Annotated in this window: 49 protein-coding genes, 1 tRNA gene, 8 pseudogenes and 2 riboswitches (2 of these 60 running past the window's edge); of the genes and pseudogenes, 31 read left to right on the plus strand and 27 right to left on the minus strand. The window is 60.4% G+C overall.

The features are described from left to right. The 3 genes and pseudogenes from ETW24_RS20235 to ETW24_RS20245 all read left to right on the plus strand — a co-directional run. Window positions 1-826, plus strand: the 3' portion of a protein-coding gene (locus ETW24_RS20235; RefSeq protein ID WP_129372710.1) for a flagellin. It extends 179 nt beyond the left edge of the window; the window shows 826 of its 1,005 coding nt (coding positions 180-1,005); its start codon lies off the left edge, out of view; the stop codon is at window positions 824-826. Beyond that, on the plus strand, window positions 826-1,932 hold the full coding sequence (locus ETW24_RS20240) for a flagellar basal body P-ring protein FlgI (RefSeq protein ID WP_129372711.1): 1,107 nt from the start codon (window positions 826-828) through the stop codon (window positions 1,930-1,932). Before ETW24_RS20235 ends, ETW24_RS20240 begins: the two co-directional genes overlap by 1 nt. Window positions 1,933-2,294: 362 nt before the next feature. Next, window positions 2,295-2,511 (plus strand): annotated as a pseudogene (locus ETW24_RS20245) (transposase); the annotation flags it as partial. Between the two features lie 401 nt (window positions 2,512-2,912). On the opposite strand, the pseudogene ETW24_RS20250 reads toward ETW24_RS20245, so the two are convergent. After that, window positions 2,913-4,171: pseudogene (locus tag ETW24_RS20250) on the minus strand (IS110 family transposase). Between the two features lie 167 nt (window positions 4,172-4,338). Between ETW24_RS20250 and ETW24_RS24960 the strand changes: the two are divergent. Further along, a pseudogene (locus ETW24_RS24960) lies at window positions 4,339-4,476 on the plus strand (integrase core domain-containing protein); the annotation flags it as partial. Between the two features lie 273 nt (window positions 4,477-4,749). Here the strand turns inward: ETW24_RS24960 and ETW24_RS20255 are convergent. Then, window positions 4,750-5,734, minus strand: a pseudogene (locus ETW24_RS20255) (IS110 family transposase); the annotation flags it as partial. Window positions 5,735-5,899: 165 nt separating this feature from the next. Here ETW24_RS20255 and ETW24_RS20260 point away from each other — a divergent pair. After that, a pseudogene (locus tag ETW24_RS20260) lies at window positions 5,900-6,412 on the plus strand (AMP-binding enzyme); the annotation flags it as partial. Between the two features lie 41 nt (window positions 6,413-6,453). Here the strand turns inward: ETW24_RS20260 and ETW24_RS20265 are convergent. Then, entirely contained in the window at window positions 6,454-7,092 is a 639-nt protein-coding gene (locus ETW24_RS20265; protein WP_129372712.1) for a cation transporter, read from the minus strand. Between the two features lie 73 nt (window positions 7,093-7,165). Between ETW24_RS20265 and ETW24_RS20270 the strand changes: the two genes are divergently transcribed. Then, window positions 7,166-7,582 (plus strand): MerR family transcriptional regulator, encoded by a 417-nt coding sequence (locus ETW24_RS20270; RefSeq protein ID WP_129372713.1) that lies wholly within the window; start codon window positions 7,166-7,168, stop codon window positions 7,580-7,582. Between the two features lie 51 nt (window positions 7,583-7,633). Here the strand turns inward: ETW24_RS20270 and aroC are convergent, their stop codons facing one another. After that, window positions 7,634-8,734, minus strand: a complete 1,101-nt coding sequence (aroC, locus tag ETW24_RS20275) for a chorismate synthase (protein WP_129372714.1) — start codon at window positions 8,732-8,734, stop codon at window positions 7,634-7,636. Window positions 8,735-8,964: 230 nt separating this feature from the next. Further along, window positions 8,965-9,056: riboswitch (TPP riboswitch) on the plus strand. A gap of 32 nt (window positions 9,057-9,088) precedes the next feature. Here aroC and thiB point away from each other — a divergent pair. From thiB to ETW24_RS20290, 3 genes are read left to right on the plus strand one after another with little or no spacing between them, the layout of a single operon-like run. Then, the gene (gene thiB / locus ETW24_RS20280) at window positions 9,089-10,078 is read left to right on the plus strand and encodes a thiamine ABC transporter substrate binding subunit (RefSeq protein ID WP_129372715.1); all 990 of its coding nucleotides are present in this window, start codon (window positions 9,089-9,091) and stop codon (window positions 10,076-10,078) included. Beyond that, the gene (locus ETW24_RS20285) at window positions 10,054-11,610 is read left to right on the plus strand and encodes a thiamine/thiamine pyrophosphate ABC transporter permease ThiP (RefSeq protein ID WP_129372716.1); all 1,557 of its coding nucleotides are present in this window, start codon (window positions 10,054-10,056) and stop codon (window positions 11,608-11,610) included. The genes thiB and ETW24_RS20285 overlap by 25 nt, the downstream gene beginning before the upstream one ends. After that, the gene (locus tag ETW24_RS20290; protein ID WP_129372717.1) at window positions 11,597-12,289 is read left to right on the plus strand and encodes a thiamine ABC transporter ATP-binding protein; all 693 of its coding nucleotides are present in this window, start codon (window positions 11,597-11,599) and stop codon (window positions 12,287-12,289) included. Before ETW24_RS20285 ends, ETW24_RS20290 begins: the two co-directional genes overlap by 14 nt. Here ETW24_RS20290 and ETW24_RS20295 read toward each other — a convergent pair. Both ETW24_RS20295 and ETW24_RS20300 read right to left on the minus strand, forming a co-directional pair. Further along, window positions 12,286-12,723, minus strand: coding sequence for a 6,7-dimethyl-8-ribityllumazine synthase (locus ETW24_RS20295; protein ID WP_129372718.1), 438 nt, complete (start codon window positions 12,721-12,723; stop codon window positions 12,286-12,288). The two genes, ETW24_RS20290 and ETW24_RS20295, sit on opposite strands and share 4 nt — an antisense overlap. Before the next feature lie 90 nt (window positions 12,724-12,813). Continuing rightward, window positions 12,814-13,012: riboswitch (FMN riboswitch) on the minus strand. Window positions 13,013-13,062: 50 nt separating this feature from the next. Next, window positions 13,063-13,359, minus strand: a complete 297-nt coding sequence (locus tag ETW24_RS20300; protein ID WP_129372719.1) for an antibiotic biosynthesis monooxygenase family protein — start codon at window positions 13,357-13,359, stop codon at window positions 13,063-13,065. A 114-nt stretch (window positions 13,360-13,473) separates the two neighbouring features. Here ETW24_RS20300 and ETW24_RS20305 point away from each other — a divergent pair, with 114 nt between their 5' ends. From ETW24_RS20305 to ETW24_RS20320, 4 genes are all read left to right on the plus strand, one after another. Further along, a complete protein-coding gene (locus ETW24_RS20305) occupies window positions 13,474-14,076 on the plus strand; it encodes a glutathione S-transferase (RefSeq protein WP_129372720.1) in 603 nt (200 codons plus the stop codon). Between the two features lie 211 nt (window positions 14,077-14,287). Then, on the plus strand, window positions 14,288-14,848 hold the full coding sequence (gene petA, locus ETW24_RS20310) for a ubiquinol-cytochrome c reductase iron-sulfur subunit (RefSeq protein WP_129372721.1): 561 nt from the start codon (window positions 14,288-14,290) through the stop codon (window positions 14,846-14,848). A gap of 12 nt (window positions 14,849-14,860) precedes the next feature. Then, the gene (petB, locus tag ETW24_RS20315; protein ID WP_129372722.1) at window positions 14,861-16,195 is read left to right on the plus strand and encodes a cytochrome b; all 1,335 of its coding nucleotides are present in this window, start codon (window positions 14,861-14,863) and stop codon (window positions 16,193-16,195) included. A gap of 19 nt (window positions 16,196-16,214) precedes the next feature. Further along, the gene (locus ETW24_RS20320) at window positions 16,215-17,003 is read left to right on the plus strand and encodes a cytochrome c1 (protein WP_129372723.1); all 789 of its coding nucleotides are present in this window, start codon (window positions 16,215-16,217) and stop codon (window positions 17,001-17,003) included. A gap of 150 nt (window positions 17,004-17,153) precedes the next feature. Here ETW24_RS20320 and ETW24_RS20325 read toward each other — a convergent pair whose 3' ends face one another. Then, complete coding sequence (locus tag ETW24_RS20325) at window positions 17,154-17,591, minus strand: glyoxalase superfamily protein (protein ID WP_129372724.1); 438 nt, start codon at window positions 17,589-17,591, stop codon at window positions 17,154-17,156. A gap of 263 nt (window positions 17,592-17,854) precedes the next feature. Between ETW24_RS20325 and ETW24_RS20330 the strand changes: the two genes are divergently transcribed. Then, window positions 17,855-18,268: a nuclear transport factor 2 family protein gene (locus ETW24_RS20330; RefSeq protein ID WP_129372725.1), complete on the plus strand. Its 414-nt coding sequence runs from the start codon at window positions 17,855-17,857 to the stop codon at window positions 18,266-18,268. A gap of 17 nt (window positions 18,269-18,285) precedes the next feature. Here the strand turns inward: ETW24_RS20330 and mtaB are convergent, their stop codons facing one another. Together mtaB and dapF are read right to left on the minus strand one after the other, a co-directional pair. Continuing rightward, window positions 18,286-19,548, minus strand: a complete 1,263-nt coding sequence (gene mtaB / locus ETW24_RS20335; RefSeq protein ID WP_129372726.1) for a tRNA (N(6)-L-threonylcarbamoyladenosine(37)-C(2))-methylthiotransferase MtaB — start codon at window positions 19,546-19,548, stop codon at window positions 18,286-18,288. Then, window positions 19,545-20,387: a diaminopimelate epimerase gene (gene dapF / locus ETW24_RS20340; RefSeq protein ID WP_129372727.1), complete on the minus strand. Its 843-nt coding sequence runs from the start codon at window positions 20,385-20,387 to the stop codon at window positions 19,545-19,547. Before dapF ends, mtaB begins: the two co-directional genes overlap by 4 nt. A gap of 187 nt (window positions 20,388-20,574) precedes the next feature. Here dapF and ETW24_RS20345 point away from each other — a divergent pair. Together ETW24_RS20345 and ETW24_RS20350 are read left to right on the plus strand one after the other, a co-directional pair. Next, window positions 20,575-20,650 (plus strand) — tRNA-Lys (locus ETW24_RS20345). 375 nt (window positions 20,651-21,025) lie between these two features. Further along, a pseudogene (locus tag ETW24_RS20350) lies at window positions 21,026-21,155 on the plus strand (IS5/IS1182 family transposase); the annotation flags it as partial. Between the two features lie 182 nt (window positions 21,156-21,337). Here ETW24_RS20350 and ETW24_RS20355 read toward each other — a convergent pair. Together ETW24_RS20355 and ETW24_RS20360 are read right to left on the minus strand one after the other, a co-directional pair. After that, window positions 21,338-22,372, minus strand: a complete 1,035-nt coding sequence (locus ETW24_RS20355) for an ACP S-malonyltransferase (protein WP_129372728.1) — start codon at window positions 22,370-22,372, stop codon at window positions 21,338-21,340. Further along, window positions 22,369-24,558: a dehydrogenase E1 component subunit alpha/beta gene (locus ETW24_RS20360; protein ID WP_129372729.1), complete on the minus strand. Its 2,190-nt coding sequence runs from the start codon at window positions 24,556-24,558 to the stop codon at window positions 22,369-22,371. The genes ETW24_RS20355 and ETW24_RS20360 overlap by 4 nt, the downstream gene beginning before the upstream one ends. A gap of 806 nt (window positions 24,559-25,364) precedes the next feature. Here ETW24_RS20360 and ETW24_RS25425 point away from each other — a divergent pair. After that, entirely contained in the window at window positions 25,365-25,886 is a 522-nt protein-coding gene (locus ETW24_RS25425; RefSeq protein WP_441328141.1) for a hypothetical protein, read from the plus strand. A gap of 88 nt (window positions 25,887-25,974) precedes the next feature. After that, a pseudogene (locus ETW24_RS20370) lies at window positions 25,975-26,322 on the plus strand (transposase); the annotation flags it as partial. 980 nt (window positions 26,323-27,302) lie between these two features. Here ETW24_RS20370 and flbT read toward each other — a convergent pair. The 5 genes from flbT to ETW24_RS20395 all read right to left on the minus strand — a co-directional run bounded on the left by flbT (window position 27,303) and on the right by ETW24_RS20395 (window position 29,818). Beyond that, window positions 27,303-27,707: a flagellar biosynthesis repressor FlbT gene (flbT, locus tag ETW24_RS20375; protein WP_039126788.1), complete on the minus strand. Its 405-nt coding sequence runs from the start codon at window positions 27,705-27,707 to the stop codon at window positions 27,303-27,305. Between the two features lie 2 nt (window positions 27,708-27,709). Then, entirely contained in the window at window positions 27,710-28,081 is a 372-nt protein-coding gene (flaF, locus tag ETW24_RS20380) for a flagellar biosynthesis regulator FlaF (RefSeq protein WP_129372731.1), read from the minus strand. A gap of 78 nt (window positions 28,082-28,159) precedes the next feature. Further along, window positions 28,160-28,969, minus strand: a complete 810-nt coding sequence (locus tag ETW24_RS20385; RefSeq protein ID WP_129372732.1) for a flagellin N-terminal helical domain-containing protein — start codon at window positions 28,967-28,969, stop codon at window positions 28,160-28,162. A gap of 203 nt (window positions 28,970-29,172) precedes the next feature. Beyond that, window positions 29,173-29,532 (minus strand): flagellar biosynthesis protein FlgN, encoded by a 360-nt coding sequence (locus ETW24_RS20390; protein ID WP_129372733.1) that lies wholly within the window; start codon window positions 29,530-29,532, stop codon window positions 29,173-29,175. Next, on the minus strand, window positions 29,525-29,818 hold the full coding sequence (locus ETW24_RS20395) for a rod-binding protein (protein WP_129372734.1): 294 nt from the start codon (window positions 29,816-29,818) through the stop codon (window positions 29,525-29,527). Before ETW24_RS20395 ends, ETW24_RS20390 begins: the two co-directional genes overlap by 8 nt. Window positions 29,819-29,946: 128 nt before the next feature. On the opposite strand from ETW24_RS20395, the gene fliK reads away from it, so the two are divergent. The 3 genes from fliK to ETW24_RS20410 all read left to right on the plus strand — a co-directional run bounded on the left by fliK (window position 29,947) and on the right by ETW24_RS20410 (window position 33,605). Continuing rightward, the gene (fliK, locus tag ETW24_RS20400; RefSeq protein WP_129372735.1) at window positions 29,947-31,998 is read left to right on the plus strand and encodes a flagellar hook-length control protein FliK; all 2,052 of its coding nucleotides are present in this window, start codon (window positions 29,947-29,949) and stop codon (window positions 31,996-31,998) included. Window positions 31,999-32,002: 4 nt separating this feature from the next. After that, window positions 32,003-32,680, plus strand: coding sequence for a flagellar hook capping FlgD N-terminal domain-containing protein (locus tag ETW24_RS20405; protein WP_129372736.1), 678 nt, complete (start codon window positions 32,003-32,005; stop codon window positions 32,678-32,680). A 193-nt stretch (window positions 32,681-32,873) separates the two neighbouring features. Continuing rightward, window positions 32,874-33,605, plus strand: coding sequence for a phosphotransferase (locus ETW24_RS20410; protein ID WP_441328142.1), 732 nt, complete (start codon window positions 32,874-32,876; stop codon window positions 33,603-33,605). Here the strand turns inward: ETW24_RS20410 and ETW24_RS20415 are convergent. The 5 genes from ETW24_RS20415 to ETW24_RS20435 form a co-directional block, all read right to left on the minus strand. After that, entirely contained in the window at window positions 33,578-34,897 is a 1,320-nt protein-coding gene (locus tag ETW24_RS20415; RefSeq protein ID WP_205877308.1) for an NAD(P)/FAD-dependent oxidoreductase, read from the minus strand. The two genes, ETW24_RS20410 and ETW24_RS20415, sit on opposite strands and share 28 nt — an antisense overlap. After that, window positions 34,897-35,712, minus strand: a complete 816-nt coding sequence (locus tag ETW24_RS20420; protein WP_129372738.1) for an ABC transporter permease — start codon at window positions 35,710-35,712, stop codon at window positions 34,897-34,899. Before ETW24_RS20420 ends, ETW24_RS20415 begins: the two co-directional genes overlap by 1 nt. Beyond that, window positions 35,709-36,590, minus strand: a complete 882-nt coding sequence (locus tag ETW24_RS20425) for an ABC transporter permease subunit (RefSeq protein ID WP_129372739.1) — start codon at window positions 36,588-36,590, stop codon at window positions 35,709-35,711. The genes ETW24_RS20420 and ETW24_RS20425 overlap by 4 nt, the downstream gene beginning before the upstream one ends. Continuing rightward, a complete protein-coding gene (locus ETW24_RS20430; RefSeq protein WP_129372740.1) occupies window positions 36,590-37,717 on the minus strand; it encodes an ABC transporter ATP-binding protein in 1,128 nt (375 codons plus the stop codon). Before ETW24_RS20430 ends, ETW24_RS20425 begins: the two co-directional genes overlap by 1 nt. A gap of 117 nt (window positions 37,718-37,834) precedes the next feature. After that, window positions 37,835-38,923, minus strand: a complete 1,089-nt coding sequence (locus tag ETW24_RS20435) for a polyamine ABC transporter substrate-binding protein (protein WP_129372741.1) — start codon at window positions 38,921-38,923, stop codon at window positions 37,835-37,837. 142 nt (window positions 38,924-39,065) lie between these two features. Between ETW24_RS20435 and ETW24_RS20440 the strand changes: the two genes are divergently transcribed. The 6 genes and pseudogenes from ETW24_RS20440 to ETW24_RS20465 form a co-directional block, all read left to right on the plus strand. Further along, window positions 39,066-39,752 (plus strand): GntR family transcriptional regulator, encoded by a 687-nt coding sequence (locus tag ETW24_RS20440; RefSeq protein WP_254695658.1) that lies wholly within the window; start codon window positions 39,066-39,068, stop codon window positions 39,750-39,752. A gap of 66 nt (window positions 39,753-39,818) precedes the next feature. After that, window positions 39,819-41,213 (plus strand): aspartate aminotransferase family protein, encoded by a 1,395-nt coding sequence (locus ETW24_RS20445; protein ID WP_129372743.1) that lies wholly within the window; start codon window positions 39,819-39,821, stop codon window positions 41,211-41,213. A 366-nt stretch (window positions 41,214-41,579) separates the two neighbouring features. Then, window positions 41,580-42,680, plus strand: coding sequence for an ABC transporter ATP-binding protein (locus tag ETW24_RS20450; RefSeq protein ID WP_129372744.1), 1,101 nt, complete (start codon window positions 41,580-41,582; stop codon window positions 42,678-42,680). Between the two features lie 77 nt (window positions 42,681-42,757). Then, complete coding sequence (locus ETW24_RS20455; protein WP_129372745.1) at window positions 42,758-43,858, plus strand: extracellular solute-binding protein; 1,101 nt, start codon at window positions 42,758-42,760, stop codon at window positions 43,856-43,858. An 83-nt stretch (window positions 43,859-43,941) separates the two neighbouring features. Then, window positions 43,942-45,213 (plus strand): ABC transporter permease, encoded by a 1,272-nt coding sequence (locus tag ETW24_RS20460; RefSeq protein WP_129372746.1) that lies wholly within the window; start codon window positions 43,942-43,944, stop codon window positions 45,211-45,213. Window positions 45,214-45,227: 14 nt separating this feature from the next. After that, window positions 45,228-46,073 (plus strand): annotated as a pseudogene (locus ETW24_RS20465) (ABC transporter permease); the annotation flags it as partial. 125 nt (window positions 46,074-46,198) lie between these two features. Here the strand turns inward: ETW24_RS20465 and ETW24_RS20470 are convergent. Continuing rightward, window positions 46,199-47,524, minus strand: a complete 1,326-nt coding sequence (locus ETW24_RS20470) for a lytic murein transglycosylase (RefSeq protein WP_254695659.1) — start codon at window positions 47,522-47,524, stop codon at window positions 46,199-46,201. Between the two features lie 61 nt (window positions 47,525-47,585). Continuing rightward, on the minus strand, window positions 47,586-48,302 hold the full coding sequence (locus tag ETW24_RS20475; protein WP_129372749.1) for a helix-turn-helix transcriptional regulator: 717 nt from the start codon (window positions 48,300-48,302) through the stop codon (window positions 47,586-47,588). An 84-nt stretch (window positions 48,303-48,386) separates the two neighbouring features. Between ETW24_RS20475 and ETW24_RS20480 the strand changes: the two genes are divergently transcribed. Then, window positions 48,387-49,085, plus strand: coding sequence for a glutathione S-transferase family protein (locus ETW24_RS20480; protein WP_129372750.1), 699 nt, complete (start codon window positions 48,387-48,389; stop codon window positions 49,083-49,085). Then, a complete protein-coding gene (locus ETW24_RS20485) occupies window positions 49,082-49,504 on the plus strand; it encodes a DUF1801 domain-containing protein (RefSeq protein ID WP_129372751.1) in 423 nt (140 codons plus the stop codon). The genes ETW24_RS20480 and ETW24_RS20485 overlap by 4 nt, the downstream gene beginning before the upstream one ends. A gap of 34 nt (window positions 49,505-49,538) precedes the next feature. Here the strand turns inward: ETW24_RS20485 and rnr are convergent, their stop codons facing one another. The 4 genes from rnr to dapE are packed head-to-tail and all read right to left on the minus strand — an operon-like array spanning window position 49,539 to window position 54,005. Next, window positions 49,539-51,818: a ribonuclease R gene (gene rnr, locus ETW24_RS20490; RefSeq protein ID WP_129372752.1), complete on the minus strand. Its 2,280-nt coding sequence runs from the start codon at window positions 51,816-51,818 to the stop codon at window positions 49,539-49,541. 50 nt (window positions 51,819-51,868) lie between these two features. Then, complete coding sequence (locus tag ETW24_RS20495) at window positions 51,869-52,441, minus strand: TIGR04282 family arsenosugar biosynthesis glycosyltransferase (protein ID WP_129372753.1); 573 nt, start codon at window positions 52,439-52,441, stop codon at window positions 51,869-51,871. Continuing rightward, the gene (locus ETW24_RS20500; protein ID WP_129372754.1) at window positions 52,438-52,863 is read right to left on the minus strand and encodes a GNAT family N-acetyltransferase; all 426 of its coding nucleotides are present in this window, start codon (window positions 52,861-52,863) and stop codon (window positions 52,438-52,440) included. Before ETW24_RS20500 ends, ETW24_RS20495 begins: the two co-directional genes overlap by 4 nt. Next, complete coding sequence (dapE, locus tag ETW24_RS20505; protein ID WP_129372755.1) at window positions 52,860-54,005, minus strand: succinyl-diaminopimelate desuccinylase; 1,146 nt, start codon at window positions 54,003-54,005, stop codon at window positions 52,860-52,862. The genes ETW24_RS20500 and dapE overlap by 4 nt, the downstream gene beginning before the upstream one ends. Before the next feature lie 316 nt (window positions 54,006-54,321). Here dapE and ETW24_RS20510 point away from each other — a divergent pair, with 316 nt between their 5' ends. Next, window positions 54,322-55,893, plus strand: a complete 1,572-nt coding sequence (locus ETW24_RS20510; protein ID WP_129372756.1) for a Hint domain-containing protein — start codon at window positions 54,322-54,324, stop codon at window positions 55,891-55,893. A gap of 5 nt (window positions 55,894-55,898) precedes the next feature. Further along, window positions 55,899-55,949: the 5' portion of a Hint domain-containing protein gene (locus ETW24_RS20515; RefSeq protein WP_254695660.1), read on the plus strand. The gene runs 1,023 nt beyond the window's last position; the window shows 51 of its 1,074 coding nt (coding positions 1-51); its start codon is at window positions 55,899-55,901; its stop codon lies beyond the right edge, outside the window.

The raw sequence follows: 55,949 nt of genomic DNA on the forward strand, positions 1-55,949 counted from the left end.
CCGGCTCGACAGCTATATGGTCGCCAATAGCGAAGTGCAGCTGTTTGCCACCACGACCCAAGGCAGCCTTGATAAGGTTCAGAGCCAGGTGCAAGCGATGCGGAATGACATCCTGACACTGTCACCTGCTATTGACGTGGAAAATGCAGAGCAGTTTGGAAGCCAAGCGAAGCAAAGAATATCCAGTGCAATCAACCTGCTGAATTCATCTGTTGGCGGGCGGACAATCTTTGCAGGCACTGCGACGGATACCAAGCCGCTTAATGACACCGGCACCCTTATGAGTTCCATCCTCACTGAGGTCTCCGGATTGACGACAAGCAATGACATTATTCAAGCCGTGAAGGACTGGTTTGATGATCCAGCTGGCTTCGACACTGTCATGTACAGCGGTTCCACTACATCGCTGCAGCCTGTCACCGTGGGCGAGGGTGAACAGGTTACACTGGGCATCCGCGCTGATGACGACAACCTAAAACATGCGTTGCAGAGCTACGTCATTACAGCTTTGGCAAATGAACCCAGTCTCGGTTTGACGGACGATGTGAAAATTGACCTGGTCCGCCAGGCCAGCAGCGAACTTACGGATAGCGTGGACAATCTGATCCAGTTGCAAGCGGATGTCGGCTTTATCGAAGGCCAGCTTGAAGCGGTGAACACCCGCAATGAAGCTTCGAAAACCAGCTTGAGCATTGTCAAAAACAACCTGGTCTCAGCTGATCCTTATGAAACCTATACACGGTTGGAAGAAGCGCAAACACAGCTTGAAGGTCTTTATACAATCACTTCGCGCAGCTCGCAGCTCTCATTGTTGAACTATCTCTGATGCTGGTATTTCTTCGCCTCTTTTTCACTTGCCTGTTCCTGCTGCCCGCAGTGGCGCAGGCAAATACCATCCGTCTCAAGGACCTGGTCGAATTTGATGGCGTCCGCGGCAACGATCTGGTCGGTTACGGCCTGGTCGTCGGCTTGGACGGCACCGGTGACGGGCTGCGGAATTCGCCATTTACCGAAGAAATCATGTCCAACATACTGGAGCGGCTAGGTGTCAATGTGACCGGTGAGCAGTTCCGGCCAAAAAACGTTGCTGCAGTCTTTGTAACCGCCACACTGCCGCCTTTTGCCCGGGTTGGAAGCACCATTGATGTAACAGTGTCAGCTATCGGTGATTCCAAGAGCCTCCTGGGCGGCACCCTGATCATGACACCGCTCAATGCTGCGGACGGGCAGATTTATGCCGTCTCCCAAGGTACAATTCTGGCGGGTGGAGCGGTTGCCGAAGGTAACGCGGCCACGGTAACCCAAGGGGTGCCAACGGCTGGTGTGATCCCTTCGGGCGCCCGGGTCGAACGTGAGATCGGCTTTGATCTGTCTTCTCTTAGCTCCATGCGTCTGGCCCTGCGGGAGCCGGATTTCACTACTGCTGGCCGGATTGAACGGGCGATCAACGATGAGTTTGGCCGCAACGTTGCCCTGATGCGGGATTCCGGAACTGTCGAGATCGATATCAAGCGAACAAATACCCGTTCGACGGCTCACGCCGTGGGCCGGATCGAGAATATCCTGGTTGAACCTCAGCGCAAGGCGCGGGTTGTGGTGGATCAGCGTTCCGGTACGATTGTGATGGGCAGCGACGTGCGGATTTCCCGTGTTGCTGTGGCTCAAGGAAACCTCACTTTGCGGATCGAAGAGACGCCGCTGGTGGTGCAGCCCAATCCCTTCGCAAATGGCGAATCGGTTGTTGTTCCACGCACAGGTGCAGCTATTGAGGAAGAAGAGGGCGTCCAACTTGCCGAAGTGCCGGAGACGACTTCGCTGTCCGAAGTCGTGGCAGGTTTGAATGCCTTGGGCGTGTCGCCGCGGGACATGATCGATATCCTCAAAAGCCTGAAAGCGGCCGGCGCATTGCATGCAGAATTTGTCGTCCGTTAGGCCGGTTAAAGCGGACTAGTGAAGAGCCCTGGCTTTGCTTGCAAAAGCCAGGGCTTTTTTTGTGTATCGCGACATGCCGGCGGGACGTAGAATGTTTAACAAGCCCCCAAACTCATGCATGGTTTCGCTTGGGCGGGGATGTTCTCACATCCGCTCGAATTTCGCGGCCCGTGCAACTTGAAAGTTGCAAGAACTAAATACCAAGTCCTGGCCTTGGCGCCGCAGAAGGCGAGGTTAGTTGTGACAATTACAAGGGGTTGCTCCTGACCTGCTCCCCGGAAATGTCCGCGTTTTGACGTTAGCCTGTTCTCTACGCGTGGAGACAGACAACGCGGAAAAGCCGTTTCAACGAAGAGCAGGTTATTGGCATCCTGAAGGAACACCAAGTCGGCATTGGGGCCAAGGAGCTGTGCCGCAAGCATGGCATCCACTGCCCGGCAGGACATTGCGCAGCAATGTCCCGAGAGGGGCGATGGCACGTACTCCAAGCGGCGCTCGAAGGATGGCGGCATGGAAGTGTCTGAGGCCAAACGGTTGAAGGCACTGGAGGCTGAGAACGCAAAGCTCAAGAAGATGCTGGGAAAAAACTTCTGAAGCCCGGTGCAAGGCGAATAGCGGCGGACTGGGCCATGGCAGAGAAGAATTGCGGCTAGCAGCGGGCCTGTGCCCTGGCCGGGATTGATCCGCGCGTCTATCTCTGAATGCTGGTCAGCGACAACGTCTTATGTCGGGAAATTCCAGTTACTTAGGTCAGCAGGTCATGGAGCATCCGGAGTTCCGGACGCCCTGACAGGTTTGCCCAGACGGGTTCTGCCGTCAAGAAATGATCTCTTCCATAGCAAACACAGGGGACGCGCCCTGGCGGTCTTCACCGTCCTTAAACCGAGTCCCCAAATCCCAAGCAGAAAGCCCGAACGTTACCTACGCGGTCAGCGAATTGTCTCCACGGCTGCTGCAGAGAGAGGTCCTTCCGCCTGGGCTCACCCCTCGAAGAAGGGGCGATAGGGTTCGCCGTGTTTGACCACGGCGTGAACAGTGCGCGCCATCTTGGCAGCAATCGCGGTATAGCCTTGCGGCGCAGATTGGCATTGTGCCGGTCCTTGGAGATGTAACGCTCGAACTTGTCGCGGAAGCTGTTCGTCTTATTCAACGCGGCCGTCTGGCCCGCCATCCAGAGTGTGCGCCGGCGCCGGGCATTGCCATATTTGGAGATCTTGTTTTGCCCGCGGAACATCCCTGACTGTACGGTGGCAAGATCGCTCTCGGCAGATTGCTGTGCAATCGCCTTCCGGGTAATGCATGCCGCAGATCTTAAGGAACTGGCGGTGATGCCGGAAACGGCGCAGATCACCTGCTTCAGCCAGGATGGTCATTGCGTTGATCGGGCCGATGCCGGGAATGGTCGTCAGCAGCTGATAGTCAGGCAGATCGGACAGGAGCTCGACGGATCGCGCCTCAATCTCATCGCGCTGCCGGATCAGGCTGCGGCATTCGGCGAGAACGAGGCGGAACATGCGCACTGCGTCGGAATCCGGGCGGACAGGAAGCCCGACTAGATCCGCGGAAGTCGTGTAAATAACTGAAAACAGGCGTTCTTTGGAAACCTTGCGGCCAACGACTTGCCAAGCATCGGCGATGAAAGCCTGCCGGCTCATGGCCGGGATCATGTGTGGCGACGGGTACTTCTCGAGAAACGCCAGGAACCAATCCGTCCGGGAGCTTCTGTGAAACCGCTCGGCTTCGGGAAAATACAGAGGCAGGCAATGGGTCAGGATGCGGTGCCAGAGTTCGGTCTTCGACCGCGAAACGATCTCGTGGGTCTTTGACAGTTCCTGAATGTCAGCGGTTCCGGTGGCCAGCGGATCATGGAAGAACTGCACGGCCCCGATCTCCAGCATGTGAAGAATGACCTGGGCGTCCTTCGGGTCGTTATTGTTCCAGCTGTTGTGCAGGGCCTCCCGCGTCCGGGCCAAGCCCACGGAGGACACGAGCTTCAGCTCGAACCCCGCCTGGCCGAGATCTCGAACCCCGCCTGGCCGAGATGATGCGCCAATGCCCGATGATAGTTGCCGGTTGCTTCGAACCCGATCCTAACCGGCAAGCCGTAACCGGAAAGAGCCGCCATCAAACGCCCGAAGTCATCCTGAGTATTGGTGATGGTCATGCGGCGGCGGCGCTTCTTGCCGGGAGCACTGATCAGAACTTCGTGGCGGTGTTTGGAGATGTCGATGGCGACCAATAAGGTCGGCGCAGTAGATTAGGCGGCGGTCATAGCCGGTCTCAACAGTGGTTTGGGTTACGCAAAACCACTGTTGAGACCCGAGGCCCGGTTATGGCCACCCGCTGCGCGATTTGAGGGCTGCGCGCGTGGCTATAACCTCTCAGCGGCTAATCCTCCCGACGTGCTATGGGACAGAACTGACGTCGAATGCCATACTGAAACGGAAGGAGGAACGGTCTGTCGAGAGGTACTGCATCGCGTCCGGCAAGCCTGTGCAAAACGGCTTCGTGGAAAGATTCAAAGGCCGTCTTCGCCTGGAGTGCGATCTGTAATCGGGGGCTGTTGGTCAAGTGTGATCGGCTTCGGTTCCGTCATGGGGCCATGCTTCTGTCCGCGGCCGGCCCGTCGCAGGGCGCGCCGCATGTTGGCGGTCGAAGGTGAGGCGGACCATGCTAATCGGCGGGCTTGCGAGATTGCGCGCAGAAGCAGCGCCAGGCATACGTGCGGCCTTCGCCTGATCCCCGTCCCTGATGGGACCCTTGCCAAAGCCCTGGGCGAACTGGCGCCAGGGCTTCGGGGTCAGACCATGCAGCGGCTCCCCAGCGGAAAGGGGCGTCGTCGCGCCACATGCGATGCAATACGACGGCGAGCTTGCGCGCCACCGCAATCTTCGCCTTCTTCAGACTGCTCCGCTTTGCGATCCTCAAGCCCCAGGCCCGGATCGACGTCCATTGGCGCGAGCGGGTGAGCATGACGTGGGCCGCAGTGAAGAGCGCCGTGCGAGTGAAGGCATCGCCGGACCGGCTGATGCGCCCCCTCACGCCGGTCTCTCCAGACTGGTATTGTCTCGGTGTCTGGCCAAGGTGAGCTCCGACATCACTCGAGCGCCGGAAGCGCCCCGGGTCGTCGATCGTCGCCTTGAAGGCCAGTGCCGTGACCGGGCCAGAGCCGTGACCGGGCCAACTCCGGGGATGATCATGAACCCGCGGCAGAGTTCGTCGTTGGCGGTGAGACGCAAAAGCGCCCTGTGGAGTTCGGCAAGTTGCGTCTGCATCTCGGTGCACCGGCGAAGCAATGCGGACATACAGAGCTCGAGGTTCGGGCGCCCCTCCACAAGTTCACGCACCCGGGCCTCGAAGTCCCCCGCCGCGATACGGTCGGCCTTCAGCCCGAATGGGCGCAGAAGTCCGCGGATCTCGTTCTCGTGGTCGCGCAGCTTGTTGACGAAAAACTCGCGCGACATCAGGAGCGTGCGCATCTCCTGGCTCACCGTCGACTGCACGTGGACAGCCTTGAACCAGCCCGAGCGGATGAGTTGCGCCAGAGACCGGGCGTCATTGCGGTCATTCCTGTTGCGGTTCATGGCCGCCATCGCCGCCTTGGCATGTCGCGCTTCAATGCAGACTGCGGGCAAGCTTGCGCTCGTGAGGCGGTTGTAAAGCCACTGCGGCTATGGCCCGGCTTCGAAACCAACTCGCCCGAAAGTGCCGTCGATACCAGCCAGCACTTTGCCGATGTCGGGACCGCCTTTGCCTCATGGATCATTCCGCACTCGGCATCGGCAACACAGATGCTGGTCATCTCGAGTGAGACGTCGAGGCCCACATACAATACTCTGGTTATGGTCGTTCTTACGGACTGTTGTGACTGCAAATGTCGCGTTGTTTGCTGGCGCCCAGGTGGTTTTCCTGCCAGGATTCGATGCGGATGCGATCCTAGATGCACTGCCGCCGTCTTTCAGTTGCCGGGGTTGAGGCGCGGATCATGAAGGACGTTGCAGGGGCGCCTGGCGGAGAGATCGGCGTGCTGGAGGTGCGCGGAGCCAACGCGTTCCAGGGCTATTGGCAGGTGCCGGAGAAAACCGCCGAAGAGTTGCGGCCGGACGGCTGGTTCATCACCGGCGATATGGCCAGGACTGATGCTGAAGGCTATGTCACCATTGTCGGACGCGTGAAGGATCTGGTCATCACCGGCGGCTTCAATGTCTACTCCAAGGAGGTGTCGAGTCTGATCGACGGTCTGCCCGGTGTGCTGGACAGCGCGGTGATTGGCGTGCCGCATCCGGATTTCGGAGAGGCCGTGGCGGTGCTGGAGGGCGCAGGCACCAGTTCAGAAGACATCAAAACGGCGCTGTCTGGCCAGCTGGCCAAGTTTAAGCAGCCCAAGGACGTTATCCTGTTGGAGGCCCTGCCGCGCAACACCATGGGCAAGGTGCAGCAGAAAGCCCTGCGCGAGGTATACGCAGGGCTGTTTGTCTGAACAATGCAGGGCGCCGCCCGTGCAGCAAGCGGCACAGTTGTTTAGTTCTGATGCGCCGCAGGGCGCGCCTCTTCCCCGCGCCATTCCCGCATCGCCTGCACCAGGATCTGGAAGGCGGAGCTTAGGAACAGCCCGCCCATGATGCCGGCCACAATCAGGTCCGGCCAGCCGGTCGCCGTGCCCCAGACACCAAACGCGGCAATCATCACCGCCACATTGCCGATCGCATCATTGCGCGAGCAGAGCCAGACAGAGCGCACATTGGCGTCGCCATCCTTGTAGCGTGCCAGCAGCATCACCGAAATCAGATTGGCCGCCAGCGCCATAAAGCCAATCACCCCCATGATCTGCGCCTGCGGCACATCGACAAAAAACACCTGATAAACGGTAGAGCCAAACACCCACAGACCCATCAGCAACAGGCTGATGCCCTTGCCCAGGGCCGCCAGTGCCCGGGTGCGCAGGGTGGCGCCGATCACTGCCAGCGAAATACCATAGGTCAGCGCGTCGCCCAAAAAGTCCAGCGCGTCCGCCTTCAGCGCTTGGCTGCCCGACAGCTGGCCCGCGCTCATTTCCACCGCAAACATGCCGGCGTTTATGACGATTACCAGCCAAAGCCTGCGTTTATAATCTGCCGAGACCCCGTCAAAACGGGCGTTGTGATTGCAGCAGCCTGCCATTTCTCTTGTCCTCATTCCTGATTCGAGATCAATGTAGGGCCTCTAGTCACTAGAGCTTCAAGAGGTTCCGCAGATGTTTTCCATCGGTCAGCTGTCCAAGGCCACCGGCGTAAAGGTTCCCACCATCCGCTATTACGAGGAGATCGGTCTGCTGCCGCAGCCCGGTCGCAATGCCGGCAACCAGCGCCGCTACGGGCGGGATGGAATGAACGCGCTGGGTTTCATCAAACATGCTCGCGACCTCGGTTTCCCGCTGGAAGATATCAAGTCTTTGATGGGACTGGACGGGAATCTCGGAGATGACTGCGCCGAAGCCGACCGCATTGCCCGCAGTCAGCTGGCCAATGTCCAAGACCGGATCCGCAAGCTGGAGCAGCTGGCGGCGGAGCTGGAGCGGATCAGCCATCTTTGTGACGGCGGCAATGGCGGCTGCTGCAAGGTGCTGACGGCTCTCGGTGACCACAGTCAATGCTCGGGCGATCACAGCTGAGAGTGTTTTCCCATCTCGGCTGCCGGGAAACCCGCTGTTAGAGCCGTATACTCAGCCGATCCTGCCTTGATTCTCACCAATCTGGCCACGGTGCAACAGCAGGTGGTCCAGGATCACGCAGGCCATCATCGCCTCGGCCACCGGTACGGCGCGGATGCCGACGCAGGGGTCGTGGCGGCCCTTGGTGATGACCTCCACTGCCGAGCCGTCCTTGCGGATCGACTGGCGCGGGGTGAGGATCGATGACGTCGGTTTCACCGCAAAACGCACAACCACATCCTGCCCGGTGGAAATCCCGCCCAGGATACCGCCGGCGTGGTTGGAGGAATACTCCGGCCCGTTTTCGCCCATGAATATCTCATCGGCATTTTCCGAGCCCTTGAGGCGCGCGGCATTCATGCCCTCGCCGATCTCCACGCCCTTCACGGCGTTGATCGACATCATCGCGGCGGCCAGATCAGTGTCCAGCTTGCCATAGACTGGTGCGCCGATGCCTGCGGGGACATTGCGGGCGACAACTTCGACAACGGCGCCCACCGAGTCATGCGCCTTGCGCAGACCTTGCAGGTAATCTTCCCACTCCTGCACGGCGCCGGCATCGGGGATCCAGAAGTCATTCTGCTCGATCGCATCCCAGTCGAACCGGCTGCGGTCGATCTCCAGCTCACCCATTCGGGTCATATAGCCCTTGATCTCCAGCCCCGGCACCAGCGCCTTGATTGCTTCACGTGCAACACCGCCCGCTGCAACCCGCGCTGCGGTTTCGCGCGCCGAGGAACGGCCGCCGCCGCGGTAGTCGCGGTTGCCGTATTTCTGGAAATAGGTGATGTCAGCATGGCCCGGACGGAAGGTCTGGGAAATCTCGCCGTAATCCTTGGACCGCTGGTCGGTGTTTTCGATCATCAGCTGAATCGGGGTGCCGGTGGACATGCCGTCGAACACGCCGGACAGGATTTTTACCGCGTCAGGCTCATTGCGCTGGGTGGTGTTCTTGTTCTGGCCGGGGCGGCGCTTGTCGAGCCACTGCTGCAGTATCTCCGGCTCCAGCGGCACATTCGGCGGACAGCCGTCCACGGTGGCGCCAAGCGCGGGCCCGTGGCTTTCGCCCCAGGTGGTGACGCGGAAGAGGTGTCCAAAGCTGTTCATCGACATGAGGCGCGGTCTCCTTTGCGGGACGTGCTTAGCGGGCAGGGGCCTGTGCCTCAAGAGGATTCCTGTGCGGCAACGCGGGCCGGGGCGCTGCCCCCGCCGCCTGCGGCGGCTCCCCCGGGATATTTTCAGCCAGAGGAACTGAGGGGGCGCTGGCTGCGGTCCAGTTTGCCAAGGGCCATAAGTCCTGGCGGGGCTTTGGCTTGTGTTCGCGGCGCCTGGAGCATAAGGTCCGCGCGACCTCGGGGTGCGCAGCAGCGCTGAGATGAAACCCGTTGAACCTGAACCGGATCACACCGGCGGAGGGAAGGTACTGGACAGCCTCCACCCTTGCCCAACGCCGCAAAGGAGGATGGCTTGAAACATCTTGTTTTTGCCGCGGGACTGCTTGGCGCCTCGGCGGCTTTTGCCGAAACGCCGGAACTTACCGTGTATACCTACGACAGCTTTGTCTCCGACTGGGGCCCCGGACCGGCAGTTGAAAAGGCGTTCGAAGATGTCTGCGGCTGCGATCTGAAACTGGTCGGCGCGGGCGACGGCGCCGCGTTGCTTGCGCGGGTGAAGCTGGAGGGCGAGCGCTCGGACGCAGACGTCGTTCTGGGTCTCGACACCAATCTGACCGCGGCGGCCAAGGAAACCGGCCTGTTTGCGGATCATTCGGTCAGCGCCGAATTTGCGCTGCCGGTCGCATGGAACGACGCGACCTTTGTGCCTTATGACTGGGGCTATTTTGCCTTTGTTCATAACGCCGATGCAGCGGTACAGGCGGATTTCCCGTCGGATTTCAAGGCGCTGGCAAGCAGCGACATGAAGATCCTGATCCAGGATCCGCGCTCCTCGACCCCCGGTCTGGGCCTGCTCCTGTGGGTGAAAGCCGCCTATGGCGATGAGGCGCCGGAAATCTGGAAGGGTCTCTCTGACAACGTTGTCACCGTGACCAAGGGCTGGTCCGAGGCTTACGGCATGTTCCTGGAAGGCGAGGCCGACATGGTGCTTTCCTACACCACCTCGCCCGCCTATCACCTGATTGCTGAGGAAGACGGCTCCAAGGCGGCTGCCGCCTTTGACGAGGGTCATTACATGCAGGTGGAAGTTGCAGGCAAACTGGCAAACACCGATCAGTCTGAGCTGGCCGACCAGTTTCTGGAATTCATGGTTTCCGACGCCTTTCAGTCGATCATTCCGACCACCAACTGGATGTACCCTGCTGTGACACCGGCTGCGGGTCTGCCGGAGGGTTTCGAAACGCTGATCGCGCCAGGCAAGTCCTTGCTGCTGAGCGAAACTGAAGCGGCAGAGGTGCGGGATGCAGCGCTTGGCGAATGGCTGGACGCGCTCAGCCAGTAAGCTCCGTTCCCGGAATCAGCGCGGCACTGCTTGTCGTCGCGCTGATCTTGGGAACCTTGGGTGCTGTGGCACTCAGGGCCGAGGCCGGAACCGGATTTGGTGCCAGCGACTGGGCGGCGTTGCGGTTCACGCTCACTCAGGCCGGCTTGTCGGCGCTGCTGAGCGTCGGTCTGGCGATACCCGTGGCCCGCGCATTGGCGCGGCGACGGTTTCCAGGGCGGGCATTGCTGATTGCCCTGCTTGGCGCCCCCTTCATTCTGCCGGTGATTGTTGCCATTCTGGGCCTTCTGGCGGTGTTTGGCCGGGCTGGCTGGCTGAGCAGCTTTTTCGGCCTGTTCGGGCTGGAGCCGGTGCAAATTTATGGCCTGCACGGCGTGGTCCTGGCACATGTCTTCTTCAACCTGCCGCTGGCGACTCGGCTGATCCTGCAGGGCTGGCAGGAAATCCCGGCCGAACGCTTCCGTTTGGCCGCGCAGTTGGATGCCGGTCCGTGGGCGATGTGGCGGCTGCTAGAGGGGCCGATGCTCCGGCGGGTGGCGCCGGGTGCTTTGGCTGTCGTCTTTGCCATCTGCCTTTCCAGTTTTGCGGTTGCGCTGACCCTTGGCGGCGGCCCCAGGGCGACCACGATCGAGTTGGCCATCTATCAGGCGTTCCGCTTTGATTTCGACCTGGGCCGGGCTGCGCTTTTGTCGGGGTTGCAGTTATTGCTGACCGGCGCAGCTGCGCTTGCCGCGCTGCGGGTGTCGGCGGGCGAAGGGTTCGGTGCCGGCCTTGACCGCGCGGTGCGGCGCTGGGACGGGCAGGGGGCTGTGGCGCGCTGTCTTGACACCGTTTGGATTACCCTTTCAGCTGGTTTCTTACTGCTGCCGCTGGCAGCGATCGTGCTGGCCGGACTGCCCGGGCTTGCTGACTTGAAGGGCACGGTATGGCAGGCCGCGGGGAACTCCATTCTGGTGGCTGCAATTAGCACTGTAATCCTTCTTGCGTTGGCCTTGCCGATGGCGGCTGCGGTTGCAGCTGGCCGGAACAGCCTGACCGAACTGTCGGGCATTCTTGGGCTTGCGGCCTCTCCATTGGTGATTGGCACCGGGCTGTTCATCCTGGTCTACCCCGTCGCAGACCCCTTTGCCCTGGCGCTGCCGGTGACGGCGCTGGTCAACGCGGTGATGGCGCTGCCTTTTGCAATGCGCATCCTGGTTCCCCGTGCGCGGGAGGTGCTGGGGCGCTATGGCCGGTTGTCGCTGTCGCTGGACATGCAGGGCTGGGCCTTTGTGCGCCGGGTCTATCTGCCCCGGATGCGGGCGCAGACAGGGTTTGCCGCGGGCCTGGCTGCGGCACTGTCGATGGGGGATCTGGGCGTGGTAACGCTGTTTGCCGATCCGGATTTCGCAACGCTGCCCTTGCAGATTTACAGGCTGATGGGGGCCTACCGGATGGAGGCCGCAGCGGGTGCTGCATTGCTCCTGCTGGTGTTGTCGATGGGTGCGTTTTGGATTTTGGACCGCGGAGGGCGCTGGCATGCTGAGGCTTGAGAATTGCCGGATCATGAACGGCGGCTATGTGGTAGAGGCGGATCTTGAGATCGCGCCGGGTGCCTGCGTCGCGGTGATTGGTCCATCGGGTGCCGGTAAGTCCACGCTGGTGGAAGCAGTGGCCGGTTTCCTGCCGGTCACCCGTGGGCGCGTCTCTTGGAACGGCTCAGACCTGACCGGCAGGCCGCCGGGCAAGCGGCCGGTCGCCATGCTGTTTCAGGACGGCAACCTGTTTCCGCATCTGACCGTGGCGCAGAACGTCGGTCTGGGGCTGCATGCGAACCTGCGGCTTAACCAGGCGGAGTGGCAAAAGATTGACGCAGCGCTGATCCGGGTTGGTCTTGGCGGCATGGGGGGGCGGAAACCTGCGGCTCTGTCCGGCGGGCAGCAAAGCCGGGTGGCCCTGGCACGGGTACTGGTGCAGGGCCGCGATATCCTGCTGCTGGATGAACCTTTTGCGGCACTTGGTCCGGCGCTGAAGGCAGAGATGCTGGATCTGGTTGCGGAACTGGCGCGCGAAAGCGGCGCCACGGTGCTGATGGTCAGCCATGATCCGAATGACGCGCGCCGGATTACGGGTCAAGTTGTGCTTGTGGCGGATGGCAAGGCGCATCCGCCGCAGGGAACGGCGGACTTGCTGGACAATCCGCCGCCCGCGCTAAAGGCCTATTTGGGTTAAGCAGCCAGCGCCGCTGCCCGTGTTTTGCCGATCATCAGCGCGGCATTGGCGGCCTCGCGCCCCTTTTCCACGAAATGCGCGCTGTAAATCGCGTTGTGGTGATCGGTTTCCTGGTACTGATGCGGGGTCAGCGACACCGACAGCACCGGAACCCCGGTGTCCATTCCGGCGCGCATCAGCCCGTCAACCACGGCTTGCGCCACAAAATCATGCCGGTAGATGCCGCCGTCGACGACAAAGGCGGCACAGGCCACAGCTGCGTATTTTCCGCTTTTGGCCAGTTCCTGCGCCAGCAGCGGCATTTCAAAAGCACCGGGGACATCAAAGACATCAACCTGATCCGCCGGGATCAGCTGCTGGAAACCGTCCAGCGCACGGTCCACAATACCGGCGTGCCATTGCGCCTTGATGAAGGCATAGCGGGTGTGTGTCATGTCGTAATCTCCTATAGGTTTGACACGTCACCCAAGGCGATCACGAACGGCAGGCACGCAAAGGGCTAGGCAGCCCGGAACGGTCCTGACGCACGTTCTCTTCCATCCGGACTGTGACCGTCGGCTCTGGAGTTGCACCAGATCTGCTGACACATCTATGCTTGTTCCACAATTTTCCCGAAAACCGGTTCCCACTTTTCGGATTGTGGACACAGACGCCGCTCGCGGGCTTACGGGACTTGGTCCGCTTACCGCCGGTGGGGAATTCCGCCCCGCCCTGAGAACGCCGGGACTTTGCCAAGCAGCAGAGATTCCTGCAAGCGGGAACTGCGCCTAAGGTCAGGTTTCCACCAAGTCATAGTGTTTTATGCTGCGCGACTCGACCAATTCGGCCTCAGCCGGGTCGATGTGCGGACTGGTGTAGTCTTCGCCCGCGAAGGCCTTGAGCGACGCCAGATCCTTCCACACCATCACAAAGCTGAACTCCCGCGGAGTTTCGGTGCGCGGCGCGCCTGGCAGGACAGTAACGATGCCCTTGGTGCCTTTCATTAGCGGAATGGCGGTCTCATGGAAGAACTTGCTGAAATCGGCTTCCTTGCCCGGCCGGATGACAACCTGGAATATCCGCATGATCATTTGAGGGTCCTCCTGACCTTGGCTGAGCCAGACCAGTATAGCACAGTGTGCTGATTGCCCCTTCCCCTTGGCAGGGCATGCAGTAGGCTGCAGCCAAACAGCGGAGGATTTTCCATGAAGCTTACATATTCACCGGCGTCGCCCTTTGCCCGCAAGGTTTTGGTGCTGCTGCATGAGACCGGGCAGATTGAGGATGTTGAAATCCTGAATGTGACCACAACGCCCCTTAGCCCCGGTGCAGAGGTGAAAGCCAGCAACCCGCTGGCCAAAATCCCGGCGCTTGAGCGAAATGACGGACCTGCGCTGTATGACAGCCGGGTGATCTGTGCCTATCTGGACGACCGGGCCGGCGGCAGGCTGTATGGCGGCGGCTGGGACAGTAAGGTTCTGGAAGCCACCGCCGATGGCATTATGGATGCGGCGATCTTGATGGCCTATGAAAAACGCCTGCGCCCTGAGGAAAAACAATGGGATGGCTGGCTGGATGCGCAGCGCAGCAAGGTGCTGGGCGGCTGTGCCGCGCTGAATGCGCGCTGGATGAGCCATTTGCAGGGGCCGCTTGATATTGGCCAGATCGCGGTGGCCTGTGCGCTGGGATATGTGGACTTGCGCCACCCTGATGCGGGCTGGCGCCAGGGCAACGAGGCACTGGCGGAGTGGTTTGCGGGCTTCGAATCGCGCCCCTCCATGCAGGCCACAAAACCGCCGGCGGGCTGAGCGCGCCTCTTGATCATGACAGGTGCCGCACCGATATGGGTGCGGCACGGTCACACAGTGGTGACAGAATTGCCGTCTGCGGCTTTCTGCGCGCCTATGACCGCTGGACGAATGCCCTTCTCCCCGCTAGACACGCGCCAGAGTCACTGCGAGCAATCGCGGTGCATGCGCATGTTTGCCCTAAACGGGCGCTGGAATTGGAGAAAACCTCGTGTCCCACGCAGAAGACCACGAAGGAACCCGGAGAGATTTCCTCTACTACGCCACTGCCGGCGCCGGGGCAGTGACCGCGGGTGCCGCCGTATGGCCCCTGGTCAATCAGATGAACCCCTCCGCCGACGTGAAAGCGCTGTCCTCGATCCTGGTCGATGTCAGCGGCGTAGAAGTAGGCACGCAGATCTCGGTCATGTTCCTTGGCAAGCCGGTGTTCATCCGCCGCCGCACCCAGGAAGAGATTGATGAAGCCCGCGCCGTGGAGCTGTCCGAACTGATCGACCCGCGGTCGGAAAACCCGAACAAGCCGGGTACTGACGCGGCTGACGCGAACCGCACCATGGACGAGGCCGGCGAATGGCTGGTGATGATGGGTGTTTGCACCCACCTGGGCTGTGTGCCGCTGGGCGACGGTTCCGGCGATTTCCACGGCTGGTTCTGCCCCTGCCACGGTTCGCACTACGACACCGCAGGCCGCATCCGTAAAGGCCCGGCGCCTGAGAACCTGCATGTGCCGGTGGCTGAGTTCACCGACGCCAACACCATCAAGCTGGGATAAGGAAACGCGCTCATGTCCGGTATTCCGCACGACCATTACGAGCCGAAGACAGGCGCAGAAAAGTGGCTGCACAGCCGCCTGCCCATCGTCGGTCTTGTCTACGACACAATCATGATCCCCACCCCCAAGAACCTGAACTGGTGGTGGATCTGGGGCATCGTCCTGGCGTTCTGCCTGGTGCTGCAAATCGTCACCGGCATTGTCCTGGTGATGCATTACACGCCGCATGCCGATCTGGCCTTTGCCTCGATCGAGCACATCATGCGCGACGTGAACGGCGGCCATATGCTGCGTTACCTGCATATGAACGGCGCCTCGCTGTTTTTTGTTGCTGTCTACATCCATATCTTCCGCGGCCTGTTCTACGGCTCCTACAAGGCGCCCCGCGAGATCATCTGGATTGTCGGCATGCTGATCTACCTGATGATGATGGGCACCGCCTTCATGGGCTATGTGCTGCCTTGGGGGCAGATGTCCTTCTGGGGCGCCACCGTGATCACCGGGCTGTTCGGCGCGATCCCGTTCATCGGCGAGCCGATCCAGACCTGGCTCTTGGGCGGACCGGCGGTGGACAACGCCACCCTGAACCGCTTCTTCTCGCTGCACTACCTGCTGCCGTTTGTGATTGCAGCCTTGGTGATCATCCACATCTGGGCCTTCCACACCACCGGCAACAACAACCCCACCGGTGTTGATGTCCGTAAAGGCTCCAAGGCTGAAGCAGAAAAAGACACTCTGCCGTTCTGGCCGTACTTCGTGATCAAGGACTTCCTGGGCCTGGCCGTTGTGCTGGTGGTCTTCTGGGCGATCGTCGGCTTCATGCCGAATTACCTGGGCCACCCGGACAACTACATCGAAGCCAACCCGCTGGTGACCCCGGCGCACATCGTTCCGGAATGGTACTTCCTGCCGTTCTACGCGATCCTGCGCGCCTTTACCTCGGAAGTGTGGGTGGTTCAGTTCGCCTCCTTCGTGACCGGAGGCATTGTCGACGCCAAGTTCTTTGGTGTTCTGGCGATGTTCGGTGCAATTGCCGTGATGGCACTGGTGCCCTGGCTGGACACCTCGCGCGTCCGTTCGGGCCGTTACCGTCCGATGTTCAAATGGTGGTTTGCCCTGCTGGTGGTCGATTTCTTTGCCCTGATGTGGCTGGGTGCGATGCCGGCGGAAGAACCCTATGCATCGTTCTCGCTGATCGCATCGGCCTATTGGTTCGGCTACTTCCTGGTGATCCTGCCGCTGCTCGGTGTGATCGAGAAGCCGACGGCTCAGCCTGCCACCATCGAAGAGGATTTCGACGCCCACTACGGCAAGAAGTCTTCTGCTGAAGCCACTCCTGCCGAGTAAGAAGAAGGAACACCTCGCAATGTTCAAGAAACTGGCAACCGGTGCCGCCTTCGCTCTGGCCATGATCCCTGCTGCGTCCTACGCAGCAGGCGGCGGCGAACAGCACATCACCGACTACGCCTTCTCGTTTGAAGGCCCGTTCGGAACTTATGACCGCAACCAGCTGCAGCGCGGCCTGCAGATCTACACCGAAGTTTGCGCAGCCTGTCACGGGCTGAAGCTGGTGCCGTTGCGCACCCTGGGCGACGAAGGCGGCCCGCAGCTGCCTGAGGATCAGGTGCGTGCCTACGCGGCCGACAACTTCAGCGTTTATGATGCGGCACTGGATGAGGACCGTCCGGCCAAGCCGGTCGACCACTTCCCGGAAAACAACAACGCCGGCGCCCCGGACCTCAGCATGATGGCCAAGGCGCGTGCGGGTTTCCACGGCCCCTACGGTTCGGGTTTGAACCAGCTGTTCAAGGGCATGGGCGGCGCCGAGTACATCGCCTCTTTGCTGGCTGGCTATACCGGTGAAGAAAAGGAAGAGGCTGGCACCATCTTCTATCAGAACACTGCCTTCCCGGGCGGTTGGATTTCGATGGCGCCGCCGCTGTCGGATGAGCAGGTGGAGTTTGCGGACGGCCATGCCAATGACGTGGATGCCATGGCGCAAGACGTCGCGGCCTTCCTGATGTGGACTGCTGAACCTAAGATGATGGCGCGCAAGCAGGCCGGTTTTGTCGGCGTGCTGTTCCTGACCCTGCTGTCGGTTCTGCTGTATCTGACCAACAAGAAGCTGTGGGCGCCGCACAAGGGTAAAGACTGATCCTTGTCTGACTGACAGATTGAAACATCAAACCCCCGCAAGTGCTGCTTGCGGGGGTTTTTCGTTGTGAGGGGCTCGGGGCGCTGCCCCTCAGCCCTGCGGGCATTCACCCCGGGGTATTCCGGACCAGAAAGAAGCCGACCGGACTGGTCACAACAGCGGGCTGACCACCAGCTGGGGGAGCCCGTTGGAGGTTTTCTGCGGCGAGCGGTCGTCCGCGCCGATCACCGCGGACACCCGTTGGCGCCAGGAGGAAAAGCTGTCGAACTGGACCACGTCCACCGGGGTATCAAACTGCAGGGTAATCCGGCGGTGGCAGTTGATGCCGCAGGCCGAGAGGCCGTGGACATAGCCGGTGTAGGGCTGGCCCAGGTACTGGCCTTCAACACGCATCCCGACTTGCAGATCCGGGGTGTTTGAAGCGCGGGCGCTAAGGGTGTTCCAGTCGCGGAAGCCATAGTATTGCGCGATCCGTTCGAGGGCGGTGCTGTGGCTTATGGGCTGGCCCTGGGCCTGTGAATGCTTACGCAGCAGACGCGCTTCGGTCTTGAGCTGCGGAACGGGGGGGAGAGCATGCGGTGGCTGCATGGGGTTACCTTTCGCGTGAAGGGCGCAGTTGCCGATGCAGACAGGGCTCGCGTTGCTATCCGGGCATGCACCCAAGCGTCAGGAAGGATCCTTGTCCGGATTTCACCAAAGCCAAAGGCTGCGAGCGGCGGGTATCCGGGACCTTGTTGAAGTCATAGCGCAGTTCAGACTGCGCTGCAATTGCAGGCAGGCACGCTTGACGGATGAGGAGACCGGAGCGCACCCTTTAGAGGGTGTATCAATATGAGTTGGGAGGCGTTGCAATGAAGGGGCTATCGAATGCAGAGATCCTGCGGGAAGCAATGACCAGATGGAATGGCTGCAAAGCGGGCGATCTGGCCATGTGGGATGACTATACCACCGAGGACATGTGCATGCGTTCGATGGGAGAGGGCGCGCATGGGCTGGATTTCAGTGCTGCACGGAACGGTCGCGCGCAGCTGCGGAGCTATCTGAGTGAGCTGACCAGTGCCTTTGAAATGGAACACTGGACGCTGGAAGAGACGGTCTCGGAGGGCGACCGGGTGGTTGGGCTGGGCACCACGGCCTGGACCTGCAAAGCCACCGGAAAGCGGGTGGAGACGCCTGTTGCCATTGTCTGCCGGTTCCGGGATGGGCGCATCTGCGACCTGCACGAGTTCTACGATTCCGCTTCGGTGGCGGCCGCAACTTGCTGACGCATTCAGCGCGTTGATCAGGCGGTGAGCTGGCTGCCGCTGGCGCCTGTTATGGCGGCGGTGACGATCCGGCCCTCTGGCTGCGGCGCGGCAAAGGCCACCTCGGTGAATTGCTCGGTGCGGCCCATATGCGGGTTTTCCATCAGGATGCGGTGGGTCTGGCCGATCTGATCAGCCAGGTGGCGGGCGACCTGGGCGTCGCCAGCCGCGCGCAGACGGGCGGCGCGCTCCTTGGTGACGTTGCCGTTCACCTGGCTGGGGATCTTTGCGGCCGGGGTGCCGTCCCGCTTGGAATAGGGGAAGACGTGCAGCCATGTCAGGTCGCAGTCTGTGACCAGCTTCAGCGAGTTCTCGAAATGGGCGTCGGTCTCGGTCGGGAAGCCGGCGATGATGTCGGCGCCAAAGGTCATCTCCGGGCGCAGGCGGCGGGCTTCCTCGCAAAACGCGATGGCGTCGTCGCGCAGGTGGCGGCGGGCCATGCGTTTCAGGATCAGATCGTCGCCATGCTGCAATGACAGATGCAGATGCGGCATCAGCCGCGGTTCGGTGGCAATCGCCTGCATCAGGTTATCATCCGCCTCGATCGAATCGATAGATGAGATGCGCAGGCGGGGCAGGTCCGGTACCAGTTTTAGAATGCGCATCACCAGGTCGCCCAAACGCGGCTGTGCGGGCAGATCGGCGCCCCAGGAGGTCAGGTCCACACCGGTCAGAACCACTTCGTTATAGCCCTTGTCCACCAGCCGCTTGATCTGGTCGATGACCACGCCTGCGGGGACGGAGCGGGAGTTGCCGCGGCCATAGGGGATGATGCAGAAGGTGCAGCGGTGATCGCATCCGTTCTGGACCTGCACATAGGCGCGGGAGCGGGTGCCGAAGCCGTCGATCAGATGGCCAGCGGTTTCAGTCACCGACATGATGTCGTCGACCTGCACCTTTTCCGTGGTGCCGATGAAGTCCGGGCCCTTGGCAATCTGCTGCCATGTCTCGGCCTGCATCTTCTCAGTGTTGCCGATGACGCGGGTGACCTCTTCCATCGCGGCAAAGGTTTCCGGCTCGGTCTGGGCGGCGCAGCCGGTCACGATGATGGGGGCCTCGGGGTTTTCGCGGCGCAGCTTGCGGATTTCCTGGCGTGCCTTGCGCACGGCCTCAGCGGTCACCGCGCAAGTATTGACGACCACAGCATTCTCAAGGCCCGCCTGCTGGCTCAATTCCTTCATCGCCTCGGTCTCATAGGCGTTGAGGCGGCAGCCAAGGGTGGTGAACTTGGGTACGCTCATTTCAACGTCTCCAGAAACTCGCGTGTGAAGCTGCCATGGAAGACATGCATGGTCGGGCCGGTCATCCACACGCCGTCCTCGGCCCAGTTGATCCACAGAGTGCCGCCATCGAGATCAACTTGCACCTTGCGCCCTGTCAGCCCGCGGCGGGCCGCAGCAACGGCTGTGGCGCAGGAAGAGGAGCCAGAGGCCAGTGTCACCCCCACACCGCGCTCCCACACGCGCATGCGGATGCGGTCGGGGCCAGTCACCTGGGCGACTTGTACATTGGTGCGCTGGGGGTACAGCGGGTGGTGTTCATAGCGGGGGCCGAATTCCGCGAGCGGGATCAGTTCGGCGTCGTCAACGAAGAAGGTGCAATGCGGGTTGCCCATGCCGGTTGCGGTTGGGCCGCCTTCGATAGGCAGTTCCAATGTGTCCGCTTCTTCGGCCAGCGGAATGTCCTGCCAATCAAGCTGCGGATGTCCCATATTGACCGAAGTAAGGCCATGGTCGGCATCGCGTGCATAAAGGTCGCCGCGGTCCGTAGTCAGATGCAGCCCGGGCTTGCCGCTTTCCACAATCAGGTGGCGCGCCACGCAGCGGGTGGCATTGCCGCAGGCGCCGGAGGTGGAGCCATCGGCATTGTAAAAGGTGAGATGCGCGTCTCCGGGGCCATTCGAGATGACCGTCAGCTGATCAAATCCCACGCCGAACTGGCGGTGGGCGATTCCTTTGGCCATAGCCGGAGTAATGGCAATGTCCTGTGCACGCGCGTCGACAACAACAAAGTCATTGCCCAGCCCGTGCATCTTCATGAAGGGGAGTGCGGTATCTGCTTGGGTGTTCATTCCGGGCATATAGACCTGCGCTGCAGATGAATCCAGTCTTCGGTGAGAAAAGTTGAAAAAAGGGGTTGACCCCCCGCCGCACTGGCCCTAGATACGCCGCCTATCGGGACAGCATGACACAGGCTGCCAGGCAGTTCCGAAGCGAAATAAGTGCTTGATCCTCTTGGAGAAAACGCTTAGACAGCAACGAAGAAGTGGGCCGTTAGCTCAGTTGGTAGAGCAACTGACTTTTAATCAGTAGGTCGTTGGTTCGAACCCAACACGGCTCACCACTTCTTTCAACTACTTACAGGCTGCAGGCGGAAAATGACCGCGCTTACAGCAGCCACCTAGCGACTACGCGGCATAGATTGATGTAGAATGGTGTAGAAAGCGACTGCTTCAGTGCGCTGAGTTTTGCATCGCTGATTGGTGCGTACAGTGTTGTTTTTTGCATTTTGAAGAGCTTTCAGTACACTGACAGCGCACGGCCTGACAGATGGCTGTCAGGCACAGCTTCCCAAAAACAAAGAAATTCTGAAACGCTGCGCATAAAAAGGCGGAGCTTTGTCTGCCTGTACGCAATCACAACACAATTAAACCAATCAGCACGGGAGCTTTCCAAGATGGACAGCACTCTTTCGACGCATGCAAAGTTGGCTGCCGATATGTCTTCCACCTACTTCAAGGTTCACCGCACTGCGTCCAGTCTTGGAGTGAAGAGGGCGTGGACGCCAGAATGGCAGTATCAAGGGCGGCATGAGCACCAAGCTGCATGCGATCTGCGATAACAAAGGAGGCTGTAGAAGATCTTACCATTGAACATCCCCCTTGTGCGCTTTCGAAGCACGGCGAACACAGGCTTTCAGGGAAAACCTGCCCCTGCATGCCTTCACGGCACTGCAGGCAAGGCAGTGATGCGCCCAAGGCTGTCTTGCCTGCTTCTTTGATGCAGGCAACAGGCGCAGTATACTGCTGGATCAGCCGCTCACCGATGACCGCTGTGCGTCATCCCCCATGGAGATCAACAGCGGATCCTCCGCCTGCCGCGCTTTAAAACCCGCCTTTCCAACCACCCCTTTCCAACTAATTTGTGTCAGGGATTGGGCCACGGCGCCGCCTAATGTGGTGCCGGGACCGGTCACGATAAACTGGTCCGGCGCAAACTCATAAGCTGCATTCTGCACCGCGCGGGTGAAGTCATAGGCCTCCACCACCTGACGCCCAAGCGTGTAATCCCACAGCGCCTGTTTATCCGTGGCACCCGGCCACCAGATCTGCCCGCGGCCATCGATCAGCGGCACATCCGGCTGAGAGAACATTTCGGGACTCAGCCGCTTGCGCCCCTCGGCTGCCACCGGTGCTTGCAGCGCTGTATGGAACGCGGCATGGTTGGCCAGCCGCATGGGAAAGCGGTCGTCCAGCACCGGCACCGCGGCCTCAAACGCTGACAGCCCGGCCTCATTCCCGGCCAGCACCAGCATTCCGCCCAAGTCAATCGACAGCCCTAGGTTATGCTCCTCGCGCGCATTGATCTCTGCCGCCAAGTCCAGCAGCCCGGTCTTGCGACGCGGGTTATCCTGCCAATCCGGACCTGCAGAGGGATAGACCAGCTGGCCGCCGATCAGCTGCTGCTGCATCAGCGTGCCCATGGTGTTCACCACCTTGAACCCATCTGCCGCGCTCAACGCTCCGGCTGCCGCCAATGCGGTGTACCAGCCCATGGAATTGCCGGTAACCGCGACAATTTCAATGTCATCCGCCAACGACTGCGCATCTGCCAGCGTTGAGGCATAGATCAATGGCGATGCTATGTCCCCGCGGGAGTACTTTGACATCGAAAACCGGGTTGCCCCGTCGAGCGCCGTGACTTCCTCCTGCCCGGCGTCCTTGCGCTGCGCATCAAATCCGGCGAACAGCGCCGCCTTGTCCGCATGGTGGCGGTGCAGGTACCCCAGCTCCGCCTTGTTGTAAGTGCCCCGTCCCGGGCAGATCAGAACAGCTGTGCGGGTCATGACTTGCCTCCTGCCAGATTCAAGGCAGCTGCAACAATGCTATCCTTCGACGGCAGCGTGGCACCATAGGCCGGCCCAGTGGCAATGAAACAATCACTGGCCGCCACCCGCGCCGTTGGGGCATCGCCTTGTTCCGCAAACAGTGCCATCAGCGCCTCTGACAGGCTGCCTGTGATGCGGCATTCATCGACAACCAGCACATGTCTGCAATCTTTCACCGCCTCCAACAGAGCCGCCTCCGGCAACGGCGCCAGCCAGCGCAGATCCACAATCCGCGCATCCACACCCTGGACCGCCAGTTCCGCCTGCGCCTGGGCCGAAAGATACCGTCCATTGCCATAGGTCACGATGGCCAGATCGGTGCCTTCCCCATGCACACCCGCATCGCCCAAAGCGATCCGCCGGTCCGGCGAGGGGTAGGTCCGCATCCAGCCGCCATCCTTCGCCTCATGCAGGTCCCGCATCGGATACAGCGCAATCGGCTCCACAAAGACCACCACCCGCTGCTCCTCGCGCGCCAGCCGCACCGCCTCGCGCATCATCATTGCAGCCTCAGCCCCATCTGACGGACAAGCTATTACGATTCCGGGAATATCCCGCAGCACCGCCAGAGAGTTGTCATTGTGGAAGTGCCCGCCAAAACCCTTCTGATAGCCAAGGCCTGCAATCCGCAGCACCATCGGGTTGGTGAATTGACCGTCTGAGAAGAAAGGCAAAGTCGCCGCTTCGCCGCGCAGCTGGTCCTCGGCATTGTGCAGATAGGCAAGGAACTGGATTTCCGGGATGGGCACAAACCCATTGTGCCCCATACCAATCGCCAGCCCCAGGATCGACTGCTCATCCAGCAGCGTGTCGATTACCCGGTCCGGTCCGAACCGCTGCTGTAATTTCTGAGACACGCCGTAAACACCGCCCTTGCGGCCGACATCCTCGCCCATCATGACGATTTCGCCATGCTCCAGCATCAAATCCGTCAGCGCCCAGTTGATCAGCCGCGACATCGGTTGCGGCTCCTCCATCGCCCGCATGTCGCTGCCGAACGCCGCCGCCCGCTCCTCTAAGCGCGGGCCATTGGTGGGCGTACAGGTCCGTGTTGGCGGAATCAGGCTGGCAGCTACATCTACTGCCGTCTTCAGATGCGGCCGTGTCACCGCCTCTGCCCGGATTCGCTCCACCCGCGCGCAAGTGCCCGTGTAAATCTTCAGCGCTTCCTTGGGCTGCAGCGCCCCGGCTTCCTTCAGCAGCCGCACCGAATGAAGCAGCGGATCATTGGCTTCATCCGCCTCAACCTCGGTCTTGCTGAGGTAAGTGGTCGGAACATCCGCCCCGGCATGGCCATACAGCCGCACGGTGCGCAGATGCAGGAAGGCCGGTTTCTTGCGGGTCCGCACATACTCTGCTGCCTCTTGCGCCACTGCAAAGGCGTTATAGATATCCAGCCCGTCTGCCTTGAAATACTTGATGCCCGGCCGCTGCGCCATCGAGGCCTCGATCCAGCCCTTCGGCGTTTTTACGGAAATGCCGATACCGTTGTCCTCGCAGACAAACAGCAAAGGCAGCGGCGTCGATTGCACCGAGCTCCAGCCCGCGGTGTTGATTGCCCCCTGTGCGGTCGAATGGTTGGCCGAAGCATCCCCGAAAGAGCACATGACAATGGCGTCTTCCGGCAGCACCTGATGCTCTGGCTGGTGCCGCTTGGCTGCACCGACGGAATAAGCCGCCCCCACCGCCTTGGGCAAATGCGAGGCAATGGTAGACGTTTGCGGCGGGATCATCAGTGTCTTGGAGCCCAGAACCTTGTGCCGGCCGCCTGAGGTTGGGTCTTCGCTGGAACAGGCGAAGGACAAAAGCATGTCCCAGGCAATCCGTTGCCCCGGAACCTGATCCGCCCGGGCAATCTGAAACGCTGCATCACGGTAATGCAGGAAGGCCATGTCGGTCGGGCGCAGGGCCCGCGCCACTGCCGCCATCCCCTCATGCCCCGAGGATCCGATGGTGTAAAACCCCTCGCCCGCTTTTTGCATCGCCCGGCTGGTCAAGTCCAGCGCCCGGCTCAACACCTGTGCACGGAAAGTGCCAACCGCCTCTGATACGGCAAGCGGTCCTGCGGGTGCCGCACCTGCAGGGAAGTCAGCGGCCTTAACCCGGTCCAGGAAATTCTTATGCACGATCTGGGCGCGGTCCATGCGGCCTCCTTGGAATAAACTCTGGGCACATTTATCCGCGAACGCGCCGTCAAAACCAATGAGATTGCCTACTGCTGTCATTCCAAGTTGGAATGCCTTGCTTGCGTCGCCCAGTGTGATCCTGCCACCCTTTCCAACCACATCCGGCAACTTCTCTGACGTGTTGCTGCAAGGCCATCTGCAGCCCGCTGCCTTGCGGTTCATTTGGAACCGGAGGGAGCGCGATGAAGCGATAGCCTCCTCTCGGCAGCATGCGCGTATGTGCCTGCCGGGCAGTGGATACGGAAGATACGAGACGTACTGCGGCTTTCGGCCGAGGGCCTGCCGGCCCGCCGGATGGCGGCGAACCTGGCGATTGGCCGCACCACGCTGCAGGGTTATCTGGAGCGTGAACGAGAGGCAGGCTTAAACTGGCCGCTGCCGCCGGAGATGGCGGATGCCGAGCTTGAACGTCTCCTCTATCCGTGCACTACGATACTGCTGTTCGCCAGTGGGCTTGAACCAGTGGCGCCTTCACTAGCTCACTGTCCGCGAGGCCTCGCAAACCAAAAGACAAAGCGAAGGCCGAGAGTGCTGTCCTGCTGGTCGAACGCTGGATCCTGGCGCGGCTGCACAGCCTGCAATTCTTCAGTCTCGAGGAAGTAAACGCTGCCATCCGCCCGTTGCTGGACAGGCTCAACAGCAAGGTCTCCCGCCACCTTGGCGCCAGCCGCCGACAACTGTTCGAACAGCTGGACAGGCCCGCCTTGAAACCGCTGGCAGCGGAGCCCTACGTCTATGCCGAATGGAAGATATGCCGCGCGGGGATCGATTACCACATCGCAATCGTCCGGCATTACTATTCCGTGCCGCACCACCTGGTGAAGAATGAGCTGCGGGCCCGCATCACCGCCCGCACCTCCGGCAATGGGCAGCATTCCACGCATCGGGATCATATGCCAGCGCAAGCACCCGGAGCAGGGATGCCGCACCTGCCTGTGCGTGATCCGGCTGGCCGGCAAGATCTACCGGGACCGCCTCGACGCCGCCTGCAAGCGGGCGCTCGAGATCAATGCCCGTTCCTATTCGCCGGTCCATTCAATCCTGAAGAATGGGCCGGAGCGCAAGCCCCGCACCCGTGCCACGGAGGAGCCTGCAATCACCCACCCCAACATCCGCCGCCCCCAAAGGGGCGCCTGTTACTCATGGCCTGCCTTCGGCGGGACGCGCCGGCTGCTTTCATTGAAAGGATATTCATGCTGACCCATCCAACCCTCGACCGCCTGAATGCCCTGCGCCTTGATGGCATGGCGGAAGCCTTTGCCGAAGGGACAGCGCCGCCGATCTGACCCACGCCGAATGGCTGGGCCTGATTGCCGCGCCAGCCGGGAGACCAAGCGCTTCGAGACCCGCATGCGCGCGGCCATGGGCTGACACAGCCGCAAAGTGCTGATCTGGCGGCTGTCGAACTCAATGAACGCCGGGTTCTGCATCGAAGCCTTGAAGGAAGCACTGGCCTGGCGCTGCCCGCCCGGGAAATTCAACTCGGATCAGGGTTCCCGGTTCCCCAGTTCAGATTTTACCAGCGTGCTGCGGGCCGCAAAGGTAAAGATCCAGGTGGATGGGCGCGGCCGCTGGATCGAAAATCGCCTGATCGAGCGGCTTTGGCGCTCGCTGAAGTACAAATGCGCCTACCTGAATGCCTTCGAGACCGGCTCGGAGGCCCGCATCGGGATCGGCGCCTGGATCAGATGCTGCGCCGAAAAGCGCCCGCACTCATCAATATGGGCTGCTGACGCCGGGCGCGGCCTAAGATACGCCGCCTCAGAACCTGAATGCCGCCGCCTGACATGAAACCAATGATTTAGCTTAGACAGGCGGAAAACTGGCCCAAAAACAAGGGCAACCTCTATTCAAGCTTCTTTGCGAATTTTGGATATTAAGGGATTGGTCCAAGGACATTTTTTGTGATCCACGGCCTCCAGCCCGTTTGAAGTGCGCTAGCCCGTAGAGGCCGCAAAATACTGGATTGCACTATTGAAATTGCCAATAGTCCGACGTCAATGACGAACGCATCGCATCGGTCGGCAGGTGATGTATGCGCACCAGACCTGATTGGGCCGTTTGACTCGCAGACCGCCCGGCTGAAGCGGAGCTCCGGGGCAGCATAGATTTCCGGTGAAGCAGAAATCAGGGGATAGTCCCGTGCCCTTTGGCCCCTTGCAACTATTGATTATTGGTAATCTGAAGCAGCTTCAGGAGCCGTATCAGCCGTCCGAAAAGTTTCTGAACCACCGCGTGACCCTCGTTCTGCAAGTGACAGGTTAACTGCTGGACGCAGTGAAAGGGTGAGCAAGCTGCCGGTCGGTCAGCCTTGTTAGAGGCAGTATTGCCTCGGTTCTGCACTATAGGAGTAGTAGAAAGTTGGCCGCAAGACTGGCAGCAGGCGGCATTGCGGTTCGACCAACCGCGTGGAACGGGTGCGTTTGGTCTTCCCACGCTTCACTTGCAGGTCCACGTCTTGAGTATTTGTGATCTGAATTGTTGGCGGCGGCCAGCGCGCCAACCCTGGTTTGCAAGGACTGCACCGCCTGCTCGTCAACATTCTCTGCGTCGCCTGCAAGTATCAGGTGCACCCTATGCCCGACGGCCAATATTAAGACTGTGCACCAATCCTGCACATTGCTGAAAGCTGCTTTCCAGCTTGAGCCGAAAGGGAGTTCCAGCCCGCAATTCTTGTAGCAGGCTGGAGGAGTTGGGAGCTATCAGGATGGTCTGACAGCAAACAGCCGGTCTTCGCGCGGCAGCAGAGTGCGCAACGCTTTGAGGCAGCGGTAGTGGTTATTGCCGATCAGCGCGTCTGTCGCCTCGGCTATGGATGCACGGCTGTCCGGATCGGTGAAGACTTGGCTCAACTCTTCGATCCGGCGCAGCATCGGCAGACGTTCTTCCTCGGGGTCGGCATCACCTGACAGGATCAACTGCGCCGCATAGCATACCCGGCGCACGGGCGTATTGGCTTCTTCCGGATGGATCGCATCGCGCAGGCGCAGTATGTTGGCATCAGGGGTGACAATGGACAGGCGGCTTCGGCGGTCGCCATTCTCAATCACCGCGCCATTCACAAGGACACGCTCCTTGGGGGCAAGTTTTAGGACAAGTCCGCTCATATTCAGGATGCTCCGCTGCGGAGGCCACGCATGATGGCCGTATTGATTTCCACCAGAGGCCGGACATCGGCCTTGCGTTGAAGCACTTTGGTGGTGTGTTGTCGCGTGAATTCCGCCAGTTCGAAAAGGTTTTGCTTCAGTTCGTCCGGCAGCGGGTTGCCTTTTGACGCGAGATCTGTGGTGAAAATTGACCAAAGCTTGCGGTTGTCGTTCAGAGCCGCGGCAAGATCGCTAAATTCATCGCGGCCTTTCTGCGCTGCAGTGATCAGTCGGCGGGTCACTCGTGCGACCACCTCATATTCAAAACTCTTTGCTGTCCGGGTCGGGGCCTTTGCCGCCGAATAGGCACTCTTCGCCTTCAGAAGGGCATTCACGTGTTTTCCTAACGTATTATTCTTCAGGTTCTCTGAGAGGGGAAGACCGGGGCGCCATCAGCGCCCCGGTAAGGGCTGTTAACGGAACAGCTGCTGCAATGTGGACGGCGACTGGTTTGCGATGGTCAGCGATTGCACCGCCAGCTGCTGCTGGGTTTGCAATGCTTTCAACCTCGCCGATGCTTCTTCCATGTTGGTGTCAGAGATGGTGCTGACACCGGATTTCAGCGAGTCGGTCAGTTTGGAGACAAAATCGCTCTGTCCTTCGAGGCGGTTGCTGGCAGCACCAAGGCTCGCTGCGCTGCCGATTGCAAAAGTCAGCATGACATCAATTTCCGACATGACAGCTGCTGCGTTTGTTGAATCGAGAACTGTAATGCCAGTTGCGTTCAGGTTGCCTGCGGTATCAATCGCTGTGACGGTGATGATGTCACTTGCGGCGTTCAGACCGCCAAGAACGTCGAGCTGCGCTGTAACGGCATCGTCAAGCAGATTGGCGCCGTTGAAGGATGCGGAGTCGATGATTGATTCGATCGTCTCTTGTTTGGTAAGCAGGTCAGCCTGGATTTGAGCATGGTCGACGTTCTGGGAAACACCGGAAATCACGAGTTCGCGCATGTCTTTCAGAACTTCGACGATCTGTTCCATACCGGAGGATGCAACCGCGACCGTTGCTTCACCAAAGTCCAGGGCGTCCTCTACGGACTCATATGCCTGGATGTCCGATTCCATCGACTTGGAGATGGCCCAGACCGCGGAGTTGTCCTTTGCCATGCCGACCTCTTTGCCGGTCGAGATCTGGTTCTGGGTTTCTTCCAAGCCGTTGTTCACGGTCTTCAGGGTCTGCAGAGCTACCATTGCGCCGTTGTTGGTCAGAATGCTGGTCATAGCTTTTTCCTTTATCTGCGGGGCGCTTTGGCCCCAGTACTACTTGCCCCGAGGGGCGCTGTGTGACGTCTTTCTGACTGTGCGTTCCGCCGTCCGGCTTCCGCGCCACCCTTCATAAGGTGCAAGGCGACATTGGCGCAGGAGTTGCTAAGGGAGTGCTAATGCCGGGATTCGGTATTTCTAGAATTTTCCCAAAATTGCACTCAGGCCCGTTTTTCAAGCTTGCCGCCGCCTCGGGTGCTATGACGGGCCCGCTTGCCGGCCTGGTCATAGACATCCAATCCCTTTCGGATGCGGCGCGTCTCGGCCATTCGGGCGGCGACGGCACGGATACCGTCCATGGCGCTGTCCAGAAGCTGCTGGTTTCGCGAGACTTTGGTTTGGACTTGCACCAGAGACTCGCGTTCAAGCTCTGACACGGAATTCAGCTTACCGATGACTTTCTCTTTCTTGGTCAGAAGATCTTCCACTTTGCCAAGGTCGCCGGCCATCAGCGCCTTGCGCTCGCGGTCCAGGATCTGATCAAGTTCATCAATGAGCTGCTGAGGTTTCGGGTCACTCATCTTGGGTCTCCTTTAGTGCGTGATAAAGTGATTCAGCCAAACCGATCCCGCCGGAGCGGGCGATCTGCGTGGCCTGTTCGCGAATTAGAAAGCTGGAGAACTGCTCTTCTCCAGCGCCGCCGCCGAAGCCTTCGCTGGCTTCACCGAGCCCTGCGGATTTCAGCATTTCCGCAAGGAAGGAGGCTTCGAGCTCAATTGCGGCCTCGCGAAGGGGATCGCTGACCGCTGGACGCACCGGGGTGGTTGCAGGTGCGGCCTGAAGCAGGTTTGGCAATAGATCTGACATGTCCGGTTCTCCGGTTGAAAGTCGAAATTCATCGATTTTTCTAAGATTGCGCAGGAACCGGTTAAAATTGCCGTAACCGCTTTGGGGTATGTCTGTCCGGGTCGAGATAGAATGTCTGGAAAACGATCATGAATATGAATTCGATCCTTGGCTTGGAAGCCGGCTCTGCTGGTAAGTCACCGTCTGGTTCTCCGGATGACTCAAAAAAATCAAATACTTCAAGAGACTTTTCAGATTTTTTGTCTGCTCGGTCCGGCCCTGGCGAGGTGGCGGCCGAACAACAATCAGCCAAGGGCGAATCGGCTGAGGCCGAATCTGAACCCAGGATGCAGAAGAGTACGGCCAAGGACAGCAAGGAAAGCCAAGTCACACGCATTGCGACAGGGCAGGACGTACCTGAGGGCGTTCCGGTTCAGGCAAGCCAAAGCACACGCGTTGCGACAGGGCATGACGTACCCGAAGGCTTACCGGTTCAGGCAAGCCAAGGCACACGCGTTGCGACAAGGCAGGACGTACCCGAGGGAGTACCGGTTCAGGCAAGTCAAAGCACACTCTTTGAAGGGGAGCGGGAAACATCGGCAAGGAACCCCTCCAGAGTTGAACCAGTACTTTCCGATGCGGAAATGGCTTCAGGGTTGCAAAATAGTGGAACTTCCACCGCTGAAGAGGCTGGTGCCGCAGAGACTAAGGTTAAGTCCCCGCACGGCGTCATTACAGCAACTGGAGAAAGAGTTGAGTCACGGTCCGCTGAACAGCGAAGCGGACTGCTGATTGTGAAGGACCCGGGAGCCGGCGCCGGTATTCAGCCCGGAGACGGTGCACCTGCCGGCGGAAATGATCAGCCAGACGCTATGCCCAAAGCAGCCTCCAGCGTAAGTCCCACTGATCAGGGTGCGGGCCTCAAAGCAGGGGCAGTGATGCATCACGGTCCGTCCGTTGAGGGCAATGTGCAACCTGCTGAGAAGGCCGGCGAAGCTGGAAACACAGAGAAAGCGCAGTCTTCAGTGCGTTCAGCAACACAGGCAGCAGCAAGAAAGCCTGCAGCTGCGCCAGAGAACTCAGCCACAAAGCTGCTGGGGGATAGTACTGAACCCGATGTCCGCAGAGTTGATGTCAGGGAAACTGGAAATCGCCGGGAAAACACTGCCCGCGTTTCGCCTGAGACTGCTGCTCAAACAGGTGCGACAGCCACTGAAAGGGCTCCGGCGGAAAGGGCACAAGTTACCGATGGCACGGGGCAAAGCAAAAACGGAAATGCAATCAGTGCGGCGCAGCCGAAATCTCTCGAGACTGGTTCAAGTTCGAGTACCCATTCAGTGGCTCAGTCGATTGGTGAAAAGCCTGACAGCATAGCGAAGGCGGTCAATCCGGCTGCGCAAGGAGAAAATCCGGGCATTGCGGTCAACCAGGTTGCTGTGAAGGGGCCGGGTCAGAAACGTGATCTAGCTTCCACACCTGTTTCGAACGGAAATGGAGCGCAGATTAAAGCGGAACCAGCCGGAATTGAGAGCCCGTTAGCCGATCCGTTAAAAGGCAGTGATGCCCGGACGGCTACAGTGCCTGCAGCGCCGCAAATCATTCAGTCGGCAGCTTCTCAGCTGCAGCCTTTGCTTGCTGGCGGGATGACTGCCGGAAAAATGGCGGCAGAGCTGTTGTCCGGAACTGATGAGGCGCTGGCCGGAACACTGGGATTATCCAGCGAAGCGCCCGGATTGACGCAGCTGCTGACGGAAGCCTCAATTGGCTCACATGGGGCGCACCGGCCGGAAGCACCGCGCATGATTGCGGCCCAGATGGCTGAGGCATTTGCTGCCAAAGGCGAGCAAAAGGTTGAGGTGAGTTTGAACCCTCAGGAGTTGGGCCATGTGAAGATGCGCGTGATGGCCAGCGAAACAGGAATCACCATGATCATTCAGACGGAACGTCCGGAAACCGGTGATTTGATGCGCCGGCACATCCATGAACTGGCCGAGGAATTCCGCCGCATGGGATATGAAGATATCTCATTTGAATTCAGCGGCGGACAGGCCGGCACCGGTCATCCCGGCGATGAAGCGGACGGCGGTTCCGGCCTGTCCAGCGGAACCGCAGAGACACGCGGCGCCGATGCAAAGGACGCCGGTGAAGCAGCAACACAAAACCTCCGGCTCGGAACAGCCGGTGTGGACATGAGGGTTTGAACACATGACAACACCAGTTACTTCTACGGGATTCAACTCAGGGCAATCCAATTCGTCGCAGCCGTCGCCGCAGCAGACCTCCGGCCTGACCTCGGATTTTGATACTTTCGTGAAAATGCTAACCGCGCAGGCGAAAAATCAGGATCCTTTGGAACCGATGGATTCGACTGAATATGCCGCGCAGCTGGCGCAATTCTCGATGGTCGAACAACAGACCAAGAGCAACAACCTGCTGGAAGGGCTGCAATCACAGCTTGGCCTGGCTAATATGGCGGCTCTTTCTGGCTGGGTCGGGATGGAAGCACGGGCGGTGGCCCCTGGTTACTTTGATGGCAGCAATGAAATCACTATTGCGCCTAACCCGGCTGCTGCCGCGGATTCGGTGACACTGGTCGTGCAGGACAAAAACGGCACCGAAGTGCAGCGCGTCGCTTTGCCGGTCTCGGCTGAGCCTTTCCAGTGGAACGGTCTGGATGATGACGGCAACCCGCTTGAGGCGGGGGAATACGCCTTTGTGATCGAAAGCAGCAAAGGCGACGAGCTGCTGCTGCAGGAATATGCCGAAATTTATTTCAAGGTGAACGAAACCCGGATGCAGGGCGGCGAAGTGGGATTGATCACCAAAGGGGGGTCCGTGGTTCTGGCTTCGTCGGTGAACGCGCTGCGTGATCCTGAGGCTTGATCCAGCTGTATGCGCAGGCAGAAAAACTGTCTAAGAACAGGGCGGCATAACATCGGAGACCGCCCTGCAACCGCTTCCTGACCAGTTCGAACCCCGCTTTTTTGCGCATTTGTCTGCGTTGGGTCTTCATGTGCCCGCTCCTAGACGGCTGGCAGGCGGGCGGTCCAATCATGTCTGGCGGGCCGGCGCGCTGGTGATCAAGCTTTATTCAGCCGAAGGCGCCAACCCGCTGTTTGCCAATGATCCGGCCCGCGAAGTTGCTGTGCTGACGGCACTGTCAGGCACCGGCATGGTGCCGCCGCTGATCCAGACCGGGGAATTTGAAGGCAGGAAATGGCTGGGCTATGCGCATGTCAATGGCAGTCCCTGGCAGCAGGACACTGGCCATGTGGCACAGCTATTGGGGCGTTTGCACGACCTGGCTCCCCCGCCGGGCTTGCCTTGCGGCGTGAATGGCAGCGCGGCGCTGGAACAGCAAACCGTTGAAATTCTGAGCAGCTGCCGCGATCGCGATCAGCTGGCGGCGCTTCGCCCGTTGGGCCGGGTTCCGCCGTTGCCTCAGCTGGTGCTGATTCATGGCGACCCGGTGCCAGGCAACCTGCTGGCACATGATGGCACGCTGACGCTGATTGATTGGCAATGCCCGCAAATCGGCGACCCGGCAGAAGACCTGGCGTTGTTCCTGTCGCCTGCGATGCAGCTGATGTACCGGGGGGCGCCGCTGTCCAAGGATGAAGAAGACGCATTTTTACGCGCCTATCCCGATCCGCGGATTGCCGGGCGGGCCTTGGCGCTGAAGCCCTGGTTCCACTGGCGGATGGCAGCCTATTGCCAGTGGCGGGCCGAACGCGGCAGCGCGCAGGACTTACAGGCGTCAGAACTGGAACGCGCGGCGCTTCAATCCATCAGGCCCAGAACCGCATAAGCCGGAGGCATCAGCATCCGGCGGGCGCGGCCAAAAGGAAAGCGTGCCATTTTCTGCACTATGGGTGAGTAGGGCAGCTTGGGCGCGTGCCCCTGTACCAGATCACTCAGCAGCCGTCCGGCATAGCTGCCCATCGCCACACCATTGCCGTGATAGCACAGCCCGGCAAACATGCCGGGGCGCTCCGGCACAGGGCCAATGAAGGGAACTAGGTTGCGCGACAGGCAAACCATGCCTGACCAGGAATGCGTGGAGTCCACTTCACGCCATGCCGGGAACATCGCCTCAAAATCCTGCCGCAGTTTACGGCGAATACCTGCTTCAGCCCGGGGGGAAGCCAGCAGCCCGCCACGCATTCCAAACAGGAACCGGTTGTCGGGCATCAGCCGGAAGTAATGCAGCAGATTGCGGGTGTCATAGGCCATTTGATGCGAGAACCAGCCCTGCGAGTCCAGTTCCGCCCGGGTCAGCGGCCGGGTCACCATGACGGTGGATTGTGCAGGCATGTAACGCCCTGCGAGCCAGCCGGGCAGGTCCTCGGCGGAATAGCCGTTGGTTGCGATGATGACCTTGGAAGCCCTCAGGCTCCCTTGTGCAGTCTCTATTCTATAGCCCCTGCCTGCCTGTTGTACCGACAGCGCTGCGCTGCGTTGGTACACTCGGGCACCTGCATCCTGCGCGGCCTTGGATAGGCCGAACAGGTATTTGCGCGGATTGAGCGCAAATCCCACCGGTGTTGTCAGCGCCGCATGGAAGCTGCCATTCAGCCCTTTGTCCGCGAGCTGATCACGGGTCAGAAATTCCGGTTCCTCTCCCGCCTGACGCAGTGCGTCCGCTTCTGATTGCAGGCGGCGGACTGCCTTTTCGTTGTGTGCCAGCTGGGTTTCGCCATGTGAATGAGTGTCGGCATCGATGCCATGGGTCTGCAGCAGGCCGCGAACCAGATGCACGGCGGCTTCCTCGCTGGCGTGATACGTTTCAGCCGCAGATTTGCCAAAAACCCGCCGCATCGTGCTGCCTGAAAGCTTTGAGCCGCCCAAACAGCAGAAACCGCCATTGCGCCCTGATGCGCCCCACCCCGGGGTCTCGGCCTCCAGTACCGCAACGGACACGCCGCTTTCTGCCAGATGCAGCGCGGCTGACATGCCGGTGAACCCGCCGCCGATGACGGCCACATCGGCGGAGACTTCACCCTGCAGCACCGGCCAGTCCGGTGCTGCAATGGTTTCGTCCCACCAGCAGTTCGTGCGGGGGCCGGGACCGTAGGCGTAACCGGAAAATATCCGGCGCATCAGATGCGCTCCGCGGCCTGTTCCTCCCGCTTCTGGCGGGTCATCTGATGTTTTGTCACCAGCGAGGCAGTGATGACTCCAATGGTCACAATGCTGATCATGATCGTCGACAGCGCGTTGATCTCGGGGCTGACGCCCAAGCGCACGGCGGAGAATATCTTGATCGGCAGGGTGGTGGCCGAGGGGCCGGAGGTGAATGAGGCGATCACCAGATCATCCAGCGACAGGGTAAAGGCCAAGAGCCAGCCTGATATCACCGCGGGCGCAATGATCGGCAGGGTCACCAGCCGGAACGCCTCTGCCGGGGAGCAGCCCAGATCCAGCGCGGCTTCCTCCAGCGACTGGTCGAAAGTCACCAGCCGCGAGGACACCACAACCGAAACATAGCACATGGAGAAGGTGGTATGCGCCAGGACGATGGTCAGCACCCCGCGGTCCAATCCGATGCCGATGAACAAAAGGAGCAGCGACAGGCCGGTGATTACTTCGGGCATCACCAGCGGCGCATAGATCATGCCGGAAAACAGCGTCCGCCCCATGAACCGCCCGCCGCGCACCATCACATAGGCGGCGATAGTGCCCAGCACGGTGGCGATAGTAGAGGAGAACACGGCGACCTTGATGGTCACCCAGGCGGCATTCAGGAACGCCTCGTTCTGCATCAGCTCGCCGTACCACTTGGTCGAAAACCCGGCCCAGACCGTTACCAGCTTGCTTTCGTTGAAACTGAAGATGATCAGGATCACCATTGGGATGTAAAGGAATGCAAAGCCAAGGGTCAGCGATACGGCATTAAACCAGCTCATACGGTTCATTGCTCTGCCTCCTGCTGTTTCTGCTGGTTGCGCTGGAACAGCACAATCGGGATGACGAGAAGAAGCAGCAGAACCACCGCCACCGCGGAGGCCACTGGCCAGTCGCGATTGGAGAAAAACTCCTCCCACAGCACCTTGCCGATCATCAGCGTGTCTGATCCGCCCAGCAGTGAGGGAATCACAAATTCACCCAGCACCGGGATGAAGACCAGGAAACTGCCGGCAATGATACCGGTTTTCGACAAGGGAATTGTCACCAGCCAGAACGCAGACAGACGCGAACAGCCCAGATCCTCGGCGGCTTCGATCAACGATCCGTCCAGCCGTTCCAGTGCCGAATAGACCGGCAGAATCATGAACGGCAGATAGGTGTAGACGATGCCGATGTAGACCGCGGTATTTGTGTTGAGGATCGTAAGCGGCTCGGAAATTATCCCGGTCCACAGCAGGAATTGGTTGAGGAACCCTTCGTTCGACAGGATCCCCATCCACGCATAAACGCGGATCAGGAACGACGTCCAGAACGGCAGAATCACCAGCATCATCAAGGTGGGCCGCCACTCAGCCGGCGCGCGTGCCATGGCGTAGGCGATCGGGTAACCTGCCAGCAGGGTGAAAAAAGTTGAGATTACCGCGATCTTCAGCGAGCTGAGATAGGCTTTCCAGTACAGGTCATCTTCGGTCAGCCAGATGAAATTTTCAAAGTCCAGCGCGTCGATCAATGCTCCGATACCGGTTTCCGGATCAAACTGCGGCACATAGGGCGGGATCGAAATCGCGTAATCCGACAGCGAGATTTTCAGAACGATGGCAAAGGGCACCAGAAACAGCGCCAATAGCCAGGCATAGGGGATGGCAATCAGGACAAAGCGGCGCATCAGTCTGCCAAAAGTACGCCTGCCGTGGCGGTCCATGACAGCCAGACAGTGTCTTCCCAAGTAAAGGCGCGGCGGGCGATGCGGCGGGTGTTGGCGGTCTGCGCCTTAATCACCGCGCCGGTTGGCAGTTCCACGTGGTAGGTAGAGATATTGCCCAGATAAGCGATATCCAGGATGCGGCCCTGCACGGAATTGTCCGCCTGTTCGGGTTTTTCGGCGCTGATGGAGACTTTTTCCGGCCGAATTGCCAGCTGACAATTTTGCCCGTCGGATAGCGGATTTGGGGACTGCACGGTCAGCGGCGCGTGGCCCTCGTGCCAGGACATTGCATAGGTGTCGCTGCCATTGGGTTTGGCAGTGCCTGCAATCAGGTTCACATCGCCAATGAAGTCAGCAACATAGACGGAATTCGGGCTTTCATAGATCCGGTCCGGCGTGGCCACCTGGATGATCTTGCCGTGATCCATCACTGCCACGCGGGAAGCCACGGTCATTGCCTCCTCCTGGTCGTGGGTCACGATCACAAATGTGGTGCCGGTCTTCTCCTGAATATCCATCAGTTCAAACTGGGTTTCCTGGCGCAGCTTCTTGTCGAGCGCGCCCAGCGGCTCATCCAGCAGAAGAAGTTTCGGATGTTTCGCCAGCGACCGCGCCAGGGCAACCCGCTGCCGCTGACCGCCGGAGATCTGATGCGGTTTGCGGCGGGCAAATTGCTCCAGCCGGGTCAGACGCAGCATCTCGTCGACCCGGTCGTTGATGTCGTGCTTGGGCATTTTCTCGCGCTTCAGGCCAAAGGCGATGTTTTCCCAGACCGACAAATGCGGGAACAGCGCGTAGGACTGGAACATCATGTTGACGGCGCGTTTGTTCGGCGGCACCGGCGCGATATCCTGCCCGGCCAGCCGGATGGTGCCCTCAGACGGGGTTTCAAACCCGGCCAGCATCCGCATCAGCGTGGTCTTGCCGCAACCCGAAGGGCCCAGCAGAGCATAAAACTCTTTTTCGTAGATGCCGATGGTCAAATCGTCGATGGCGGTGAACTCGCCATAGCGTTTGGTGACGTTCTGAAAGTGGATCAAGGGCTTTGCCTCGGGATCGTTCCAGGGTTCGAATTCGGAAGCAGTCAAGCCGGGCCTCTTCTGCGAAGTGTCGCGCGAATGTCTCGGATGGTCGCGCGTGGGGGAATCCAGGCGCGTCAGGAAATGCGGGGCGGCGGATGCGCCCCGCGGGTCAGGTCCGGCTGATCAGGTGCCGGATTTGACCTTGGTCCACATGCGGGTGGCCTTGCGCTGCACTTTCGGCGGGTAGCCTTCCTTGATGTACAGGTTCTTGACGGTCTCGGCGCCGGGATAGATTGCCGGATCGCCGATCACATCCTGTTCCAGGAACTCCTGGCTCGCCTTGTTGCCATTGGCGTAATAGACATAGTTGGACGCCGCCGCCATGTTATGCGCATCCATGATGAAATTCAGGAACTTATGGGCACCTTCGGGGTTCGGAGCGTCGACCGGAATTGCCATTTGGTCGAACCACATCAGCGCGCCTTCCTTGGGGGCGTTGAACTCGATCTCGACGCCGTTTTCCGCCTCGGCCGCGCGGTCGCGCGCCTGCAGAATGTCGCCGGACCAGCCGAAGGCGACGCAGATATCGCCGTTGGCCAGTGCATTGATATACTCAGAACTGTGGAACTTGGTGATATAAGGGCGGATCGCCTGCAGCACCGGTTCCGCCTTGGCCACCACATCGGCGTCCATGCTGTTGGGGTCTTCACCAATATATTTCAGCGCCGCCGGGATCATCTCATCCGGGGCGTCCAGGAAATGCACGCCGCAGCCGGCCAGCTTTTCCATGTTGGCCGGGTTGAACACCAGCTCCAGCGAGTCGATCGGGGCATCTTCGCCCAGGGCTTCCTTGACCTTGGCGATGTTCACGCCGATGCCGGTGGTGCCCCACATATAGTTGATGGAATACTCATTGCCGGGATCATAAAGGGCGGTGCGTTCTTCGATCGCGTCCCACATGTTGCCGGCATTGGCCAGTTTCGACGAGTCCAGCTTCTGAAAGGCGCCGGCCTGGATCTGGCGCGCCATGAACGATCCGGTCGGCACAACAACGTCATAGCCCGACCCGCCGGCCAGCATCTTGGTTTCCAGAACCTCGTTGCTGTCAAAGACATCATAGATCAGATCAATGCCGGTTTCGGCTTCGAATTTTTCCAGCAGGCTTTCGTCAATATAGTCCGACCAATTGTAGACGCGCACCTCTTCCGCAGTAGCAGCGGCGGCCGTGCCAAGGGCAACGACGGCAGTCATGGTCATCGTTTTCAGTGTCATGAATTTCTCCCTGTGCATGCCGGCTTCCGGGTCCGGCTGTGAAAGGATTTGATCAAGTTTTGTCGCGTTCGGCAATACTCTTTATGTTTTCACTTGGCTCCGGATGGTGCAAGCTGGCCAAAACCGAGGAGGAAAACCCCAGGTGACCGAGACCACTTCACCACCCGTTGCGGCACAGGAAAGCCCTGCAAAACCGCCCGCGCATGAGATCGTCTATCAGACACTCAGATCGCAGATTCTATTCGGCGAACTGGTGCCCGGCCAAGCGGTGACAATCCAGGGGCTGGTGGAGACGCTGGGGGCCGGCATGACACCGGTCCGGGAGGCAATCCGGCGGCTGATATCGGACGGGGCGCTGGTGTTCCAGGGCAACCGCCGCGTATCGGTGCCCTTGTTGGGGCCCGGTGACCTTGAGGAGCTTATTTTTGCCAGAAAAACAATAGAATGCGAACTTGCCCGCCGGGCAACACTGCGGATTGCAGAAGTGAGTATCGCGCAGCTGGTGGCCATTGATACTGCGCTGGACAAGGCCATATCGACAGGCGATGTGGCGGGGTACCTGGTGCAAAACTACAGCTTTCACACGGCGCTTTATTCCCATGCGGATGCCCCCATTCTCAGTGACATTGCCGACCGGCTGTGGCTGCGCTTCGGCCCCTCGCTGCGGGTGGTTAGCGGGCGGCTCGGCACCCAAAGCTTCCCGGACCGTCACAAGGACATACTGGAGGCGCTGCGGCGGCAGGACCCGGAAATGGCCGCATTGGCGATGGAGCGGGACGTCTACGAGGGGATGGAGCATGTGGTTCAGGGGCTGCAGGCCGCAAACTGATTCGATTGACACCTGGAAATTTGATCATATTCTGGTGCCAATCAGTCATTCTCAGGAGCGAGTCCCATGACCGTTATCACCAACCACATGCCGACGGCCGAGCTGCAGGCGCTGGACGCCGCCCATCACATGCATCCGTTCACCGCCAATGGCGAACTGTCGCAGAAGGGCGCCCGCATCATCACCCGCGCCGATGGCGTGCATCTGACCGACAGCGAAGGGAACCGGATCCTGGATGCGATGGCGGGCCTGTGGTGCGTCAACATCGGTTATGGCCGGGATGAGCTGGCCGAGGTCGCCGCCCGTCAGATGCGTGAACTGCCGTATTACAACACCTTCTTTCAAACCACTCATGTTCCGGCCATCGCGCTGGCCGCCAAGATCGCCGAACTGGCGCCGGGTGACCTGAACAATGTGTTCTTTGCCGGTTCCGGCTCCGAGGCCAACGATACCAACATCCGCATGGTGCGTCATTATTGGGCGCTGAAGGGCAAGCCTGCGAAGTCGGTCATTATCAGCCGCAAGAATGGCTACCACGGCTCCTCGGTCGGCAGCGGTTCCTTGGGCGGGATGAGCGGTATGCATGCCCAGGGGGGTATGCCGATCCCGGATATCCACCATATCAACCAGCCGCATTGGTGGGCTGAGGGCGGCGATATGCCGGAGGAGGAGTTCGGCCTGCAGCGCGCGCGCGAGCTGGAAGAGGCGATCCTGGAATTGGGTGAAGACCGCGTTGCCGCCTTTATCGCGGAGCCGGTGCAGGGGGCAGGCGGGGTGATTGTGCCGCCGGACAGCTACTGGCCGGAAATCCAGCGCATCTGCGACAAATACGAGATCCTGCTGATTGCGGATGAAGTCATCTGCGGTTTCGGCCGCACCGGCAACTGGTTCGGCAGCGAGACCCTGAACATCCGCCCTGACATCATGACCATCGCCAAGGGGCTTAGCTCCGGCTACGCGCCGATCGGCGGCTCGATTGTCAGCGACGAAGTTGCCTCGGTGATTGCCGGCGATGAGTTCAACCACGGCTACACCTATTCCGGCCATCCGGTGGCGGCGGCTGTCGCGTTGGAGAATCTGCGCATCATGGAGGAGGAGAACATCCTCGGCCATGTGCGCGATGTGGCCGCGCCGTATCTCAAACAAAAATGGGAAGCGCTGGCGGATCATCCGCTGGTGGGAGAGGCCAGGATCGCCGGCATGATGGGTTCCATCGCGCTGACCCCGGACAAGGCGACCCGCGCGGGTTTTGCTGCGGAGGCGGGCACTGTCGGCTATATCTGCCGCGAGCGCTGCTTTGCCAATAACCTGGTGATGCGTCATGTCGGGGACCGGATGATCATTTCGCCGCCGCTTGTGATCACGCCCGCGGAAATCGACGTGCTGATCGAACGCGCCTCCAAATCTCTTGATGAATGCTATGCGGAACTGAAGGCGCAGGACTTGCTGCACAGCGCCTGATTCCCCTCCCGGCTACCGCAATGGTGCCGTTTCCAACTGCGACTCATCCCGGCCCGGCAACAATGTTGCCGGGCCGTTTCTTCGGTAGAGGAATTGAAAAGGTCGTTTTCAGGCTGGTGTTTTGCAGCATGTGGCGCAAAATGTCCGGGCTGCGTCGCAAAAAGTCCGATGCCGCATGCCGGAACAGGACTAGGGTTCCCTAAGGATGTTCATTTCCTCTTGGGGAGGGGCCGAAGTACGAATTTCGTACACTCGCCATGGAAAGAATATTTTTTTCATACCTAGCGCTTGATAGCTTCGGTGTGATTAACTTCGAATAAGTGCAGAGCAAATCTGCCAGAATGACAAAACTACGGGGAGCCTGCTTTGGCTGATGCGTCAAACGTCGATGCGTTCGTTGAATTCGAACGCGTCCAAAAGAGCTATGATGGCGAAAATCTCGTTGTCAAAGATCTCAACCTCACCATGCCCAAGGGCGAGTTTCTGACAATGCTTGGCCCGTCCGGTTCGGGCAAGACAACCTGCCTGATGATGCTGGCAGGATTTGAAACCGCTACCCATGGCGACATTCGCCTGGGCGGAACGTCAATCAACAACATTCCGCCGCATAAGCGGGGTATTGGCATGGTGTTCCAGAACTATGCGCTGTTCCCGCACATGACGATTGCGGAGAACCTTTCGTTTCCGCTGGAAGTGCGCAAGATGGGCAAGTCCGAGCGCGAAGCCAAGGTGAAGCGTGCGCTGGACATGGTGGAAATGGGTGCTTTTGGCGGCCGCCGCCCGTCGCAGCTTTCGGGCGGTCAGCAGCAGCGGGTCGCCTTGTCCCGCGCGCTGGTGTTTGAGCCGGAACTGGTTCTGATGGACGAGCCGTTGGGCGCGCTTGATAAGCAGCTGCGCGAAAAAATGCAGTTCGAAATCACCCATCTGGCGCACAGCCTGGGGATCACCGTGGTCTACGTGACCCACGACCAGACCGAAGCGCTGACAATGTCCGACCGTGTCGCCGTGTTCGACGATGGCCGGATCCAGCAGATCGCGCCGCCGGACCAGTTGTATGAAAGCCCGGACAACAGTTTTGTTGCCCAGTTCATTGGTGAAAACAACACGCTGGAAGGCACCGTCAAGGAAATCAACAACGGTATTGCCCTGGTGCAGCTGGACGATGGCGAACTGATTGACTGCAAGCCGGTCAACGTGTCCCGTCCTGGCGAGCGCACCCGCGTGTCGATCCGCCCCGAACGGGTGGAATACAACAAGGAACGCCTGCAGGAAGGTGTTCATACGCTTAAGGCGGAAGTGCTGGAGTTCATCTATATGGGCGACATCTTCCGCACCCGTCTGCGGGTGGCCGGCAATGATGAGTTTATCATCAAGACCCGGAATGCCCCGGACCAAACCCGTCTTCAGCCCGGTCAGCAGATCGAAATCGGCTGGCTGCCGGAAGACTGCCGCGCGCTGGACGCCTGATCCGCGCGCGCAAACCCCCGGCAGACGAATGACCGGGGGATTCTCACATCTGTGAATTCAACAAGGAGAGACACTCTATGAAACTCAGCAAAATGTCTGCACTGGCGGTGACCACCGCCCTTTGCGCCCCTTCGGCCTTTGCCGAAGAAATGGCCAATGAGCTGACACTGGTATCCTGGGGCGGCGCCTATCAGGCCAGCCAGCAGAAAGCCTATGTGGAACCCTATCTGGCCGCTAACCCCGGCGTTAAGGTGATCTGGGACGAAAGCTCGGCTGAGGCCGTGGCAAAGATCCGCGCCATGAACGAAGCCGGCAATGTGACCTGGGACCTGGTGGACGCTGTGGCCTCCGACTCCATGCGCCTGTGCGACGAAGGCCTGGCCGAAGAAATCAACCACGACGAAGATCTGGCAGCAGCACCCGATGGCTCCTCGGCGTCTGAAGATTTCGGCGATCTGATTGTCAGCGACTGCTTTGTGCCGCAGATCGTCTATTCGACCACATTCGGCTACCGCACCGACCTGATCGACAAGCCGGAAACCGTCTGCGCGATCTTTGATACCGAAAAGTACCCGGGCAAGCGCTCGCTGCAGAAGCGCCCGATCGACAACATGGAATGGTCGCTTTACTGCGATGGCGTCGCCAAGGATGAGATCTACGACGTTCTGGGCACCGACGAAGGTGTGGAGCGTGCGTTGGCCAAGCTCGACACCATCAAGGACCAAGTCGTCTGGTGGACTGCTGGTGCGGAAACTCCGCAGCTGCTGGCCGACGGCGAAGTTGTCATGGGCTCGACCTTTAACGGCCGCCTGTTCTCGGCAATCGCAGAGCAGAACCAGCCGATCGGCATGCTTTGGGACATGCAGTCCTTTGATCTGGACGGCTGGGTTGTTCCGGCTGGACTGCCTGCAGACCGCAAGGCGCGCGTGATGGACTTCCTGAAGTTCGCCACCGACACCCAGCGTCTGGCTGATCAGGCCGCCTACATCTCCTATGGTCCGGCCCGTGCCTCCTCGGCGCCGCTGGTTGGCAAGCACGCTGAACTGGGTATCGACATGGCCCCGCATATGCCGACTGATCCGGCCAATGCAGGTAACGTCCATGTCTATGACTACGAATGGTGGGCAGACAACCGCGATGACCTGAACGGCAAGTTCCAGGCATGGCTGGCCAAGTAATCTGACCGTTTCCGAGATACTGCAGGGGGCCTGAACGAAACAGGCCCCCTGCCCAAAAAAATAAAGACCCGACGGGGAACCCAATGAGTGATATTACCCAATCCGGCCCGGTGCTGGCGGCCGACGGCAGGCCGCTCAAGCGCAGCCTGGCGCGTGCACTGCGCATGCAGAAGCTGCGCGCACTGCTGCTGATCGCGCCGCTCTTGCTGTTCATCCTTATAACATTCATCCTCCCGGTGGCGGACATGCTGTTCCGGTCGGTAGAGAACCGGATTGTCGAGGATACACTGCCCCGCACGGTTGAAGTTCTGGCAGACTGGGACCCTGCATCGGGTCAACTGCCGGAGGAGGCAGCATTTGCCGCTCTGGCCGCCGATCTTAAAGATGCGGCAAACGTGAAGACCCACACCAAAGTTGCCAAGCGTCTGAACTATGAAAACCCGGGCCTCTCGTCTGTGTTCCGCAAATCCGGCCGCAAGGTCAAGAAATGGGATATCGCAAACGACGGCCCCTTCCGCGAAAAACTTATAGAACTGAACGACGGCTGGGGCGATCTTGAGCTTTGGCGGACGATCAAGACCTACTCCGGCACTTTCACTTCAGGTTACTTTTTGAACGCAGTCGATATGCGTTTGGGGGCTGAAGGCCCTGAGATCCGCCCGGAGAACGAACGGATCTACAACACCATGCTGATCCGCACCATGCGGATGTCCCTGATCATCACCTTCAGCTGCATCATGCTGGGCTACCCGGTTGCCTGGATCCTGGCGAACCTGCCCACACGCCAGGCAAACCTGCTGATGATTCTGGTCTTGCTGCCGTTCTGGACATCGCTCCTGGTGCGGACCTCTGCCTGGAAAATCCTGCTGCAGCAGCAGGGGGTAATCAACGATACGCTGGTCTGGATCGGACTGGTGGATGATGCCAACCGATTGGTTCTTATCAACAACGAGCTGGGCACCATCATTGCGATGACCCATATCCTGCTGCCGTTCATGATTCTGCCGATGTATTCGGTGATGCAAACAATCAACCCGTCTTACTTGCGCGCCGCCAAATCCCTCGGGGCGACCGACTGGACTGCGTTCTGGCGCGTTTACTTCCCGCAAACCGTGCCGGGCATCGGCGCCGGATCGATCCTCGTCTTCATCCTGGCTGTTGGCTACTACATCACTCCGGCCCTGGTCGGCGGCACCAAAGGCACCTTTATTTCGAACCTGATCGCCTACCACATCTCGACGTCGGGCAACTGGGGTTTGGGCGCGGCACTGGGCGCAATCCTTCTGGCGGTGGTTCTGGCCCTCTACTGGGTCTACGACAAGATCGTCGGCATCGATAACGTGAAGCTGGGATAACGGACATGAGCGCACTTCCTCCTTATGCAACCACCGGCCAGCGTGCCTGGTACTATTCCTTCCGGGTCATCTGCGGATTGGTGTTCTTTTTCCTGATCGCGCCGATCGTGGTGATCATCCCGCTCAGCTTTAATGCGCAGGACTTCTTCACCTTCACGCCGGAAATGCTGCGGCTGGATCCCGAAGGATACTCGCTGAAACACTACCGCGATTTCTTCAGCAATGACTCCTGGCAGTCGGCGATGTGGAACTCGCTGAAGATCGCGCCGATGGCGACCATTGTCTCGGTGACCTTCGGCACGTTGGCAGCCATCGGCCTCAGCCAGCCGCATGTGCCGTTCCGCCGGGCGATCATGGCGATCCTGATTTCGCCGATGATCGTGCCGCTGATCATCTCCGCGGCCGGCATGTATTTCTTCTACAGCCGTATTGGCCTGCAGGGGACCTACATTGGTGTGGTGCTGGCGCATGCCGCATTGGGCATTCCGTTTGTGATCATCACGGTGACGGCAACCCTGGTGGGCTTTGACCGCTCGCTGACCCGCGCCGCGGCCAATATGGGTGCGGATCCGGTCACCACCTTCTTCAGGGTGCAGATGCCGCTGATCTTGCCCGGGGTTATTTCGGGCGGCCTGTTCGCCTTCATCACCTCTTTTGACGAAGTTGTCGTGGTGCTGTTTGTTGGTTCAGCCGGGCAGAAGACATTGCCTTGGCAGATGTTCATCGGCCTGCGTGAGCAGATTTCGCCAACCATTCTGGCTGTGGCAACCCTGCTGGTTGCGATCTCCATCATGCTGCTGGCTGCGGTGGAGATGCTGCGCCGCCGCTCCGAGCGCCTGCGCGGCATGTCCCCCGGCTGATCTGATTGCCTGACCTTCAAACCAGCAAAGGCCCCGCCAAGCGGGGCCTTTCCCTTGTTCATCTGGCGAAAAATATCCCGGGAGTGAATTGGCCGTTAGGCCAAGAGGGGGCTGGCCCCCTCCTGCTACCGCAGGTCTTCCAGCAGCCTTGGCGAGGCATATCCGTCCGGTGTCAGGCCTTTGGCGACCTGATAGGCACGCACCGCGCCGATAGTCTTTGGCCCGATCTTGCCATCAATGCCATCAGTATCAAAACCCGCACGGGTCAGCCGCTGCTGCATTTCTTTCCGCTCGGACAGGGTCAGCGCCCGGTCGCTGCGCGGCCAGCTGCCCTGGATCGGCGCGCCGCCCTTGATCCGGTCAGCCAGATGACCGACACCGATCACATAGGCATCGGCGGTATTGTAGCGTTCCAGGACGGCGAAATTCCCAAAGATCATAAAGGCCGCCCCCTCACTGCCCGCAGGCAACAGGATCGCAGAAGGACCGTGATCAGAAACCGGGCGCCCGTCCAGGCCCTTGATGCCAAGAGCAGCCCAGTCTGACGCCGGCTTTTCGATCTCCCGGTCTGCCAGGGTATAGTCAAACCCTTCGGGCAGGGACACTTCCACGCCCCAAGGCTGCCCCTTCACCCAGCCGAATTTTTTGAGGTAAGCCGCGGTCGACGCCAGCGCATCAGCAGGATTGTCCGACCAGATGTCGCGCTTGCCGTCGCCGGTGAAATCCACTGCGTAATCCAGGTACGATGTCGGGATGAACTGGGTGTGTCCCATCGCGCCAGCCCAGCTGCCGGTCATCTTGCGGGCGGCGACGTCACCGGCTTGAAGGATCTTCAGCGCGGCCACCAGTTGACCCTCGAAAAACGCCCCGCGCCGCCCGTCAAAGGCCAGTGTCGCCAAGGAACGGATCACATCCATCTTGCCGCGGAACGTGCCATAGCTGCTTTCCAATCCCCAGACCGCCACCACGATCTCTTTTTCGACGCCATAGGTTGCTTCGATTTGATTCAGCCGGGCGCGCTGTGCCTGCAGTGCCGCCTTGCCGTTTTTCACCCGCAGCTCTGAGGCGGCGCTGTCCAGATAGTCCCAGATCGTCTTGGTGAATTCCGACTGGTTGCGGTCGCGGCGGATCACCTCAGCATCATAACTGACCCCGGCAAAGGCACTGTCCAGCACCGGTGCGCTGACGCCCTGCGCTTTGGCACGGCTGCGGAACGCTTTGATCCAGCCTTGGAAATTCAAGTCAGCAGCGGCAAGCTCAGGCTTTTGGATGGCGGCCGCAGGCCTTGCCGCAGGTCGCATGGCTGTGGCTGCAGCCAATTGAATGGCTTCGCCCTGTACCTCTTGTTCAAGAAGCCCTGGCCGCTGGGCGGGCCTCAGGGAACTGTCCGGTGCGGCTTCTGCCGCCATGGCGCCGCCTGCTACCAGGGACGCTGCAACCCATTTGCGCATGTTGCACCTCATTATCACTGCTCCCCTCCAGTCTAGCGGCGGTGCCGTCCGGGTAAAGAGGTCAGTCATTGCATGTGCGGCGGGCCGCCTGCCGGTGCTCTTGGCGGAACTGCTCCAGCGCGTCCCGCAGCATCGGCACCCGGTGCGGGCGGAAGCTTTGCCCCGTAACTTGCAAGGTCTGCATCCGGTCCAGCCGGAACACGCGTATCGCCTCGCGCAGGCAGCACCAGGCAATCAGCACGGTCGAGCGGTCGAAATAAACCACGCTCAGCGGCTTCACTTGCCGCTCGGTCACCGCGCCATGCCCGTCAGTATAGCCAAAGCGCACCTCCACCTCGTCCCAGGTGGCCTGACGCAACTCCTGTGCCGAAATCGCGGGCGGAATGGGCCTGTCGAAGCGGTAGGGCGCCAGCACCGCGTGGCGCAGCCGGTGGGCCTGCCGCGGCGGCAGCCGCGCCTGCAGCTTGCGCAACGCTTCCGAGGCTGCGGTGGCCAGCTCGGGATCGCCGATCTGTTCAACTTCGCGCAGGCCGAGGACCAGCGCTTCCAGTTCGGTGTCGCGAAACCCCATCGGCGGCAGCGCGTTGTCCTCGATCAGGGTAAACCCATAACCCGCCTCGCCGTCGATCACGGCACCCATCTCACGCAGGGTGGCGATGTCACGGTGAATGCTGCGGGCGGATACCCCAAGTTCGTCGCCCAGCCGTGCCGCAGTATGCGGTCCAGGTCCAAGGCGCAGGGCCTGCATCAGCTGGAAAAGGCGGTGGGTTCGGGACATGACCCATTCTCTCTACGACTGATGACAGTTTTTGTCACCATGCCGATCTAGGCTGTCAGCAACCCGAGATGACAGGAGCCCGGAATGCTGACCCTTCTTACCTATCCCCGAAATGACACCGTTTTCAGCCTCAGCCCGTTTTGCGTCAAGGCAGCCTTGCTGTTGGCCTATGCTGGCCAAACCTGGACCCGTGAAGACCTGAACGATCCCCGTAAGATGCCGCACCGCAAGCTGCCTGTGCTGCGCACGCCAGGCGGGCTGGTGCCGGACAGCAGCGCAATCCGTGCCTGGCTGGAGCAGCAGGGCACGGATTTTGATGCTGCACTCGGAACACGGGACCGGGCCCAGGCGCATTTGCTGATCCGCATGGCCGAGGATACGCTTTATTTCCACGTGGTGCGCGACCGCTGGGACAATGATGCGGTCTGGCCGACGATCCGCGACAGCTATTTTCACGAGATCCCGGCCCTGATCCGCCGCCCGGTGACCAGTTCAATCCGCAAGTCGGTCCATAACGGGCTGATGTTCCAGGGCACTGCCCGGTTCAGCGACGCCGAACGCAGTCAGCGTCTGGACCAGGATCTGCGGGCCTTCGCCGACTTGCTGAAAGGGCAGGATTTCCTGTTTGGCGCCCAGATCTCCAGTGCCGATTTCAGCGTCGCTTCCATGTTGCAGGCGATGGGGACAACACCTGTCCGCACCGCGCTGGTCAGCCGTATCCTCGACGATACGGTCCTGCAGCCTTATGTTGATCGCGTGTTTGAAACGGTGCCGTTGCCATGATCCCGCCCTTTGCCAGTCCCGGAATTGAGGCCGCCTTTGATGTGCTGGACCCGCAGGCCCGCGTCGGCCTGCTGGCGCTGCGCGGATTGATCTTCGACACCGCGGCGCAAACGCCAGAGGCCGGGCGGGTCGAGGAAGCCCTGCGCTGGGGCCAGCCTTCCTATCTCACCCCCGAGCGCAAAACCGGCACCACCCTCCGGCTGGGGGTGCCCAAGGGTGCGCGTTTTGCGCTGTTTGTACATTGCCAAAGCCGGCTGATTCCGGAGTTTGCCGCTGCCTTCCCGGCCTGGGACCGGTTCGAGGGCACCCGAGCAGTTCTGTTCAACGATCCCGCCGAGGTCGAACCCATTCGCCATGGGTGGCTGATCAAGCGCGCGCTGACCTACCGTATCCGGCCGCCGTTAGAGATCCCGGCCTGATCGAAAACCAGGCTGTCCCCGCGGGGACAGCTGCTTATTCCCGCCGCTTGCGTTCAACTTTGCGTTTTACTTTGGCGCCTTTGTGCTTGGACTTTGCTGCCTTGCGCTTGACGGTGCGGCCTGCCGGGCTGCGCCGTCCGCCTTTGCGGGATCCGCCGCCCTTGGGCAGTTCCAGGTTTTCAATTGCCAGCAACTCCAGCTCCAGCCCACCGGTCACCGGTGCCGCCTGAACCAGCCGCACGGTGACCCGTTGGCCGATGGCCAGGGTCATGCCTGTATCGGCCCCCATCAGCGTGCCGGCCTGGGCGTCGAAATGGAAAAACTCCCGCCCGATCGAGCGCACCGGGACCAATCCGTCGGCGCCGGTCTCATCCAGTTTCACAAAGGCCCCGAACCGGGCAATACCGCTGATCCGGCCTTCGAATTCATTGCCTACCCGTTCACTGAGGTAGGACGCCAGATAACGGTCGGTGGTGTCCCGTTCAGCAATCATCGACCGCCGTTCGGTGTCAGAGATATGGGTGGCGGTGTCCTCCAGCCGTTCAATCTGGGCTTCGTCCAGCCCATCGTCGCCCCAGCCATGCGAGGAGACCAGCGAACGGTGCACGATCAGATCGGCATAGCGGCGGATCGGCGAGGTGAAATGTGCGTAGTTCTTGAGTGCCAGGCCGAAATGGCCAAAGTTCTCCGGGTTGTAATAGGCCTGCTGCATCGACCGCAGGGTGGAGATGTTGATCAGCTCCGCCTCATCGGTTCCCGCCGCGTGGTTCAGCAGCGCATTCAGATGCCGGGTTTGCAGCACCTGGCCCTTGGCCAGGTTCAACCCTGCCGCGCGGGCGGTTTCGCGCAGTGCTTCCAGCTTTTCCTGCGCCGGTTCCTCATGCACCCGGAACAGCAGCGGCGAGCGTTTCTTGATCAGCGTCTCCGCCGCGGCGACATTGGCGAGGATCATGAACTCCTCAATCAGCTTGTGCGCATCCAGCCGGTCGCGGAAGGCAACCGAGGTGACCTGACCAGCGTCATCCAGGATGATTTTGCGCTCCGGCAGGTCCAAGTCCAGGGGTTCCCGCACCGCACGCGCTCTTATTAGAGCCTGATATGCGGCGAAAAGCGGCTTGATCACATCTTCCACAAAAGGAGTGGTCTTTTCGTTCGGAGTGCCGTCCATGGCCTCCTGCACCTCGGCGTAATGCAGCGAGGCGGCAGAGCGCATCAGCCCGCGCACAAACCGGTGTCCGATCTTGTTGCCATCGGCGTCCACCTGCATCCGCACCGCGATACAGGCGCGCGGCACCCCTTCGTGCAAGCTGCACAGATCGCCCGACAGCCGGTCCGGCAGCATCGGCACCACCCGGTCCGGGAAATAGCTGGAGTTGCCGCGTTTGCGCGCCTCGCGGTCCAGCGCAGAGCCGGGGCGCACATAGGCCGCCACATCGGCAATCGCCACCCAGATCACATGGCCGCCCGGGTTTTTCGGGTCGTCGTCAGCATGGGCAAAGCAGGCGTCGTCATGATCGCGCGCATCTGCGGGGTCGATGGTAACCAGCGGCAGCTCGCGCAGGTCTTCGCGGCCCTTGAGGCCCATCGGCTTGGCGGCATCGGCCTCGGCCATGACCGGATCGGGGAAGTGATCGGGGATACCATGCTGATGAATGGCAATCAGCGACACCGCCTTTGGTGCTGCCGGGTCGCCCAGCCGTTCCACGATCCGCGCGCGCGGCAGGCCCATGCGGCCCTTGGGGCCTGCCTGTTCGGCTTCGATCAGCTCGCCGTCTTTGGCGCCGTTGATGGCGTCCGGGGCTACCATCCATTCGCTGGAGGCGGCCTTGTCGATCGGCACAATCCGTCCACCTTCGGAACCGGCGCGGAAAATGCCCAGCACCCGTTTCGGATTGCTGCCGATGCGGCGGATCAGCCGGGCCTCGTAATTGTGGTCCTGATCCGGCACCTGCTGCAGCTTGGCCAGGATTTTGTCGCCTTCGCCCAGGGCCGGGTCGGAGGCGCGGGGGAGGATCAGAATAACCGGTTCCACCCCTTCGCCGTGCCATTCCAGCGGCCGACCATACAGGTCGCCATTATCGTCCGGCGCCTTTACCTGCAGCACGGTCACCGGCGGCAGCTGGTCCGGGTCGCGGTAGGTCTTCTTGCGCTTCTGCAAGTGGCCCTCACCCTCCAGCTCCTTCAGGATGCGCTTGAGGTCGATGCGGTCGGCGCCCTTGATGCCAAAGGCCTTGGCGATGTCGCGCTTGGAGGTATGGGTCGGGTTGGCGGAGATCCAGTCGAGGATTTCGGCCTTGGAGGGAATACGGCTCATACCTCCCGCGTAGCATGGCGCGGAGGCGGCGTCATGGTGAAAAGCGCAGCTTAGCGGCGGGGCAGATCGGCGGCGGTGTCGACGTCGCGCAGGGTATCAGTCAGGGCGATGCGGTATCCGGGCAGGGTCTGCAGCGTATCAGCCAGCGCATGTTCCGTTGACCAGCGGGTGTTTTGAAACAGACCGTGGGGCAGGCGGGCCGGGTGCTGGGCGCCCGCCAGCCAGTAACCGCCATCCTCCGCGGGGCCAAAGACAGCGTCGTGATCACCAAGGACTGCAAAGGCGCGGGCGATATGGGGGCGGGTGATGCCGGGGATGTCAGCGCCGATCAGGCAGACAGGGCCAGGCACAGATTGCAGCATCCGCTTCATCCGCTGGCCCAGGTCGCCATTGCCTTGCGGCAGGCGGGGCAGATCAGCGGGCCATACCTTTGAATTCACCGCGATGCCGGGGGCTGCCGCCAGCACAACCTGCCAGCGCGGATCGCGCAATCGCCGCATCAGCCGGGCGGATTGGTGGCGGAACCACCAGGTTGCCGGGATCACGCCTATATCCCGGCCCAGCCGGGTCTTGACCCGGCCCGGGCGCGGCTCCTTGACCATGATGATCAGGGTCCGTTTCACGTGAAATCGCGCAGCATGTCCCGGTGGTCGATGCCGGCATCGTCATAGACCGGGCCAAAGGCGGTGAACCCGAGCTTTTCATAGAACCCGATGGCATGGAGCTGCGCGCCCAGCTTGGCTTTGGATATGCCCGGTTTGGTCCGCGCGGTTTCCACCGCCGCTTCAATCAGCTTGGCACCCAGTCCGGTGCCGCGGGTAGACTGCAGCACGCAGACCCGGCCGATCTTGGCGGTGTCGCCTTTGAAGACAATCCGCGCGGTTCCCACCGGATCACCGTCCTGAACGGCCAGCAGGTGGGTGGCAGAGGCATCCAGCGTGTCCTGTTCCTCTTCCAACGGTACCCCTTGCTCCACCACAAACACCTGGTGGCGCAGAGCAAAGCAGGTCTCAAGATCGTCCGTGACTGCCATGCTCAGGCTCATGCGAAGAAATCCTGCAGAATGCGCGTGTAGATGGATTTCAGCTGGTGGATCTGGGCGACCTCCACCCGTTCGTCCACCTGATGCATGGTTTTGCCGACCAGGCCGAATTCTACCACCGGGCAGTGATTCTTGACGAAACGCGCATCCGACGTGCCGCCAGTGGTCGAGAGGTCAGGTTTGCGGCCCGTTTCCGCCTCCACCGCCGCTGAAACCAGATCTGACAGCACACCCGGCGGGGTGATGAAGCTTTCGCCGGAGACTTTTACCTTAATCCCGATTTCAACACCGAATTCGGCGGCCACTTTGTCAGCCTCGCCTTGCAGCCACGCGCGCAGGCTGGCGCCGCTGTGAGAATCGTTGAAGCGGATGTTGACGGTTGAGGCCGCCTGTGCCGGGATCACATTGGTGGCCGGGTTGCCGGTGTCGATGGTAACGACCGCCAGCGTCGAGGCATCAAAATGATCGGTGCCCTTGTCCAGCTCATGGCTGGCCAGGTGGTCCATCAGCCGCGCCATCGCGTTCAGCGGGTTGTTGGCGCGGTGCGGATAGGCCGAATGCCCCTGCACGCCGGTGACCGTGAACCATGCAGTGAGAGAGCCGCGGCGGCCGATCTTGATCATCTCGCCCATCTCATCGGGGCAGGTGGGTTCCCCCACCAGGCAAACCGACATCTGCTCGCCTTCGCGGTCCATGTAATCCAGCAGCGCGGTGGTGCCGTCCACGGCGTCGCCTTCCTCGTCGCCGGTGATGGTCAGGATGATGGCGCCGTCCGGCGGTGTATCCCGCACAAAATCAATCGCGGCAGCGGCAAATGCAGCGACCCCCGACTTCATGTCGGTGGCGCCGCGGCCGTACATGAAGCCGTCTTTCTCTTCTGCGCCAAAAGGCGGCATGGTCCAGGCGGCGGCGTCCCCCAAGGGAACAACATCGGTGTGACCGTTGAAACCAAAGGTTTTGGCGTGGCCCTTGGCGCCCCAGCGGGCAAACAGGTTGGAAACATCACCGCGATCAGTTCGGGCGCACTCAAAACCTGCGCCGCTCAGCAGTTTCTCCAGCAGCACCAGCGCGCCGCCTTCCTCGGGCGTCACCGACGGACAGCGGATCAGGTCGGCAGTCAGGCGGGCGGGATCGGTTTGCGGCATGGGCGGGCTCCTGAATTACGAGTGCACACAGGCCTAGCGCGGATCGGGGCGCTGTGCAATTCGCCGCTGCGGCAGGGAATGTGGCGCAAAAGCTGCGGTTTTGCAGATGCGCCCAGGCCAATCTGACTCACGTAAAATTTTATGTTAAGGCTTTGTTAATTATGACCCGAGGCAGGGCAACCAAACGAGCAACAAGGGCCGCAAAGGCCAAGCAGGGGCAAGCTGTGCGCAGCCGCGGCGCGCCTGTAATTGACAGCAGGTGCAGGCCTGTGTCTCTCGTTTGTCCGGCCTCTGACAGGCAAGAGGTGGGCAATCCATGGCAACAGGCGCTGAACTCAATTATCAGACAAACGCCTCTGCAACGCAGATGGCGCAAACAATTTTCGGCGATGGAGCCACTGTTGTCGGTGCTTCCTATTCGGGGTGGAGCCAGTCCTCGGCGATCTATTCAAACGGCGATGCCCTGGCACCGGGCGCAACACCCAGCGATTCCGGTGTCATTCTGTCGACCGGGCGGGCCAGCCATTTCACCCGGAATGGAAGCGACCCCAACCGGTCCACCCAAACCTCGACCAATACGTCCGGCGAAAGCAATAATGCGGATTTCAATGCCGCAGCGGGCACCAATACCTATGATGCTTCCTATCTGGATGTGAGCTTCATTCCCGATTCGGATGTGATGACGATGCAATTCGTCTTTTCCTCCGAAGAATTTCCGGAATTCCAAAATTCAGTCTATCAGGACGTGGTGGCGGTCTGGGTCAATGGCGAGCAGGCGTTGATGGAAATCGGCAACGGCCAGGCCAACCCCAGCAACATCAGTTCCTCTATCAACGAGAATCTGTATCTCGATAACGCCGGCGATGATTTCAACACCGAGATGGACGGGCTTACCCTGACCATGACGCTGACGATGCGTGTCAACCCCGGTGAAGTGAACGACATCCGCATCGGCATCGCCGATGTGAGCGACAGCCGCTACGACAGTAACCTGCTGATCGCCGCAGATTCGGTGCAGACCGATCTGGTGGCAATGACCGACAAGGTTTTTGTTGCACCGGACAGCAGCAAGACCATCGACGTGCTGGCCAATGACGTGAACAATTCCGGCGGCAGCCTGACCATCACCCATCTCAACGGTACTGCGGTGACGGCCGGGTCCGTGGTGACGCTCAACACCGGGCAAGAGGTGCAGCTGAACGCGGATGGCACGCTGACCCTGATCGGTGACGGCGATGTTGAGGACTTCAACTTTACTTATGGCGTGACCAATGGCGTCAATTCCGATACCGGCTTTGTCAATGCCAGCTCGATCCCCTGTTTCGTGGCGGGCACCCGGATCCGGACTCCCTATGGCGAGGTTCCGGTAGAGGATCTGATGCCCGGTGATCTGGTAGAGACCCGCGACGATGGTGCGCAGGTGCTGTGCTGGACCGGCGGGCGATCGGTGGCGGCAGAAGATGATTTTGCGCCGATCCGAATTGCTGCGGATACGTTTGACCGGCATGGCGAACTGATGGTTTCTCCGCAGCACCGGGTGCTGGTGCGCGGAGCCCATGCTGAATTGTTTTTTGGCGAGGAAGAGGTGCTGGTGGCAGCCAAGGATCTGGTCAATGGGCGCAGTGTGACACGCTGTCCGGGCGGCGAAGTCACCTATGTGCATCTGATGTTCGACCGTCACCAGGTGGTTTACTCCGAAGGTCTTGCTACTGAGAGCTTTTTGCCCGGTCCGCAGATCGTCAACCTGTTCGACCGGCCGGTGGCAGAGGAGATCTGCGCGCTGTTCCCGGAGCTTGATCCGGAAACGGGCACGGGTTACAGCACCGCAGCGCGGCCTGCGCTTAAAGCCTATGAAGGGCGGCTGCTGGCCGCGATCCAGGCGGCCTGACGCCGGTGGGCTGGTTTGCGGTCTTTGGCAGCGGCCATAATTGGAGCGATCCGCAG

This window comes from Leisingera sp. NJS204 (genome assembly GCF_004123675.1).
Taxonomy (GTDB): domain Bacteria; phylum Pseudomonadota; class Alphaproteobacteria; order Rhodobacterales; family Rhodobacteraceae; genus Leisingera.

Excerpts from the sequence above, each read along its gene's own strand:
- ETW24_RS20240 (WP_129372711.1), top strand. The coding sequence starts at position 826 with ATGCTGGTATTTCTTCGCCTCTTTTTCACTTGCCTGTTCCTGCTGCCC.
- ETW24_RS20265 (WP_129372712.1), bottom strand. The coding sequence starts at position 7,092 with ATGGCAGGCTGCTGCAATCACAACGCCCGTTTTGACGGGGTCTCGGCA.
- ETW24_RS20270 (WP_129372713.1), top strand. The coding sequence starts at position 7,166 with ATGTTTTCCATCGGTCAGCTGTCCAAGGCCACCGGCGTAAAGGTTCCC.
- aroC (WP_129372714.1), bottom strand. The coding sequence starts at position 8,734 with ATGTCGATGAACAGCTTTGGACACCTCTTCCGCGTCACCACCTGGGGC.
- ETW24_RS20285 (WP_129372716.1), top strand. The coding sequence starts at position 10,054 with ATGGCTGGACGCGCTCAGCCAGTAAGCTCCGTTCCCGGAATCAGCGCG.
- ETW24_RS20290 (WP_129372717.1), top strand. The coding sequence starts at position 11,597 with ATGCTGAGGCTTGAGAATTGCCGGATCATGAACGGCGGCTATGTGGTA.
- ETW24_RS20295 (WP_129372718.1), bottom strand. The coding sequence starts at position 12,723 with ATGACACACACCCGCTATGCCTTCATCAAGGCGCAATGGCACGCCGGT.
- ETW24_RS20300 (WP_129372719.1), bottom strand. The coding sequence starts at position 13,359 with ATGATCATGCGGATATTCCAGGTTGTCATCCGGCCGGGCAAGGAAGCC.
- ETW24_RS20305 (WP_129372720.1), top strand. The coding sequence starts at position 13,474 with ATGAAGCTTACATATTCACCGGCGTCGCCCTTTGCCCGCAAGGTTTTG.
- petB (WP_129372722.1), top strand. The coding sequence starts at position 14,861 with ATGTCCGGTATTCCGCACGACCATTACGAGCCGAAGACAGGCGCAGAA.
- ETW24_RS20320 (WP_129372723.1), top strand. The coding sequence starts at position 16,215 with ATGTTCAAGAAACTGGCAACCGGTGCCGCCTTCGCTCTGGCCATGATC.
- ETW24_RS20325 (WP_129372724.1), bottom strand. The coding sequence starts at position 17,591 with ATGCAGCCACCGCATGCTCTCCCCCCCGTTCCGCAGCTCAAGACCGAA.
- ETW24_RS20330 (WP_129372725.1), top strand. The coding sequence starts at position 17,855 with ATGAAGGGGCTATCGAATGCAGAGATCCTGCGGGAAGCAATGACCAGA.
- mtaB (WP_129372726.1), bottom strand. The coding sequence starts at position 19,548 with ATGAGCGTACCCAAGTTCACCACCCTTGGCTGCCGCCTCAACGCCTAT.
- dapF (WP_129372727.1), bottom strand. The coding sequence starts at position 20,387 with ATGCCCGGAATGAACACCCAAGCAGATACCGCACTCCCCTTCATGAAG.
- ETW24_RS20355 (WP_129372728.1), bottom strand. The coding sequence starts at position 22,372 with ATGACCCGCACAGCTGTTCTGATCTGCCCGGGACGGGGCACTTACAAC.
- ETW24_RS20360 (WP_129372729.1), bottom strand. The coding sequence starts at position 24,558 with ATGGACCGCGCCCAGATCGTGCATAAGAATTTCCTGGACCGGGTTAAG.
- flbT (WP_039126788.1), bottom strand. The coding sequence starts at position 27,707 with ATGAGCGGACTTGTCCTAAAACTTGCCCCCAAGGAGCGTGTCCTTGTG.
- ETW24_RS20385 (WP_129372732.1), bottom strand. The coding sequence starts at position 28,969 with ATGACCAGCATTCTGACCAACAACGGCGCAATGGTAGCTCTGCAGACC.
- ETW24_RS20390 (WP_129372733.1), bottom strand. The coding sequence starts at position 29,532 with ATGAGTGACCCGAAACCTCAGCAGCTCATTGATGAACTTGATCAGATC.
- ETW24_RS20395 (WP_129372734.1), bottom strand. The coding sequence starts at position 29,818 with ATGTCAGATCTATTGCCAAACCTGCTTCAGGCCGCACCTGCAACCACC.
- fliK (WP_129372735.1), top strand. The coding sequence starts at position 29,947 with ATGAATATGAATTCGATCCTTGGCTTGGAAGCCGGCTCTGCTGGTAAG.
- ETW24_RS20405 (WP_129372736.1), top strand. The coding sequence starts at position 32,003 with ATGACAACACCAGTTACTTCTACGGGATTCAACTCAGGGCAATCCAAT.
- ETW24_RS20415 (WP_205877308.1), bottom strand. The coding sequence starts at position 34,897 with ATGCGCCGGATATTTTCCGGTTACGCCTACGGTCCCGGCCCCCGCACG.
- ETW24_RS20420 (WP_129372738.1), bottom strand. The coding sequence starts at position 35,712 with ATGAACCGTATGAGCTGGTTTAATGCCGTATCGCTGACCCTTGGCTTT.
- ETW24_RS20425 (WP_129372739.1), bottom strand. The coding sequence starts at position 36,590 with ATGCGCCGCTTTGTCCTGATTGCCATCCCCTATGCCTGGCTATTGGCG.
- ETW24_RS20435 (WP_129372741.1), bottom strand. The coding sequence starts at position 38,923 with ATGACACTGAAAACGATGACCATGACTGCCGTCGTTGCCCTTGGCACG.
- ETW24_RS20445 (WP_129372743.1), top strand. The coding sequence starts at position 39,819 with ATGACCGTTATCACCAACCACATGCCGACGGCCGAGCTGCAGGCGCTG.
- ETW24_RS20455 (WP_129372745.1), top strand. The coding sequence starts at position 42,758 with ATGAAACTCAGCAAAATGTCTGCACTGGCGGTGACCACCGCCCTTTGC.
- ETW24_RS20460 (WP_129372746.1), top strand. The coding sequence starts at position 43,942 with ATGAGTGATATTACCCAATCCGGCCCGGTGCTGGCGGCCGACGGCAGG.
- ETW24_RS20470 (WP_254695659.1), bottom strand. The coding sequence starts at position 47,524 with ATGCGCAAATGGGTTGCAGCGTCCCTGGTAGCAGGCGGCGCCATGGCG.
- ETW24_RS20475 (WP_129372749.1), bottom strand. The coding sequence starts at position 48,302 with ATGTCCCGAACCCACCGCCTTTTCCAGCTGATGCAGGCCCTGCGCCTT.
- ETW24_RS20480 (WP_129372750.1), top strand. The coding sequence starts at position 48,387 with ATGCTGACCCTTCTTACCTATCCCCGAAATGACACCGTTTTCAGCCTC.
- ETW24_RS20485 (WP_129372751.1), top strand. The coding sequence starts at position 49,082 with ATGATCCCGCCCTTTGCCAGTCCCGGAATTGAGGCCGCCTTTGATGTG.
- rnr (WP_129372752.1), bottom strand. The coding sequence starts at position 51,818 with ATGAGCCGTATTCCCTCCAAGGCCGAAATCCTCGACTGGATCTCCGCC.
- ETW24_RS20500 (WP_129372754.1), bottom strand. The coding sequence starts at position 52,863 with ATGAGCCTGAGCATGGCAGTCACGGACGATCTTGAGACCTGCTTTGCT.
- dapE (WP_129372755.1), bottom strand. The coding sequence starts at position 54,005 with ATGCCGCAAACCGATCCCGCCCGCCTGACTGCCGACCTGATCCGCTGT.
- ETW24_RS20510 (WP_129372756.1), top strand. The coding sequence starts at position 54,322 with ATGGCAACAGGCGCTGAACTCAATTATCAGACAAACGCCTCTGCAACG.